Below are 57,671 nucleotides of genomic sequence, written 5' to 3' on the forward strand. Positions count from 1 at the left end.
GTTGGGTGACCGTAAGTACGCGCTATGACCGGGCGGCGATCGACGACGAGGAGCTTTGGGCGCGTTGCCTGCTGGACGGTTTCAACGAGATTCTGGCGCTCGGCGGTCCTGGTCGGGCAATCCCGGTGACCTTCGAGGCTGAGACCGAAGCTGCCGCCAATGGGGGTGTCACACAATGAGTTCAGAGGACTCGGACGAAGAATTCCGCAACGCCCGGCTGCCCGGATCGGTGGCCGAAATCCTGGCCTGCCCCAAGGGGCCGCAGATCGGAGCCTTCTTCGACATGGACGGCACGCTGGTGGCCGGCTTTACCGGCGTGATCATGACCTCGGACCGACTGCGCCGCGGCCAGATGAGCGTCGGTGAGTTCATCGGCATGGTGCAAGCCGGCCTCAACCATCAGTTGGGGCGTTCGGAGTTCGAGGATCTGATCGGCAGCGGCGCCCGGATGCTGCGGGGCAATTCGCTCAGCGATCTGGACGAACTGGGGGAGCGCCTTTTCAACCAGCACATTCAGAAGCGGATCTACCCGGAGATGCGCGAGCTGGTTCGGGCCCACATGTCGCGCGGGCACACCGTCGTACTGAGCTCTTCGGCGCTGACCGTGCAGGTAGAGCCGGTCGCCAGATTCCTGGGCATCGAGAACGTGCTGTGCAACAAGTTCGAGACCGACGAGGACGGCCTGATCACCGGCGAGGTGGCCAAGCCGATCCTTTGGGGGCCCGGAAAGGCGAACGCCGCACAGGCTTTCGCCGCTCAAAATAGCGTTGGCCTCTCCAAGAGCTACTTCTACGCTGACGGCGACGAGGATGTCGCGTTGATGTACCTGGTGGGCAACCCGCGCCCCACCAACCCCGCAGGAAAGCTGGAATCGGTTGCGGCCAAACGTGGTTGGCCGGTGTTGAAATTCTCCAGCCGCAGCGGCAGCAGCCCGATCGCCCAACTACGGACCATCGCCGGCATCGCCACCTTCGCGCCGGTGGCTGCCACGTCCCTCGGTGTCGGCCTGCTCACCAGGAACCGACGCACCGGCGTCAACTTCTTCACCTCGATGTACGGCAAGGTGTTGATGGCGACGTTGGGTATCAAACTCAACGTCATCGGCGCGGAAAACCTTCGGGCGCAACGACCGGCGGTATTCATCTTCAACCACCGCAACCAGGCGGACCCAATGATTGCCGCGGCGCTGGTCGGTGACAACTTCACCTCGGTGGGCAAGAAAGAGTTGGAGAGCAATCTGATACTCGGCACCATCGGCAAGGTAATGGACGCGGCGTTCATCGACCGGGATGATCCCGAGGCCGCCATCGAGGGGCTGCACAAGATGGAAGAACTTGCCCGCAAAGGCCTTTCGATCGTGATAGCCCCCGAGGGAACCCGGCTGGATACCACCGAGGTGGGTCCGTTCAAGAAGGGGGCGTTCCGCATGGCGATGGCCACCGGAGTCCCCATCGTGCCCATCGTCATTCGTAACGCCGAGGTGATCGCCGCGCGTGAGTCGTCGACCTTCCATCCCGGCACGGTCGATGTGGCGGTGTTTCCGCCGATCTCCGTGGAGGACTGGACGCTGGAGGATCTGCCCGACCATATCGAGCAAGTGCGCCAATTGTTCCTCGACACGTTGCGAGATTGGCCCCACGGCGAGCTGCCCGAGCATCCGCTATATGCCGCCCACCCCAAGCCTCGGCGCCGAACGGCGAAACATCGAGCGACCAAAGATGATTCACCAGAGGCCAGCGGCGGCGTGACGCACGGTGTAAAGGGGCGGCGGTGAAGCACCCGGCGGACGATCTGGCCAGCTTCAACCCCACCGACGACGCCCTGGTGCTCGCGGCGGTCGGTTCACCCGCGGAGTGGGAACTGCTCAACGACTGGCTGCAGACCCAGCGGCGAGAGCATCCCGATACCCGGCTGGAGGTGCTGCGGCTACCCACCGAGGGTCCGCCGTCGGTAGGGACATTGGCTCGCCTGGTCGAACTACTGGGCGCCGACGAGCAGCGCTCAGTCGTGCCGGTACGGGTGTTCTGGGTCCCCGGCGGTCTGCAGAACCGCTTCAAGGTGGTGTCGCTGGTCTCCGGTCGTGACACCTACCGTCCGCCGGAATTTCTGCAGCGTCGCATCCTGCAAAAGGACCCGACCCGGGCCCGCGTGGTGGCCGGTGAGCCGGCCACCGTCGCACAGTTGCGGCATCAATGGCAGGAGACCACGGTTGCCGAAAATCCCCGGGAATTCGCCAGATTCGTGGTTCGTCGCGCGATCCTGGCGATCGAACGGGTGGAGTTGCGTCTGCTCGGTCCGGAGTACAAGTCGCCGCGGCTGGTCAAACCCGAGGTGCTGGCATCGGCGCGGTTCCGTGAAGGGCTGGCGAAGATTCCGGGCGCAACGGTCGAGAAGGCCGGGGAGATGCTCGATGAGCTGTCCACCGGATGGAGTCGCTTCTCGGTTGACCTGATCCCCACTTTCGGCCGCGCGATCTTCAGCCGGGGGTTCGACCCGAACGTGGACTACAACCGCGAGCAGGTCGAGACCATGCGGCATGCATTGGAAACGCATCCGGCGGTGCTGCTGTTCTCGCATCGGTCGTACCTCGACGGGGTGATCGTGCCGGTGGCCATGCAGGAGAACCGACTGCCGCCCGTCTACACCTTCGCCGGCATCAACCTGTCATTTGGTCTGATGGGTCCGCTGTTTCGGCACTCCGGGGTCATCTTCATCCGGCGCAACATCAGCGGAGACCCGCTGTACAAGTACGTGCTCAAGGAGTACGTCGGCTACATCGTGCAGAAGCGGTTCAACCTGAACTGGTCCATTGAGGGAACCCGGTCGCGAACCGGAAAGATGTTGCCGCCCAAGCTCGGTCTGCTGTCCTATGTCGCCGATGCCTACCTCGACGGCCGCAGTGACGACATCCTATTGCAACCGGTTTCGATCAGCTTCGATCAGTTGCACGAGACGGCCGAGTACGCGGCGTACGCCCGTGGCGGGGAGAAGACGCCCGAGGGCTTGACTTGGCTGTACAACTTCATCAAGGCCCAGGGCGAGCGCAACTTCGGCAAGATCTACGTCCGGTTCCCCGAGGCGGTCTCGATGCGCGAGTACCTGGGGCCGCCGCACGGCGACATCGTTACCGATCCAGCCGTCAAACGTCTTGCGCTGCAGAAGACTGCGTTCGAGGTGGCCTGGCGCATTCTGCGGGCCACCCCGGTCAATGCGACGGCGTTGGTGTCGGCGTTGCTGCTGACCACGCGGGGCTTGGCGCTGACGTTGGCCCAGCTGCACAGCAATCTGCAGGATGCACTGGATTACCTTGAGCGCAAACAGACTCCGATGACCAACAGTGCGCTGCGGTTGCGCACCGCAGATGGAGTACGTGCGGCGGTCGATGCCATGTCCGGCGGGCACCCGGTCACGAGGGTGGACGGCGGCCGGGAACCGGTGTGGTACATCGCGCCGCAGAATGAACACGAGGCGGCGTTCTACCGGAACACGACGATTGATGCGTTCCTGGAGACATCGATCGTGGAGTTGGCGCTGGGGCATGCCGCCAAGGCGAAAACCGACCCGGTGGAGGCCTTTTGGTGCCAGGCGATGCGGCTGCGTGATCTGCTCAAGTTCGACTTCTACTTCGCCGACTCGTCGGCATTCCGTGAGCACATTGCCGAAGAGATGTCGTGGCAGGACGATTGGGAGCAGAAGCTGGCCGAGGGCGGCGAAGCGATCTACGCCATGCTGCGGCTCAAGCGACCACTGATCTGTGGGGCCATGTTGCGCCCCTTCTTCGAGGCGTACGAGCTAGTGGCAGACGTATTGCGTGGTGCACCAGCCGAAATCGGTGAGAAGGAACTGACCAAGCTCGCCCTCGGCGTGGGCCAGCAATACGTCGCACAGGGCCGGATTCGCAGTAATGAGTCGGTGTCGGCGCTGCTGTTTGCCACCGCTCGCCAGGTGGTCGCTGATCAGAAGCTGTTGGAGCCCGCCCCGGACCTGGCTGCCCGCCGTGAGGCATTTCTCGCTGAATTGCGCGGCATTCTGGCCGATATGGACACCGTCGACACGATCGGCCGTCAGGAGTTCAGGCAACGCGAACGTGAGCGCGCCAAGGCGCTCAAGGGCTCGTGATTTGGGCGCGTTCCGTCTCGCTGACCGATACGGAGCGCGCCGAAATCACTGCTAGACGGCGCCCGCCGCGATAGCGGCCTCCCAGCCGCCGTATCCGCTGATGTCAACGCCGCTGTCAGCGGGCGCGATGCCGCCACCGAACGCCGTACGCCAGCTACCGTCGTCGAACTCGACCTTGCCCAACTGCATCGGTGCAGGCAGCGCAGCCAGGAATCGGCCCAGCGCCGCCGGGGACAACTGCCAAATCTGACCTTTGAGCCCGACGCCCTCGGTGCCGTCGGCGACCCGGCTGACGATCGGCTTCGGCGGCGACGAGGTCAGTCGGGTCATCCGGTAGTGCGGTGCGGTGGTGATCTCGCCGCCCCACCGGGCACCCACATCAGTCAGCTGATGTACCAGCGCGCCGCCGCGCAGGTGCGCGCCGAACACCACCAGCTCGGTGGTATCGGCGGCAGCCAGCGGCCAAGCCTGTTGCGGTGCTTCAGTTTTGGCGGCAATGGCTGCGATGTCGAGGGCCACCGCATCCTCGAATGCCCGAGCCAGCACGGTGACGCCGAACTGCGAGTCGCCCGCCGTCCCAGTGGGTACGGCGACGGCGCACATGTCGAATAGGTTGCAGAAGTTCGTGTACGTGCCCATCCGGGAGTTGACCCCCACCGGGTCGGCGTTGACCTCATCTATGAGTGGGTGGAACGGTGCGGTGGGCACCAGCAGGGCGTCGACGCCGTCGAGTTGCGCCATGGCGATCGAACGCAGCCGCTGGACCTCGCGGCGGTCGGCGATCAGTTGGTGGGCAGGCACGTCCCGGGCCGCTGTGACGATGCGTGCCACCGTCGGATCCAGGGCGGCATCGGGGTTGCCGTCGATGAATTCGCCTACCGCGGCGTATCTTTCGCTGACCAGACCGCCGTTGTAGAGCAACTTGGCGGCAGTCAGGAACGGTTCGATGTCCACCGTCACGATGCGCACCCCGTCGGCGACCAGGGTGTCGACGGCGGCGTGGAACGCGGCTTGGAAGTGCTCGTCTAGTTCGGGCAGTGACGACGGCACCGCAACCACTGGGTTAGGCGGGGCGGCGAGCCGGGTGTCTGCCGGCCACCGGCGGTCGCCGGCGGCCGCCATGGCGGCCATGGCGCGGTTGGCCAGTTCCAGATCGCGGGCGAAAATCGTTACACAGTCATAGGATTCGCACGCCGGGACCACGCCCTGGGTACTGATGACCCCCACGGTCGGCTTGATTCCGACGATGCCCTGCAAGCCGGCCGGCACCCGGCCCGAGCCGGCGGTGTCGGTACCGATGGCGATGTCGGCATCCCCGGTGGCTACCGCGACGGCCGAACCAGAGCTCGAACCGCCGCTGATGTATTCGGGTCGGCGGCTGTCGGATACCGCGCCGTAGGGCGAGCGCGTGCCGACGAGCCCAGTGGCGAACTGGTCGAGGTTGGTCTTGCCGACCACCACCGCGCCTGCCGACTTGAGGGCAGCCACGGCGGCCGCGTCGGCGGCGGGCTGGTAGGCGTACTCCGGGCACGCGGCGGTGGTGGGCAGGCCCGCGGCATCCACGTTGTCCTTGACGGCCAGGCGGATTCCGGCGAGCGAACCCGCCTCGGTGCGGCTACGCATCAGGTCGGCGTCGATATCGGCCTCGGTGCGGAGGGTGATCCAGACGGTCATGGCGTAACAACCTACGGACTGCTTATCCACAGTGCGCGTTTCATCCACAGCTTCAACTGCCGCTGAGCCATGCGCACCGGCTTTGTCGGTGCCCGACGGGTCAATGGACCCACAGGCCGGCATCCGCTGAATCAAAGTCGCCGGCACCGAGGAAATGAATGGAGAAGCACATGTTTGAGACGCCCTTCACCGTGGTCGGCAATGTCGTGACCGAGGTGGTCCCGCGCCGGGTGGGTGAGCAGAATTTCGTCCGCTTCCGGGTGGCCAGCAATTCGCGCAGGCGCACCGCCGACGGCACCTGGGAACCAGGTAACTCGCTCTACGTCACGGTCAACTGCTGGGGTCGGGTCGCCGACGGGGTGGCCGGCAGGTTGTTCAAGGGCGACCCGGTGGTGGTCGTCGGTTACATCCACACCAACGAGTACCTGGACAAAGAGGGCAATCGCCGGTCCTCGATGGAGGTCCGGGCGACGTCGGTCGGCCCCGATATGACCCGCTGTCGGGTCAAGGTAGAGGTGCCGCGGCGGCCAGAACCGGCGGCTGAGCCTCAGCCCGAGGCGGAGGTTTCGCCTCAGGACCAGCAGTCAGAGCACTCGGATTCCGGTGATCTGGCACTTTCGGCGTAGCGGCGTGGTCGGGGCGCTCGATCACGGCGCCCCGACGTCGAGCTGTCGGCTCGGGACACCATGGCCGGGCGATTTTGTTCCTTGCCTAGGATGGTTAGCGAGTTTTTCGCGGGTGCACACTCCGACCGTTTCGCGGGTCCGCGCCCGACCAGCAGCCCAGAGCACCAGCCAAGGAAAAGGACGACGACGGCATGGCCGAATTCATCTACACGATGCGCAAGGTTCGTAAGGCGCACGGCGACAAGGTCATCCTCGACGATGTCACGCTGAACTTCCTGCCCGGCGCCAAGATCGGCGTCGTCGGTCCCAACGGTGCCGGTAAGTCGAGTGTGCTGAAGATCATGGCCGGCATCGACCAGGCCAACAACGGCGACGCGTTCCTGGCGCCCGGCGCCAGCGTCGGCATCCTGATGCAGGAGCCGCACCTCGACGAGACCAAGACCGTCCGGGAGAACGTCGAAGACGGTGTGCCGATCAAGGCCAAGCTCAACCGGTACAACGAGGTCGCCGAGCTGATGGCGACCGATTACTCCGATGAGCTCATGGAGGAGATGGGCAAGCTCCAGGAGGAGCTCGACGCCGCCGACGCCTGGGACATCGACTCTCAGCTGGAGCAGGCCATGGACGCGCTGCGCTGCCCGCCGCCGGACGATCCAGTCACAAACCTTTCCGGTGGTGAGCGCCGCCGCGTCGCGCTGTGCAAGCTGCTGCTGAGCAAGCCTGACCTGCTGTTGCTCGACGAGCCCACCAACCACCTGGACGCTGAGAGCGTGCTGTGGCTCGAGCAGCACCTCGCCGAGTACAAGGGCGCCATCCTGGCCGTCACCCACGACCGCTACTTCCTGGACAACGTTGCCGAGTGGATCCTCGAGCTCGACCGCGGTCGCGCCTACCCGTACGAGGGCAACTACTCGACCTACCTGGAGAAGAAGGCCGAGCGACTCGAGGTCCAAGGCAAGAAGGACCAGAAGCTGCAGAAGCGCCTCAAGGACGAGCTCGCCTGGGTGCGCTCCGGCGCCAAGGCGCGGCAGGCCAAGAACAAGGCCCGCCTCGGTCGCTACGAGGAGATGGTCGCAGAGGCCGAGAAGACTCGGAAGCTCGACTTCGAGGAGATCCAGATCCCGACCCCGCCGCGACTGGGCAATGTCGTGGTCGAGGTCGACCACCTGGACAAGGGCTTCAACGGCCGGCCCCTGATCAAGGACCTGTCGTTCACGCTGCCGCGCAACGGCATCGTCGGCGTCATCGGGCCCAACGGCGTCGGCAAGACCACGCTGTTCAAGACCATCGTCGGCCTGGAGGAACCCGACAGCGGCACGGTCAAGGTCGGCGACACCGTCAAGCTGTCCTACGTCGACCAGAGCCGCGCCGGCATCGACCCGAAGAAGACGGTCTGGGAGGTCGTCTCGGACAAGCTGGACTACATCGAGGTCGGCCAGAACGAGATCCCGTCCCGCGCCTACGTCAGCGCGTTCGGTTTCAAGGGCCCCGACCAGCAGAAGCCGGCCGGGGTGCTGTCCGGTGGTGAGCGCAACCGGCTGAACCTGGCGCTGACCCTCAAAGAGGGCGGCAACCTGATCCTGCTCGACGAGCCGACCAACGACCTGGACGTCGAGACTCTGTCTTCGCTGGAGAACGCACTCGAGCAGTTCCCCGGCTGCGCTGTGGTGATCAGCCACGACCGGTGGTTCCTGGACCGCACCTGCACCCACATCCTGGCCTGGGAGGGTGACGACGACAACGAAGCCAAGTGGTTCTGGTTCGAAGGCAACTTCGGCGCCTATGAAGAGAACAAAGTGGAACGACTTGGCATCGAAGCCGCCCGTCCGCACAGAGTGACCCACCGCAAGCTGACGCGCGACTAACGTCGCACCTACGTGTCGCGGGCGGCACGAAGGCGCGACATCAGGAGCGGTCGAATGACGGTGATCCCAGGTGGTAAGGGCAGTCGGACAGCACCCGCGGCCGGCGGTGGGGGTTCCAATGCCGGGTTCGCCCGGGCGTACCTGCTGACCTACCGCGGGCCCAACGACGGCTCGGCTGCCAGTGGCGGGAGCAGCGCGCCGGCCGACCGCACGCTGGCAGCCCGGGTCTCGCCGGACTTGCTGGCAGCCCACCGCCGGCTGGGGTTGCGGCGATCGCCCGGCGAGACATTGACCGCGGTCTATCCCGCCGATGAGCCCGGCGGGTTCGGTCCCGCGCTACAGATCGTCACGGACCACAGCGCGTTGCTGATGGACTCGGTGTCGGTTTTGCTGAACCGCACCGGAGTCAGCTACACCGCGATCATGAGCCCGGAGTTCCGGGTGCGTCGTGACCACTCGGGTGAGATCGTCGAGATGGGCCCGGTCGGTGACCCGAGTGCACCCGCGGACGGCGTCGATGAGACCTGGATCCATGTGCAGTTGGCTTCCACCGGCGACGGCACCGCAGTCGCCGATGCAGCGGCACTGCTACCCGCCGCGCTGACTGACACCCGCACCGTCGAATCGGACACCGCAGCCATGAACGCCGCGCTGGTCGGGCTGGCCAACGCACTGGACGCCGATCACGGTGGCCGCTTCCCGGGGTATGACAGGCGCGATGTCGCGGCGCTGCTGCGCTGGCTGGCCGACGGCCACTTCGTCCTGCTGGGCTACCAGCAGTGCACTATCGACGGCGGGAAGGCCAAGGTGGATCCCGCAACCAGGTTGGGCGTGACCAAATTGCGCACCGACGTGTTGCCCCAGTTGGCAGGTGACGACGAACTGCTGACCCTGGCACAGGCCACCATGCCCAGCTTCCTCCGTTACGGGGCCTATCCATACATCGTGGTGGTCCGCGAATTGGGAGCAAGCCCGAGCGACCCAGCTACCGAGCACCGCTTCATCGGGCAGTTCACCGTGGCCGCGGCCAATGCGAACGTGCTTGAAATACCACTGATTTCGAGACGGGCCGCCGAGGCGCTGGCGTTGTCCAACGGCGATCCGAGCCGGCCGGGTCAGTTGATGCTGGACATCATCCAGACCGTGCCACGTTCGGAGCTCTTCGCCTTGACGGCACGCGATCTGGCGGACATGGGCAAGGCCGTCATGGACCTGGGTTCTCGGCGGCGCACGCTGATGTTCCTTCGGGTAGATCCGTTGGCACACTTCGCTTCCTGCCTGGTGTACCTGCCGCGCGATCGCTACACCACGGCCGTCCGGCTCGAGATGCAGGACATCCTGGTGCGCGAACTCGGTGGCGAGAGCATCGAATACACCGCGCGGGTCAGTGAATCACCTTGGGCGGTAGTACATTTCACCGTTCGGCTGAAGGACGGTGCCACCCCCGCCGGCGTCGACACGTCGGCGGAGAACCAGGACCGCATCCAAGCCCTGTTGACCGAGGCTGCCCGAACCTGGGCTGATCGGCTGATCGGCTCGGTGCCACCGGATTCCGCCATTCGTGCCGACGCCGAGCACTACGCGACGGCATTTCCCGAGGTGTACAAGCAGGCATTCACCCCGGCCGAGGCCATCACCGACATCGGCATCATCGGGCACCTGCAGGACAACACCGTCAAGCTGGTGCTGCGCTACCCCGAAAACATGGACGACGCCCATCGCGCAGCGCAACTCACCTGGTACTTGGGTGGGCGCTCGGCCTCACTGAGTCAGTTGCTGCCCATGTTGCAGTCCATGGGTGTGGTGGTGCTGGAGGAGCGGCCGTTCACTGTCACGCGGCCGGACGGCATGTGCGTGTGGATCTACCAGTTCAAGATCGCCCTGCACCAGTCCACCCTGGAAGCGGAGGCGCCCGAACGCGCCACTGTCGCCACCCGATTCGCCGACGCGGTGACCGCCATCTGGCACGGGTCGGTGGAGATCGACCGGTTCAACGAGTTGGTACTGGGCGCCGGGCTGACCTGGCAGCAAGTCATGATTCTGCGGGCTTATGCCAAATACCTTCGGCAGGCCGGCTTTCCGTACAGTCAGTCACACATCGAGGCGGTGCTGGGCGACAACCCCGGCACTGCGAGGTCCCTGGTCGAGTTGTTCGAGGCGATGTTCGACCCCCCGGAAAGCGGTACCGCGCGCGATACCGCTGCTCGGGCGCAAGCGGCCGCGGCCGCAGTCACAGCTGACATCGACGCATTGGTCAGCCTGGACACCGACCGGGTGCTGCGGGCCTTCGCGTCGTTGGTGCAGGCCACCCTGCGCACCAACTACTTCGTCACCGCCGAATGCTCGGCACGGCACCAAAATGTCTTGTCGTTCAAGCTGAATCCGCAACTCATCGATGAATTGCCTTTGCCCAGGCCGAAATACGAGATTTTCGTGTACTCGCCACGGGTCGAGGGTGTGCACCTGCGGTTCGGCAATGTGGCCCGCGGTGGGCTGCGCTGGTCCGACCGCCGCGAGGACTTCCGCACCGAAATCCTGGGTCTGGTCAAGGCGCAAGCGGTGAAGAACGCTGTCATAGTGCCGGTGGGAGCCAAGGGCGGTTTCGTCTTGAAGAATCCGCCGGCACCGACCGGTGATCCCGCCGCCGACCGTGATGCCCAGCGCAATGAAGGCGTGGCCTGCTACCGGCTGTTCATTGCCGGGTTGCTCGACGTCACCGACAACGTCGACACCGCCACCGGTGCCATCGTGCCGCCGCCGCAGGTGGTGCGTCGGGACGGCGACGATTCATATCTGGTCGTCGCGGCCGACAAGGGCACCGCCACCTTCTCCGACATCGCCAACGATGTGGCCAAGTCCTACGGGTTCTGGCTGGGGGACGCCTTTGCCTCGGGTGGTTCGGTGGGCTACGACCACAAGGCCATGGGTATCACCGCCAGGGGTGCCTGGGAGTCGGTCAAGCGGCACTTCCGCGAAATGGGGCACGACACCCAGAGCCAGGACTTCACCGTCATCGGCGTCGGCGACATGAGCGGCGATGTGTTCGGCAACGGCATGCTGCTGTCCACGCACATCCGGTTGGTCGCCGCGTTCGACCACAGGCATATCTTCCTGGATCCCAATCCGGATTCGGCTACGTCATGGACCGAGCGCCAGAGGATGTTCAAGCTGCCCCGTTCCAGCTGGGATGACTACGACAAGACGCTGATCAGCGAGGGCGGTGGGGTATACCGCCGCGACCAGAAGTCGATCCCGATCAGCGCTCAGGTTCGGGAGGCGCTGGGGCTGGCGACCGAGGTGACCGAGCTGACCCCGCCGGCGTTGCTGAAGGCCATTCTGCTGGCGCCGGTCGACTTGTTCTGGAACGGCGGTATCGGCACCTACGTCAAGGCCGAGACCGAGTCTGATGCCGACGTCGGTGACCGGGCCAACGACGCCATCAGGATCAACGGAAATCAAGTGCGCGCCAAGGTGATCGGTGAAGGCGGCAACCTCGGTGTGACGCCGCTCGGCCGCATCGAATACGACCTCACGGGCGGGCGGGTGAACACCGACGCAGTAGACAACTCGGCCGGTGTGGACTGCTCGGACCATGAAGTCAACATCAAGATTCTGGTCGACTCGCTGGTCACCGCGGGGAAGGTCGACGCGGACGAGCGCACGGGCCTGCTGATGTCCATGACCGACGAGGTGGGCCGACTGGTACTGGCCGACAACGCCGCGCAGAACGACCTGCTGGGCACCAGCCGCGCCAACGCAGCGAGCATGCTTCCGGTGCAGGCCAGTCAGATTCGCGAAATGGTGGCCGAGCGGGGCCTGAACCGCGAACTGGAGGCGTTGCCGTCGGACAAGGAAGTCCGGCGACGCCGAGAGACAGGCCTGGGACTGACCTCACCCGAATTGGCCACATTGATGGCGCACGTGAAGCTCGCGCTCAAAGAGGACGTACTGGGCAGCGAGCTACCCGATCAGGAGGTGTTCGCCGCCCGGCTGCCCGAATATTTCCCGATGGAGCTGCGGGGTCGGTTCGCCGCTGACATCCGCAATCACCAACTGCGCCGCGAGATCGTCGCCACCATGCTGGTCAACGACCTGGTGGACACCGGCGGCATCACCTATGCGTACCGGCTCACCCAGGACGTCGGAGTGGGTTCGGTCGATGCGGTTCGCGGTTACGTCGCGGTGGACAAGATTTTCCGGGTAGGTGAGGTGTGGCGGCAGATTCGGGCGGCCGGGGACGCGGGCGTGCCGGTGGCGGTCACCGACCGAATGACGCTGGACCTGCGCCGGTTGATCGACCGCGCCGGCCGCTGGCTGCTCAACTACCGGCCGCAGCCGCTGGCGGTGGGAGCCGAGGCCAACCGGTTCGCCGACCAAGTGGCGGCGCTGACCCCGCAGATGTCGAAGTGGTTGCGCGGCGACGACAAGGCCATTGTCGAGCATGACGCCCGGCAGTTCACCGACGCCGGGGTGTCGGCGGACCTGGCGTACATGGTGGCCACCGGGCTGTACCAGTACAGCCTGCTCGACGTGATCGATATCGCAGACATCACCGAGCACGACCCGGTCGAGGTGGCCGACACTTACTTTGCCTTGATGGATCACCTGGGCACTGACAGCCTGCTCACCGCGGTGTCGGAGCTGCGGCGCGACGATCGGTGGCATTCGCTGGCACGGCTGGCGATTCGTGATGACATTTACGGTGCCGTGCGGGCACTGTGCTTTGATGTGCTGGCCGTCGGGGAGGCTGACGAAACCGGCGAGCAGAAGATTCAGGAGTGGGAGGCGACCAACAGTTCCCGAGTGACGCGGGCTCGCCGTACCCTCTCCGAAATCCTCGGGGACAGCGAGCGCGACCTGGCGACCTTGTCGGTGGCCGCTCGGCAGCTGCGTAGCATGACCACGAGGACGAGTGGAACGGGATTACAAGGGTGACAGAGCGATTCACGACGCCGGTGCCAGTGCGGTGGTCGGATATCGACATGTATCAGCACGTCAATCACGCGACCATGGTGACCATCTTGGAGGAGGCGCGGGTTCCGTTTCTGACCGAGCCGTTCGCCGAGGATGTCACGACCACCGGGTTGCTGATCGCCGAGGTCAACGTGAAGTACAAGGGTCAGCTGCGGTTGGTGGATTCGCCTCTGCAGGTGACCATTTGGACCAACCGCCTGCGCGCGTGTGATTTCACCCTGGGTTACGAGGTGCGGTCGGCGCTGGCCGATCCGGAATCCAAGCCCGCGGTGATCGCCGAGACCCAGTTGGCCACCTTCAACATCGAGCAGCAGGTGCTGGTCCGGATCGCGCCGCATCAGCGTGATTATCTGCAGCGCTTCGCCCGGTGAACGGCGAAGCTGAGCGCGGCATCTGGCTCGCCGACACCGCCCAGCGGGAGAACCTGGCCACATTCGTCGATCGTGTATTGCGGCTTGATGACGCCGCTGTGGTGCGGTTGCGCGCTCGTGAGGACCGTGTCGTTGTTGCTTGGGCGGCAACGGGTTTCGATGTCCTGGCTGCCCGGGTGGTGGCCGGGCGGGTGAGCCCGGCCGATCTGTGTGCAGGGGCCGACACGCTGAGCCGCTCCCTGGTCGGCAGGGGCAGGGTGGACCCTGGTTTCTCGATGGACTCGGCGTGGCGGGGGGCGCTGCCTCCGGACTCGGGCTTCGTGCACCTCGATGATGTCCCGGCCCGCGCAATGCTGGATTTGGCCCAGCGTGGGGCGGACCTGGCGCGTGAACACAGTGGGGCGCAGGGACCACCACCGTCGCTGCTCGATCAGGATGTGATTTCGGTCAGTGCCGGCGATATCACTGCCGGCGTGCCGATGCGCTGCGTATTCGCTTTGACTGCAATGGGTTTCATCCCCGACCCGCTTCCCGATGATGAGGTGGTCCGGGTGCGGGCGCACGCTGCCTGGCTTCGAATCGACGCCCGGTTCGGCTCGGTCTACCGGCGTCGTGGTAGTCCGATTCTCTTGCTGCCCTGATACCGCCCAAACGGACATTTGGGCCGGTTTGTGGCAGTGCAGGCGGCCATTTCGTCGATCTCGGCGCGGGCTCAGCGGGTGTGCCGTGCCAGCCAGACCGCGGTGTCGGGCGGCAACTTGCCGCCGGGCAGTGGTCCACTGGCGACCAGAACCGCACCGGCGGGCAACTTGGTCGCTGTGGTCCCGGTATTGAGCAGGCATACCAGTCCGTCCTCGCCTGCAAAGCCCAGGACGTTCCGTGCCGCCGGTAGCCAATGCACCGATTTGCCCAATTGCGTTCGGCCCTGGCGTAATTCGATTGCTCTGCGGAACAGCGTCAGTGTCGAGTCCGGATCGTCGGCCTGGGTCTGTACCGTCAGCGGTCCCCAGTCGGGCGGCATCGGCAACCAGGTCTCGGCGGTGCTGGAGAACCCGTACGGTGGGGTGTCGCCTGACCACGGCAGCGGAACCCGGCAGCCGTCGCGCCCACGTTCGGTTTGGCCAGAGCGCTCCCACACCGGGTCTTGCAGAACAGCGTCAGGCAGGTCGACGTTCGGCAGCCCGAGTTCCTCGCCGTTGTAGATGAACACCGCGCCCGGCAACGCCAACATCACCAACGCCACCGCGCGAGCCCGCGCCAATCCCGGTGCGCCACCACCGTATCGGGTGACCTCACGCTCGACGTCGTGGTTGGACAGGGTCCAGGTGGGCGGGGAATCGGCGAGTTCGGCAGCTGCCAACGAATTCTCGATAGCCTCGCGAATTTCGGCAGCATCGAAATCGGCTCGTACCAAACGGAAATTGAAGCCCAGGTGCAGTTCGTCGTGGCGCAGGTACTTGGCGAAATCGGCGTTGTCGAAAACCCAGATCTCGCCGACCGACACGGCGTCGGGGTAGTCGTCGAGCACCGCGCGGATACCGCGGTGGATGGTGTGCACGCCGTCGTTGTTGAACCGCGGATCGTGCGCCCCGTCAGTCAGCATCGCGATATGTCGCTCGGCCATGTCGGGCAGGTCCGCGGGCTTAGCCATTCCATGCGCGACATCGATGCGAAACCCGTCGACCCCGCGGTCCAGCCAGAACCGCAGCGTTTGGTCCAGATCGGCGGCCACTTCGTCGTTGTCCCAATTGAGGTCCGGCTGCTCTGGGTCGAACAGGTGCAGGTACCACTGGCCGGCAGTGCCGTCCGGCTCGCTGACCCGGGTCCAGGCCGGACCGCCGAAGATCGATACCCAGTTGTTGGGTGGCTTGGAGCCATCGGCACCGCGGCCGTCGCGGAAGATGTACCGGGCCCGCTCCGGGCTACCGGCGGCGGCGGCCAAGGCTGCGACGAACCAGGGGTGCTTCGAGCTGGTGTGGTTGGGCACCAGGTCCATGGTCACTCGAATGCCGGCGGCGTGCGCGGCGGCAAGCAGCCGATCTAGTGCCTCAAGACCTCCGAACATTGGGTCGACATCGCGGGGGTCGGCGACGTCGTACCCGTGATCGACCATCGGCGACACCATGACCGGGTTGAGCCACAGCGCGTCGACGCCGAGCGCTTGCAGGTGATGCAGCTGCGCGATCACCCCGTCCAGATCGCCGACGCCGTCACAGTTGGCGTCGGCGAAGGACCGCGGATAGACCTGGTAAAAGACGGCGCGCGACCACCAACTCATCTGATCTCAGAACGCCGAGTTCACCATGTGCTGGGCGGCCATATCGAAGTAGTCGAGCAGCGCCTGGCGGTGCGCGTCATCGATGGTGTCGGAGTCGATGGAGGCCACGGCGGTGTGCATGCAGCGCAGCCACGCGTCGCGCTCGCGGAATCCGATGCGGAACGGGGCGTGGCGCATCCGCAGTCGTGGGTGCCCCCGCTGGTCGGAGTAGGTGCGCGGGCCGCCCCAGTACTGCTCGAGGAACATGCGCAGCCGTTCCTCGGCGTCGTCGAGATCGTGCTCCGGGTACAACGGGCGCAGGATTTCGTCATCGCGGACCAATTGGTAGAACCGCGAGACCAGGGTGTGGAACGTTTCCGCTCCACCGACTTCGTCGTAGAACGACAACTGCGCTTCCGTCACGCTCCCATTGTCCACATCGCCGGCAGGTGTGCTCATACGGCGGTGGGTGGGGCCCGCGCGGCCGGGGGCCGGCCGGCACGAAACGCCACCTCAGACACCCGTTGTTCACCGGCTCGTCCAGCTACCTCTGCGGAAATTTCCGTGCGCTATGTGCCGATCCATGGTGGACTGTCCTCACGGAGGGCGTATGTCGCAACGGAGGAAAAGCCGCGGCCACAGACTTCACGGCACCGCGGCAGGTACGCTCGGGCCTGTTCCGAGCCAAGCACCGCCAGCGATCCTGCACGCCGTCGACTCGGGTCCGGCCGATGTTTCGATCTGGGGGCGTCGCCGGGTTCTGTTGCTCAACTCGACCTACGAACCGCTGACCGCACTGCCCATGCGGCGGGCCGTGATCATGCTGATGTGCGGCAAGGCCGATGTTGTGCACGACGATCCAGCCGGACCGGTGATCCACTCCGCCACGCGCACGGTGGTGGTGCCCTCGGTGATCCGGTTGCGCAGCTTTGTGCGGGTTCCGTACCGGGCGCGCATCCCGATGACCCGGGCGGCGCTGATGCATCGGGATCGGTTTCGCTGCGCGTACTGCGGGGCCAAGGCCGACACTGTCGACCACGTCGTGCCCCGGAGCCGCGGCGGCGAGCATTCCTGGGAGAACTGCGTGGCGGCGTGCGGTCCGTGTAACCACCGTAAAGCCGACCGGCTGCTGGCCGAACTGGGCTGGTCGCTGCGGTCGGCTCCATTGCCGCCCAAAGGACAGCACTGGCGGCTGCTTGCGACGGTCAAAGAACTCGACCCGGCCTGGGTGCGATATCTGGGCGAGGGCGCTGCCTGAGCGTGAACCCGTCGGAATGGCCCTGTCGCCAGCAGGAGCGGGGCCGTGCTGATACGGTTTGCGCGTGAGCATTGCACTTACTCATTCGCTGCTCGGCGGGGTGCCGCTGGCGCTGTTGCTGGTGCTGGCCGCGGTGTTCCTTTTGCGCAAGGGCCCGCACCCGGCGACGTACAAGCTGTCCGATAAGTGGACCCATGACCCGATTCTGTGGGCGGCTGACGAACCGGCGGATCACGGCCACGGCGGCCACGATTCGCACCTGACTGTGGGAGGCGGCGCAAGTGGCAACTGGTAACCAGACCGAGGTCGCCAATATTGATCCGGCCCACCTGCCGTACGGCTTCGCCCAGACCTACAGCGGCCGTATCTCCGGGGTCACCGAGCCCGGCGAGGTTTCGGTGCACTACCCGTTCCCGGTCAAGGATCTGGTGTTCCTCGACAACGCACTGAAGTACGGCTCGCGTGCCGCCGGAGCCCGCTTTGCGGTTTACATCGGCGATCTCGGCGCCGACACGGCAGCGACGGCACGTGAGGTGCTGGCCAAGGTGCCGACGCCGAACAATGCGGTGCTGCTTGCGGTTTCCCCGAACCAGAAGGCCATCGAGGTCGTCTACGGCTCGGAGGTCCGTGGTCGCGGCATCGAAGAGGCGGCACCGTTGGGCGTCTCGGCCGCCGCGGCGTCCTTCAAGCAGGGCAACCTGATGGACGGCCTGCTGAGCGCAGTGCGCGTGCTGAGCGCCGGCGTCTCACCCTCCTGATCGGGCGGACCCAGAACGAAACGAATGCGGGTGCGAACCAACTGGTTCGCACCCGGCATTGTGCTGTCTTGCGGCGAGTCGACCGCTGACGTCGCGGTGAGGGCCCTCGTTACTCGGACGAATGAGCCCTCACCGCAGGATCACGATCAGCCGGCGTCTGCCGTGCGGGCCCGCAGTGACCGTTCCACGCCTGCCCGGCCCTCCAGCACCAGGCGGCGCAGCGCGGCCGGCAGCTCGGGGTCGGACAGGAACCGGTCGGCCGCGTCGAGGCCCGCCTGGCTGATGTCCCATGACGGGTACAGCCCGATCACCACGGTCTGGGCGACCTCGCTCGAACGTCGGTCCCACACGCCCGAGATGGCGGCGAAGTAGCGGTCCCGGAACGGCGCCATCAGCTCGGCCTGGCCCGGCTGCACCAGCCCGGTGACGATGGCGCGCGTGGTGATGTTGGCCAGCGTGTCGTCCTCGATGACCTGCAGCCACGCGCCGTCCTTGACTGCCGACTGCGGACGTGCGGCTGACGCCGCGGCGGCGCTGCGTTTGCCGGCCGCAGTCGGATCGTTGCTCGCTTCGGCGTCGATGAACGTGGTGTCGGTGCCGCCGGCATCGATGACACCGTTGCCAGCGAGCGCCGTGACGATCCGCCACCGCAGATCGGTGTCGACCAGCAGGCCGGCCAGGTTCACTGCGGCCGGTTCGTTGTCCAGCAGCGTCGACAGCACCGCAATGTGGTTGGGCGCCAACACCGATGTGCACAGCGCGTTCACGAACGCCAGTTGGTGGTCTGAGCCCGGCGATGAGTCGCGGGCCAGGTCCAGCAACGCGTCGCCGAATGCCGGCCAGCCGATCTCCGCTGCCCAAACGGGGTCGGCGTAGGAGTTCAGTGCCGTCTGCGCCTGCAGCAGGAGTCGTTGCGCTACACCGACTTCAGTCTCGGCATGCACACCGCTGATCACCAGGGCGACAAAGTCGCGTGCCTTCATCTCGGCCTCGCGGGTCATCTCCCAGGCGGCCGACCAAGCCAGTGTGCGGGGGAGTGGATCAGCGAAATCGGCGATGCGGCTCAACACGGTTTGCAGCGACACCGGGTCCAGTCGCAGCGAGCAGTACGTCAGGTCGTCGTCGTTGACCAAGATGAACTTGCCGCGCGGAACCCCAACCAGGGCAGGCACATCCGTGCGGTCGCCCTCGACGTCCAGCTCCTCGCGGTGTACCCGGACCAGCTTGCCCGTGACCGGATCGTTGTCGTACACGCCGACGGCCAGGCGGTGCACCCGGGTCTCGCCGGCGCCGGGCGCGGCACCGGACTGCGTGACGCCGAACCGACTGAATTTCCCGTCACCATCGACCTCGAAATCGGCGCGCAGCGTGTTCAAGCCGGTGGTCTTGAGCCACTGCTGGCCCCAACCGGAAAGATCGCGTCCGGACGACTTCTCCAGCGCGCCAAGCAGATCCCCGAATGTGGCGTTGTCGTAGGCATGGTCGCGGAAGTAGTCGCGCAGCCCGGACAGGAACGCCTCCAATCCCACGTAAGCCACCAGTTGCTTGAGCACGCTGGCGCCCTTGGCGTAGGTGATGCCGTCGAAGTTCACCTCCACGGCGGCCAGGTCGGGGATGTCGGCGGCCACCGGATGGGTGGACGGCAACTGGTCTTGCCGGTAGGCCCAGGACTTCTCGACGTTGGCGAAGGTGGTCCATGCCTGCTTGTACTCGGTGGCCTCGGCCTGGCACAGCACCGAGGCGAAGGTGGCGAAAGACTCGTTGAGCCACAGGTCATCCCACCAGCGCATGGTCACCAGGTCGCCGAACCACATGTGGGCCATCTCGTGCAGCACGGTCTCGGCGCGCCGCTCGTACGAGTACCGGGTGACCTTGGACCGGAAGACGTAGTCCTCCAGGAACGTCACCGCGCCGGCATTCTCCATAGCCCCGGCGTTGAACTCCGGCACGAACAGCTGGTCGTACTTGCCGAAGGCGTACGGAATGCCAAAGTTCTTGTGGTAGAAGGAAAATCCCTGTTTGGTTTCGGTGAACAGCCGATCGGCATCCATGTACTGGGCCAGCGATGCCCGGCAGAAGATGCCCAGCGGGATGTCGCCGTGGTCGTCGGAATACACGTCGTCCCAACGCGAATACGGGCCGGCGATCAACGCCGCCAGGTAGGTGCTCATCTTCGGCGTGGTGACGAAGGTGTGCTTGCCCTGGTCGGCGCCTGATGTCGCCGCCGTAGCGGCTCCGGCGGTCACCGTGGCCCCGTTGGAGATCACCTGCCAGTGCGCCGGCGCGATGACTTCGACGTCGAAGGTGGCCTTCAGGTCGGGCTGATCGAAGCAGGCGAACATCCGCTTGGCGTCGGCGGTCTCGAACTGCGAGTACAGGTACACCTCGCCGTCGACCGGGTCGACGAAGCGGTGCAGGCCTTCGCCGGTGTTGGAGTACAGGCAGTCGGCGTCGACCTCGAGCACGTTCTGTGCGGCCAGGCCGATCAGCGAAACGCCGGTTGCTTCGTCGTAGCCGGACACGTCGATCGGCCGCCCGTTGAGGGTGGCGCTGCGGACGGTGTCGGCCGCGATGTCGATGTAGGTATCGGCCCCGGCCAGCGCACTGAACGTCACCGTGGTGATGGACCTGAAGGTGCGTTCACCGGGCTTGCCGCTGCCGTCGGTGAGGTCGAGCGAGACGTGGTAATTGTCGACGGTGACCAGAGCTGCGCGCTCGATGGCCTGATCGCGAGTGAGATTGGGAAGTGCCACGTGACCAACTTAGGCGACAACTCATGGCACCAACCGGGAACACAGGCCGCGCGCGCATAGTTGTTGCCAACAGTTCTGTGCCCAGACCGAACAGCCCGACCGAAGAGGATGAGAAATGCCTGACGCAGCCTACGAAAAAGCCATCGCAGGATTCTGGTTCGACCCGCTGTGCCCGTGGGCCTGGATCAGCTCACGCTGGATTCTGGAAGTCCAGAAGGTTCGTGACATCGACGTGCAGTTCCACGTGATGAGCCTGGCCGTGCTCAACGAGGGGCGGGACCTGCCTGAGCACTATCAGGAACTGATGAAGAGCGCCTGGGGCCCGGTGCGGGTTGCCATCGCCGCCGAGCAGGCCAACGGTGAGCAGATCCTGGCGCCGCTGTACACCGCCTTTGGTACCCGGATTCACAACCAGGGCAACAAAGACCTGTCCGAGGTGATCCCGCAGGCGCTGGAGGAGGTCGGACTACCGGCCGAACTCGCCGAGGCTGCCACCACCGAGCACTATGACGAAGCACTGCGCAAAAGTCATCACGCCGGAATGGACGCCGTCGGGCCGGATGTTGGCACCCCGACCATTCATGTCAACGGTGTGGCGTTCTTCGGTCCAGTACTGTCCCGCATTCCGCGCGGCGAAGAGGCCGGCAAATTGTGGGACGCGTCGGTGACCTTCGCGTCGTATCCGCACTTCTGGGAGCTCAAACGGTCCCGTAGTGAGTCGCCATCGTTTGATTGAGCGTTTCCGCTCGCGTACCCGCGTCGCGCAGACCACGGTAAGCGCATGACATTGGCTTACTCGTGACCGCGGCCGAGTCCACCACCGAGGGGACATACGGCGATCGCATCGTGGCTGTCGAGCCCGGTGGCAACGAATTCATCGCTGAAGAGGACCGCCACGACAAGCCGATCCACCTGCTGTGTTTTCCGATGACGCGGGCTGGGAGGACGCACCCTGGGAACCCGGCGCGCTGACGGTAAACATCGGTGATCTGCTGGAGTACTGGAGTGGTCGGCGTTGGCCGTCGGGCCGGCACCAGGTGCTGCCGCCGCAACCGCATGCGCCCGAGGAGGATTTGGTGTCGCTGATCTACTTCTACGAAGCCAACCACGACGCAGTGGTGACCCCGTTGGAGCCCCCGTTGGGGAAGATGGCAGGGTTAGCACCGGTGACGTCGTCGGCGTTCATCAAAGAACGCCTGGACGCGATCACGGTGGCCTGACAACCTCACCATGAAGCGACTGGTTTGCAGATGGCCCGCCGGGGGTGCGGGCTTGAGTAGGATGCGCTGATGCCGCTGGAGAACGGCGCAATCTTCGCCGGGTATACCGTGCGTCGGTTGCTTGGATCAGGGGGGATGGGCGACGTTTATCTCGTCGACCATCCTCGGCTGCCTCGTCTCGATGCCATGAAGGTGCTCAAGGAAAGCGCCACTGCCAACGAAGAGTTCCGTACCCGTTTCGAACGTGAAGCCAACATTGCTGCGGGGTTGTGGCATCCGCACATCGTGGGCTTGCACGACCGTGGTGAGTTCGAGGGTCGGCTGTGGATCACCATGGACTACGTCGACGGCACCGACGCGGCGCAACTTCTCAAGAAGCAGTACCCGAATGGCATGCCGCTGGAGCTGGTAGCCGCGATCGTCAAGGCCGTCGGCTCTGCGCTGGACTACGCACATCAGCGCGGACTGCTACACCGAGATATCAAGCCCGCCAATATTCTGCTCAGTGATGTCGATGGCGATGATCGTCGAATCCTGTTGAGCGACTTCGGTATTGCCCGCCAGATGGGTGAGGTGACCGGGCTGACGTCAGCGAATCTGGCGATCGGCACGGTGTCGTACTCGGCTCCCGAACAGTTGATGGGTGGTGAGGTCGATGGGCGCGCTGACCAATACGCTCTCGCCGCGACTGCCTACCGCCTGCTGACCGGTCAGACGCCGTACCAGGACACCAACCAGGTTGCGGTGATCAGCCAGCACCTGAGTGCCCCGCCGCCGCGGCTCAGCGAACTACGGCCCTGGCTGCGTCCGCTGGACGACGTGCTGATCAAGGCGATGGCCAAGACCAGCGACGAACGATTCGACACCTGTAGCCAGTTCGCGCGGGCATTCGGGCGGCAAGCCGAGACGGTGACGGAGTCGCCGATGCCGGCGACCCAGGTGCCCGCGGCCCCGGTGGTGCCGCCGCGTGCCACCCCCGTGGTGCCCCCGGCTCCGGTGATGCCGCCCGCTCGGGTCGTGCCGCCGGCTTCCGTGCCACCACCGGTCCGGCTCCTGCCGCCCGCTCCCGTTGTCCCACCTGCACCGGTGATACCGCCTGCCCGGGTGGTGCCGCCGGTTTCGGTTGTGCCGCCCCGCGAGGTCGCGCCGGCGCCGGATGTTCCGTCGGAACTTGACGAATCGCCGTCCGGGCACATGGTGTCTGGACCGGAGGTGTCAGCGCCGAGCGCGATTAACCCCAAACCTGCTGCGCCAGAGATTGATTCGCCCTCGGAGCCGTCAGCGACGTCGGAACCGTCAGCTCCTTCGGCCCCGTCGACACCTTCGGCACCCAGTTTCCGGCCGGTATCGACACCGCCGGTGCAGCCGCCCAACAGACTGCCTCCGCGCACGGTGCCGCCGGTTCCCGAGCGGGGCTCGCCGACCGTGGTGCTGCCGGCTATCCCCACGGATTCACCGGCAACGCGCTCCGGTTATCCGCATTCAGCGCCGCCTCAGGTCCCATCTCTCGCGCAGTCGAGGCCATTTATGGGGGCGCCAGGACCGGGCGGTACCGACACCGGATCCGCGTACCCGTCGCTGTTCCCCTCGTCCGCCGACTTCGGTCGTCCGGCGAGGGGAACAGCGACGGGTAACAAGGCCCCGATGGTGGCGATCATCGGCGGCGCTGTCGTGGTCGTCGTCGCCGTGGTAGTCGCCGGGATCCTGTTGACCGGCAATGACGACAAATCAACGCCGGGTACCCAGACTTCCGCGTCGGCCAAGCCTTCAGCTTCGCCGACGGCCAATAAAACATCGCCAGTCCTGGTCGGAACGCCCGGCAATTACCAGACGATCGCGACCTACCTCAAGAGCAACAACATCGTCGAGACGCCGGTTCACCGTGGCGATCCAGGGACGCCGGGTGTCATCCTGCCGATGCCTGCCGGTTGGGTCGACGCCGGCAACCAGACCCCGCAGTTCGCTTACCAGTCCATCATTTACACCGGTCCGGCGGCGGGAAATTACCGGCCGAGTGCTACTGCCTTGATATTCCGACTGGGGCCCAATGCCGAGGCCGACAAGATCATCGACTTCGCGGCCGGCGAGCTCTACAACCTCTCGGGATTCAGCCCGACCGATGCTGGTAGCACCACCACATTCGCCGGACATCAGGCGTTCCAGGTGGCTGGTACGTGGAACCTCAACGGGATCGCCAAGATGATCGTTCAGCGCACCGTGATCATCCAGGATCCGACGGGGCTGTACGTCATGCAGATCAACATCGACGGTTTGGCCGACCAGTCCGACATCATCACGCGCATCACCGAGGCGATCGACAGGGACACGAAGATCACCGAAGGTTGATAGCCGAGTGGCGCTGGCCCTCTGCGAGAATGACGCCATGCGCGTATACCTCGGAGCAGACCATGCCGGCTACGAACTGAAGCAGGCTCTGCTGGAACACCTCATCGCGAGCGGTCACGAGGCCGTCGACTGCGGTGCATTCACCTACGACGCCGAAGACGACTACCCGGCGTTCTGCATCGCCGCCGCTCAGCGCACCGTCGAGGACCCGGGCAGCTTGGGCATCGTGATCGGTGGCTCGGGCAATGGCGAGCAGATCGCGGCCAACAAGGTGCCCGGTGTGCGCTGCGCACTGGCGTGGAGCGTGGAGACCGCGCAGCTTGCCCGCGAACACAACAACGCGCAGGTGATGGGCATCGGCGGCCGCATGCACAGCACTGAGGATGCGCTGGCCATCGTGGATGCCTTCCTGGCCGCCGCGTGGTCGGAGGCGCCGCGGCACCAGCGCCGCATCGACATCCTGGCCGAGTACGAGAAGACTCACGTCGCGCCGGCGGTGCCCGGCGTTCCGGCCTGACGCGTGCCGGAGGGGCACACCCTGCACCGGTTGGCCCGCCTGCACCAACAGCGATTCGGGCGGGCGCCGGTAGTCATCAGCAGCCCGCAGGGCCGGTTCGCCGATTCGGCCGCCGCTGTCAGTGGCCGGGTGCTGTGCAAGGCTGATGCCTGGGGCAAGCACTTGTTCCACCATTACGCGGGTGGTTCGGTGGTACACATCCACCTCGGGCTGTACGGCACGTTCACCGAACTGCCGCTGCCGATGCCGGTGCCGGTAGGGCAGGTGCGCATGCGCATGGTCGGTGCCGAGGTCGGTACCGATTTGCGCGGGCCGACCGTTTGTGAGCTGATCGATGAGGCCGGCGTTGACGACGTGGTGGCCCGGTTGGGACCCGATCCGTTGCGCCGCGACGCTGACCCGGCGCGAGCCTGGGCGCGAATCGGCAAGTCCCGCAGGTCAATTGGCTCGCTGCTGATGGATCAGTCGGTGATCGCCGGGATGGGCAACGTGTATCGCAGCGAGTTGCTCTATCGACATCGGATCGACCCGCACCGGCCTGGCGAGCACCTGAGCGAGGCCGAGTTCGCCGAACTGTGGACCGACCTGGTTGCGCTGATGAAAGTTGGCGCGCGGCACGGGAAGATCGTCGTGGTGCGTCGCGAGGACGATCACGGCGCACCGTCCTACGCACCGGATCGGCCGCGTACCTATGTGTACCGGCGCGCGGGGGAGGCCTGCCGGGTATGCGGCAGCACTATCCGCACCGAGGAGATGGAAGGCCGAAACCTGTTCTGGTGCCCCGGTTGTCAGGTGTGACGCTAGAAGTCGAAGCTGCCGCCGTCGAAACCGCCGCCGTCGAAGCCGCCGGAGTCCCAACCGCCACCTGAGTCCCAGCCGTTGTTGTTGTCGTTCCAGCCGACGTCCTGGCCGCTATCGGCGAACTGCGACGAGTCCTGTCCCTGGTCCAGGCCCTGCTGGTAGCCCTGGTCGAACCCGGAGTCGTATCCCGACCCGAAGCCGTTCTCGAAACCCTGTGCGCCGTAACTGACCCCGTGCATGCCGTGGAACAGAGAATCGAACAACAGCGCTGACCCCACACCCCACGCGCCCGCGACCAGGGCGGGCTTCCACCACGGCTCCGAATACCAGCCGGCGGGGACCGGACGCCCCGCCACGCGACCGCCCGGGTAGTAGTTCGGCGTGGTCGACGAAGGTGTCGGCGAAGCCTCGATGTTCCTGCCCTGGAACTGGATCTGACGATCCTCGGTGACCTCACCGGCCGACCGCTGGCCAGTCAGTACCTCCAGCGGCGGGCCGGGGTCGATGCCCATCGCGGTCCGTGCGGCACGCACGTAGTACAGGCCCTCGACGGCGCTTTGCTTGGCCAGTGCGGCCTGCTGGGCAGTGGTGGCCTGGTCGATCTGTGACGACGCAGCCGTATAGCGCTCCGACGCGTCGGCCAGGGCCTGCTTCGACGCGTCATCGGTGCCGGTCAGATTGAACACCTGCCCGCCGAGCATCTCGATGACGCGGCGCGCGTCGGCCTTCGCGTTGGCGAGGCTGGCCGTCTGGGCGGCCTTGTTCTGTCGGCTGTACAGAAAGAAGCCGATGGCCACCAGCACGATCACAACGAGCAGAAACTCCATGCAGAGCAGCCTACCGGCAACCTGGCAATAGAAATGGACGCGATTAGCTGTATCCGCTTGGTTGGGCGATGCACGTCGACGGTGTGATCCCGAACCCGGTGTCGCTATCACAAGTGCGCGCTACCGTGCGACGTGAGTGGACGGCGCGTGCCGCCCGGGAGGCGGGCAGCGATGGATGAACCCGTTTGCCACTTGGGTCAGTGTGGACGTACTGGCGATCACTCCAGGCGAGGAACCGGCGCTCGTCCTGGCCCGTCGACAGCGGGACCCGCACAGAAGCCGCGATAGTGCAGATGGCCGAGATTGCCTAGGCCCGGTCTATGCGGATCAAATTTAGGCCTACCTGCGTGTATGCGTTCGGCAGGGCAGACCACCGTCGCCAGGCGCTTTTAACACTTTCAAAGTCGTATTCGAGTTCGCCCGCCGCGCTCACGAGGTCTACTAGCAGTGTGTAGGTTTGCGTAAATAGTTCCAGATTCCGGTCGATTGTCGAAGGTATCAATAGCGACAGCGTGTCACCGTGACTCCAGGCAGTGCTCGTGGAAATTGCATCCGTGATGCGGTCGGCGACTCTTCGATCACGTCCGGCGCGGCGCTCATGTTCCGTGTATGCGGCGAAAAACTCTGTGAATTGTGGAAGCTTCGGGTAAAAGAAGCGCACTGAGTCGTTCGCATCGATTATCAGTGCTGTTCCACCGGGCCGAGTCAGATGGGCGATGTGATCGAGTGCTGCCGGAATATCGTCAAGGTGCTGAAGCAAAAGGCGCATCAGCACGAAGTCGTACGCACCGTTGTGATCGAATAGACAACCTTCTTGGAATGATACATTGCTTCTGCATGCTGTGCGGTTGGCAATGTCGATAAGCTCGGCTGAGCTATCAATTCCGGTGTAGTGCTTATTTGGGAACCGATCTACGATGCGGTTGAGGTAGTAGCCGTTTCCGGTTCCGATATCAAGCACGGTCCGAGCCTCATGCCACCGGGTTGACGTGTAGTAGAAGCTGAGTTCTTGCGCGATTGTGAAGTCAGTCTGGAGCCGCTGCATCTGGTCCCAGATTCCCTGGATGTCTGTTTTATGGGTGCCGAAGAGGGGGTCGGCTACCGCATTGATTTGTCTAGCCATCATTTGTTCGTTCTCGAGTAGGGCTGCACCCCACGCCGTTACCGACTTCTACGTATACGATCAGCAGGTACATTCGATGTGGTCCGGTTCGATCTCCGTCGATCACTTGAGCGGCCATGCAGGGCAGGAAAGACTTGGAGTTGAATTGAGGATGTGGGTGAGAGCTATTAAATCTTAACGGAACACGAGCTCGGGCAAACCCATAATTCTTAACCACGGTTTCGGTCAGCTCAACCTGCTCCCGTAAGAACTCGTTCCAGTCGTCGCTGTCTACGTAGCGCTCGATCCGTTCCAGTAATTTGTTCAGCGTAAACGGTGTGTCACTCTTGGCTGCGGTCTTGTCCACGTAGTCGTAGAGGCGGCTGAATTCATCGTCAAAGTCAATAACCATTGCCGGGACGTTCGGGTCTTCGAACTCGCCGCGTGCCGTAAATGCGACCTCGACGACTGAAAACGGATAGAATCGAGTAATCGAACTAGATAGCATGGCGCGGAGCTTTTGGGGCGCCGGCGGTTCAAACTTGCTTTCGATTTCTTGAAGAGCTAGTGATAAGTTCTTGATAAGTCCCGAGTCTCTAGCATCGATCACATCCTTCAAAGCGCCGGGCATGTCGGCTTCAAAGCCATCTAGCGCGGGGAAATCTTTGCCCGCGATGGAGTTGATTTGCCCTAAGACATCGTCTTGTGGCCATTCCTGGTAAGCCACTGCGGACTCGTAGATCGGAAGATCATCTCTTGAGTCAACCAGCAGAATCACAGGAGTATCGCTCTCGAGAGCCCGGCGATATCCGAGTTCGTAGGTCACCGTAGGGTTGCGCTCCGACAATAGTGCGATCAGAATATCGGCGCTAGAAATCTTTGATAGTGCGTCCCTGGGGATCTGATCCGTCGAGGTCTTCGCCACCTTCACGTCGTACGCTAGGCGATTTCCGGTTGCGTATCGGCCAGTGGGGACCACCTCGCACTTCTCTTCAATGATGTATTTGAGGCGCCTGAAGTTCAGGATTGATTTCCGGTATTCTGCCCCAGACTTACCGAAAGGCATCGCTACCACTACATTCCGCCTGTTCATCTCCCCGCCTCTTTCGTCAGGTCCGCTGAATCGAATTTGTGGTCAGTCTGAGGCTCGCTCCGTGGCGGCCCGACATCGTCGGTCCCATGGTCCAAGTAGCTATTGGCGGTCCGGGCCATGGTCACTGTCAGATCACGGCGACGGCAACGAACGACGATTTCTTCGCGCGCCAGTACCGATTCGGTGTTCGCCATGGCTCACCTGCCTTCGGTCACGATCGCAGCGCCGGTACTTCTCGAGCGTTGCCTTCTATGATCGAGGAATCACGAGTAGTCGACTACCTGATTCGATGAAGTCCTCTGATTGAGAAGCACGCAATTCCGCAGCGGTCGACTGGGACCATTGGTGTTGGTGTGGTTATTGGTGCGCGGTATATCCAATGTGGTCCAGACGTGCCAGGAGTTCCAACGCTCGCCGGCGGCAGGAGTGGGGCCCGGAGGGGCGAGGCTGCAAGTAGCGCAGGTAGGACTGCTCGCTACTCGTGTTGTTGTCGTAGGTCACCAGGGCGCGACCCGGACGCACCTAGGGACCGCCGCGACGGGTCGATGCGATGGCTTGGCTCATCACGTTTGGAGCGGGCGACGGGAATCGAACCCGCGTAATCAGTTTGGAAGACTGAGGCTCTACCATTGAGCTACGCCCGCGTGCACTGCCGTGCTTCACAGTACTGGCAGAGGGTACCGGGACAAGCGCCGTCAAATCCAATTGATGATCTCGCGTGTCTAGGACGTAGTATCTCGACCGCGGTATTTCGACCGCGATGAGACACGGGGTGTAGCGCAGCTTGGTAGCGCATCCGCTTTGGGAGCGGAAGGCCGCAGGTTCAAATCCTGTCACCCCGACCGGCAACTGACAGCACGACAAGAACATGCAAGGAGTGACGCTGTGAAGAGCACCGTGGAGCACTTGAGCCCCACCCGGGTTCGTATCAATGTGGAGGTGCCCTTCACCGAGCTTCAGCCCGATTTCGATCGCGCCTACAAGGACCTGGCCAAGCAGGTCCGGCTGCCCGGCTTCCGCCCGGGCAAGGCTCCGGCCAAGCTGCTGGAGGCCCGCGTGGGCCGTGGCGCGGTGCTCGAGCAGGTCGTCAACAGCGCCATCCCGGCCCGCTACGGCGAGGCCGTCACCACCCAGGACGTCAAGCCGCTGGGCCAGCCCGAGATCGACATCACCAAGATTGAGGACGGCCAGGAGCTGGTGTTCACCGCTGAGGTGGACGTGCGCCCCGAGATCACGCTTCCGGACCTGTCGGCACTGGCCATCACCGTCGACCCCATCGAGGTTTCCGATGACGAGGTCGACGCCGAACTGCAGAATCTGCGGGCCCGGTTCGGCACCCTCAAGGGCGTCGAGCGCGCCGCAGCCGACGGTGACTTCGTCTCCATCGACCTGTCGGCCACCGTTGACGGCGCTGAGGTTCCGGAGGCCAAGACCGAGGGCCTGTCGCACCAGATCGGCTCCGGTCAGCTGATCGAGGGCCTCGACGCCGCGATCATCGGGCTCAAGGAGGGGGAGAGCACCGAGTTCCCCACCACCCTGGCCGCGGGTGAGCACGCCGGTAAGGACGCCCAGGTGAGCGTCACCGTCAAGTCGGTCAAGGAGCGCGAGCTGCCCGAGCCGGACGACGACTTCGCCCAGCTGGCAAGCGAATTCGACACCATCGACGAGCTCAAGGAGAGCCTGGTCAGCCAGGTTCGCCGGGTCAAGCAAATCGGTCAGGCCGAGCAGATCCGCGACAAGGCCGTCGAGGCGCTGCTGGAGCAGGTCGAGGTCCCGCTGCCCGAGTCCATCGTGCAGGCCACAGTCGACGAGACCGTGCACAACGCCGTCCACGGCCTCGATCACGACGAGGAGAAGCTCGCCGAGCAGCTCAAGGAGCAGGGCAGCAGCCGCGAGGAGTTCGACGCCGACACGCGCACCAATGCCGAGAAGGCCGTCAAGACCCAGCTGCTGATGGACGCCATCGCCGACGAGCTCAAGGTCGAGGTCGGTCAGGGCGACCTGATGGAGCGGGTCATGCTCATGGCCCGCCAGTACGGCATCGAGCCGCAGCAGCTGATCCAGATGTTGTCGCAGAACAACCAGCTGCCGGCCATGTTCGCCGACATCCGTCGCGGCATGACCATCGCAGCGGTAGTGAACGGTGCAAAGGTCACCGACACCGACGGCAACGAGGTCGATACCGCCGAATTCTTCGGCGTGCCGGCCGGCGAAACCGAGGCTGAGGTTACCGACGAGGCTGAGGCTCCGACCGCTGACGAGGCTCCCACCGACGAAGCCAAGGACGAGAAGCCCGCCAAGGCCAAGAAGGCTAAGTCCGCCGAAGTCAAGGATGAGGCCAAGGACGAGAAGCCGGCCAAGGAAAAGAAGGCGAAGAAGGCCGCCAAGGACTAGGGGACGCCCAGGGCGTCGAAGTCTGACCGGCAGATGCCGCAGGTGTCCGGGTGACGCCTGCGGCACCTGTCTCTCAGATCGGTTGTGACGCTCTGAGCGAACGTGGCCGAGTCGGGGACTCCTGGCCGTGCCGCGTTGGTTAGTGTCGTGTGGACGAACTCGAGAAAGCAGGTATCCAGTCGTGACTGACATGCGTTCAAGCGCACCAGGGCTCAACCTCACCGACTCGGTCTATGAGCGTTTGCTTGCCGAGCGCATCATCTTCCTGGGTTCGCAGGTCGACGACGACATCGCCAACCGGCTGTGCGCGCAGATCCTGCTGCTGACGGCCGAGGATCCGACCAAAGACATTCACATGTACATCAACTCGCCCGGCGGTTCGATCAGCGCCGGCATGGCGATCTTCGACACCATGCAACTGTCGGACTGCGACATCGCGACCTACGCCATGGGCATGGCCGCATCGATGGGGGAGTTCCTGCTGGCGGCCGGCGCCAAGGGCAAGCGTCACGCGCTGCCGCACGCCCGGGTCCTGATGCACCAGCCGCTCGGTGGCGTCACCGGCAGCGCGTCGGACATCGCCATCCAGGCCGAGCAGTTCCACGTCATTAAGAAGGAAATGTTCCGGCTGAACGCGGAGTTCACCGGCAAGAGCATCGAGCAGATCGAAGCTGATTCGGACCGCGACCGCTGGTTCACCGCCCAGGAGGCGCTGGAGTACGGCTTCGTCGACCACATCATCACTCGTGCCAACCTCAACGTCGGTAAGGGAGCCTCGAAGTGATCTCCAAGCACCTGAATCCCGAGCTGGCCCCGCAGGCGCGCTACATCCTGCCGCAGTTCACGGAGCGGACGCACACCGGCGAACGCATCGTCGATCCCTACGCCAAGCTGTTCGACGAGCGCATCATCTTCCTGGGTGCCCAGGTGGACGACGTCTCGGCCAACGACGTTATGGCGCAGCTGCTGGTGCTGGAGTCCCAGGACCCGGACCGCGACATCACCATGTACATCAATTCGCCGGGTGGCTCGTTCACATCGTTGATGGCCATCTACGACACCATGCAGTACGTGCGCGCCGATATCCAGACGGTCTGCCTCGGTCAGGCCGCCTCGGCCGCCGCGGTGCTGCTGGCCGCCGGTACCCCCGGTAAGCGGATGGCGCTGCCCAACGCCCGAGTGCTGATCCACCAGCCGTCGCTCGGCGGGGTCATCCAGGGACAGTTCTCGGACCTGGAAATCCAGGCCGCAGAGATCGAGCGCATGCGCACCCTCATGGAGGGAACCCTGGCGCGGCACACCGGCAAGGACGCCGCGACCATCCGCAAGGACACCGACCGCGACAAGATCCTCACCGCGGCCGACGCCAAGGAATACGGGATCATCGACACAGTCCTGGAGTACCGCAAGCTGTCCTCGCAGAAGGCCTGACCTAATTCTTGCCGAGACAGTCGGCTCCACCTCCGGGGGAGCTGGCTGTTTTGGTTCTACAAGAATCCGCCAGATTGTTTGTCGCGTCGTCAACCCCACTTGAGCTGGACGCGAAATGCGGAGGCAGCTTGGGCAGTCACACTGTAGGGTTGGCCGAGGTGAACAGCCCTGATCGGCGAGTCGTCGAACCAGTGTCAATCGGTATCGGAAAGACACGCCAAGGTCACGGTCAGCGCGCCGACGGGTGGCAAGCCACCGGGCGGGCTATGTTCTCCTCCACGCGGATAAATAGCACCGCTGCGATTCGGCCTATCGGTCGCATCACAACGGAGCGAACGGGTAGCGTCGATAGCACAATCGGAGCAACCCTCCAAGCGGTGTAACGACTGACGGCGGACAGGAAAGTAGGGGCCCACCTCATGGCGCGCATCGGAGACGGCGGTGACCTGCTGAAGTGCTCGTTTTGTGGAAAGAGCCAAAAGCAGGTCAAGAAGCTCATCGCTGGGCCTGGTGTCTACATCTGTGATGAGTGCATAGACCTCTGCAACGAGATCATCGAAGAGGAGCTCGCCGACGCCGACGACGTCAAACTCGACGAGCTACCCAAGCCTCAGGAGATCCGGGACTTCCTCGAGGGCTACGTCATCGGTCAAGACAACGCCAAGAAGACGCTGGCCGTTGCGGTCTACAACCATTACAAGCGCATCCAGGCCGGCGAGAAGTCACGGGACTCGCGCTCGGAGCCGGTAGAACTGGCCAAGTCGAACATCCTGATGCTCGGGCCGACCGGCTGCGGCAAGACCTATCTGGCGCAGACCCTGGCCAAGATGCTCAATGTCCCGTTCGCGATCGCTGATGCGACGGCACTTACCGAAGCCGGGTACGTCGGTGAGGATGTCGAGAACATCCTGCTCAAGCTGATTCAGGCAGCCGACTATGACGTCAAGCGCGCCGAGACCGGCATCATCTACATCGACGAGGTCGATAAGATCGCCCGTAAGAGCGAGAACCCGTCGATCACGCGCGACGTCTCCGGTGAAGGCGTGCAGCAGGCGCTGCTGAAAATCCTCGAGGGTACGCAGGCTTCGGTGCCGCCGCAGGGTGGCCGCAAGCACCCGCACCAGGAGTTCATCCAGATCGACACCACCAACGTGCTGTTCATCGTGGCCGGTGCATTCGCCGGGCTGGAGAAGATCGTCTCCGACCGGGTCGGCAAGCGTGGTCTGGGCTTTGGTGCTGAGGTTCATTCCAAGGCCGAGATCGACACCCAGGACCACTTCGCCGAGGTGCTGCCGGAGGACCTGATCAAGTTCGGTCTCATCCCTGAGTTCATCGGTCGCCTGCCGGTCGTCGCCTCGGTGACCAACCTGGACAAGGAATCGTTGGTCTCCATCCTGTCCAAGCCGAAGAACGCGTTGGTCAAGCAGTACGTCCGGCTGTTCGAGATGGACGGCGTGGAGTTGGAGTTCACCGACGACGCCCTCGACGCCATCGCCGAGCAGGCCATCCATCGCGGCACCGGGGCCCGTGGCCTGCGGGCCATCATGGAAGAGGTGCTGCAGCCTGTGATGTTCGACATCCCGAGCCGGGACGACGTCGCCAAGGTGGTCGTCACCAAGGAGACCGTCGAGGACAACGTGCTGCCGACCATCGTGCCGCGCAAGGCGGCGCGGTCCGAGCGTCGCGACAAGAGCGCCTAGATCGTCAGTGAGAATGCCCCCGCTGCGGCGGGGGCATTTTCTTATGTAGGTCGGTCAGCGGCGGGTGAGCGCGAAGATCCGAAGTTCGCGGTCGGTGCGGGTCTGGTACGCGCGGTACATCGGATATACCAGGAAACGTTGCAGCGCATTGCCCCGGTCATCGCCGGTCAGCAGGGTCGCCGTCACCGGGATGTCCTGGCCGACCATCGCCACCGAGGCTTCCGGCGTTGCGACCAGGTTGCTCGACCAAGCGGGATGATACTGTTGGCCAAAGTTGCTGCCCAGCACCAACAATCGGTCGCCGTCGTGCACGTAGCTCAGCACCGTGGTCCGTGGCAGACGCGATTTGCGCCCTGCGCTCGTCAGCAGCAGTTCGGGCATCGAGGTCGGCCCGAATAACGAGAACCGTCCTTTGGTTCGGGCCACGACCCGCCGGTCAAGTGGCACCATCGTTCGGATCACCCGCGAACCGTATGGCGACGCGGCAAACGCGAACACCGGTTTGAACAGTGGGGACAGGCTTTCGCGTCCCCAGTCGCCGCGCGGAAAGGCAGGATCGGTCATGCCTGCATTGTGCTTGGCCGGCCTGCGGGCGGTCGCCGCTATGACCGAACGACCCGATCCGGCCGGGTATAGATGTTCATGGACTCGCCCCGAAGGAAGGCGATCAGTGTGAGCCCGGCCTGCGCGGCCAGGTCGACCGCAAGCGATGACGGTGCCGACACTGCCGCCAGGATCGGGATGCCGGCCATCACCGCCTTCTGCGCGATCTCGAATGACACCCGCCCACTGACCAGAAGCACGGTGCCGGACAACGGGATTCGCCCCTGTTGCAATGCCCAGCCGATCACCTTGTCGACCGCGTTATGACGGCCGATGTCCTCGCGGACCACCAGTGCAGTGCCCGACATGTCGAACAATGCGGCCGCGTGCAGTCCGCCTGTGGTGGCGAAGACCTTCTGTGACTCGCGCAGTCGCCCCGGTAACCGGTACAGCGTCTGTTCACTGATCACCGTCGGGTCGTCGCCGGGGGAGTGCCGGCTGGTCAGCCGCACCGCGTCCAGTGAGGCCTTGCCGCACACCCCGCACGAAGAACTGGTGTAGAAGTTGCGCGCTACGCCCAATTCGGGGAGCGCGATCCCGGCCGCCAGCGTCACATCCAGCACGTTGTAGGAGTTGCCGCCGTCGCCGTCCGAGTCATCGGGGTTCGATGTCGCGTCTCGGCAGTACCGGGCCATTGTCACGTCGTCGCGGCCGGTGATCAGGCCCTCGGTGAGCAGAAACCCTTGCGCCAGTTCAACATCAGCACCGGGTGTGCGCATGGTGACGGTGACCGCGGTGCCGTTGACGCGGATTTCCAGCGGCTCCTCGACAACCAGGGTCTCCGGTCGTGCGACCGAGCCGGCCGAGCTCAGTCGACTGGCGGGACGTCGTGCGGTCACTCGGCCCATGGCTCAAGCCTAATCACGATGGCCTTCGACGCCGGGGTATTGGACCGATCGGCGGTGTGGTCCAGTGGGATCAGCGGATTGGTCTCCGGGTAGTAGCCGGCGGCATTGCCGACCGGTGTCGAATACGGCACCACCAGAAAGTCTTTCGCGCGGCGCTCCTGGCCGTTGAACTCCGACACCAGGTCGACGCGTGCACCTTCGTGCAGACCTAGCGTTCGGATGTCGTCCGAGTTGACGAACACCACCCGCCGTCCGCCTTTGACGCCGCGGTAGCGGTCGTCGAGGCCGTAGATGGTGGTGTTGTACTGATCGTGGCTGCGCAGCGTCTGCAGCACCAGCCGCCCTGGCGGCACCGGCACCCACTCCAGTGCCTGCACCGAGAAGTTGGCTTTGCCGGTGTGCGTGGGGAATTCGCGGGAGTCCCGAGGCGGGTGGGGTAACTGGAAGCCGTCGGGCGAGCGGACTCGGCGGTTGTAGTCGTCGCAGCCCGGTACCACTTCGCCAATGGCGTCGCGGATGCGGTCGTAGTCGGCGATGAACGCGTCCCATTCCACCGGATGGTCGGGGCCCAGTACGGCGCGCGCCAATTGGCACACGATCGCGACCTCACTGCGCACACAGTCGCTCGGTGGTCGCAAGCTGCCGCGCGACAGATGCACCATGGACATCGAATCCTCAACGGAGACCAGCTGTTTACCGCTGGATTGGATGTCCTTGTCGGTGCGGCCCAGGGTGGGCAGGATCAATGCGGTACGGCCGTGCACCAGGTGGCTGCGGTTGAGCTTCGTCGAAATCTGCACCGTCAGAGCACAATTGCGCAGTGCGGCCTCGGTGACATCGGTGTCCGGGGTGGCCGAGGCGAAGTTGCCGCCCATCCCGATGAACACGCTGGCCTGCCCGTCGCGCATCGCCCGGATGCCGTCGACGGTGTCCAGGCCGTGCCGGCGTGGGCTGGTGATGCCGAATCGCGAATCCAGTCCGGCCAGGAACGATTCGGGCATCTTCTCCCAGATGCCCATGGTGCGGTCACCCTGCACGTTGGAATGTCCGCGCACGGGGCAGACTCCGGCGCCTGGCTTGCCGATCATGCCGCGCATCAGCAGCAGGTTGGTGGCCTCGCCGATGGTGGCGACGGCGTGCCGGTGTTGGGTCAGTCCCATCGCCCAGCAGATGACGATGCGCTGCGACGTGGCCAGTAGGTCCGAAACTCGTCGCAGCTGTTCTTGGCCTATTCCGGTGGCTTCGGCCACGGTGTCCAGTTCGATTGTCCGCGTGCGTCTTTGGTAGTCATCGAATCCGGCGCAGTGCGCTTCAATGAATTCGTGGTCCAGTACCGTGCCCGGGGCTGCGTCGTCGGCTTCAAGGAGTAGGCGGCCCAGGCCGGCGAACAGCGCCATGTCGCCGCCGATCCGAATCTGCACGAACTCGTCGGCAATGGGCACGCCGTGGCCGACGACACCGTGCACCTTCTGCGGGTCCTTGAACCGCATCAGCCCGGCCTCGGGCAGCGGATTGACTGCAATGATCTTGGCGCCGTTGGCTTTTGCTTTCTCCAGCACCGACAGCATGCGCGGGTGGTTGGTGCCCGGGTTCTGTCCGGCGACCACGATGCAGTCGGCGTGTACGAGGTCGTCGACGGTGACCGAGCCCTTGCCGATACCGATCGCATCGACCAGTGCGGTGCCTGATGATTCGTGGCACATGTTCGAGCAGTCGGGCAGGTTGTTGGTGCCGAAGCTACGCACCAGCAGCTGGTACAGGAACGCGGCCTCATTGCTGGTGCGGCCCGAGGTGTAGAACAGCGCCCGGTCGGGGGAGTCCAGCGCCCTGAGCTCATCGGCGATCAGCCGGTAGGCGTCATCCCAGTCGATCGGGCGATAGTGCGTGTCACCGGGCGCCAGCGCCATCGGATGGGTCAGTCGACCCTGCTGGGACAGCCAGTATTCGGGCTGCGCGGACAGTTCGGCGACTGAATGGCGGGCGAAGAACTCGGGTGTGACGCGTCGGCGGGTCGCCTCCTCAGCGACCGCTTTGGCACCGTTTTCGCAGAACTCGGCCAGCTTGCGTCCGCCGTGTTCCTCGGGCCAGGCGCACCCGGGGCAATCGAAGCCGTGCCGCTGATTCAGCCTGCTCAGGGTGGCGGCGGTGCGCACTGGTCCCATCTGCTGGACTCCGCGCTGCAGGGCGACGACGACGGCCTTGACCCCGGCCACCTCGTGCTCGGCTCCAGTGCTGACGACCGCATGCTCGTCGTAACTGGCGTCCACATCCGCCCCGGTAGGGAGCCGGCCACCTTCGTCGCGTGCCATGGTGTCGATACTGCCCGCCGCGGTCCGATCGCAGTCACCGGGCGCTTGTCGGCCCGTGAACTTCACCGGACATACACGTTGTCGCAGTGTCGCCGCCCGTGCACAGCGCTCTTATCTCTGGACAATGGAGTCATGGACATCGGTACGGATAACGGCAGCCAGTCAGCGGGCCGCCGCACCTGGCCCGACCCGCTGGCGCTGTCGTTCCAAGCGCACCGGCAGCTGATGCTGCTGCGTCTGCGCTGGCACGGACGCCGACTGGACACCCGTCCAGACGGGCAGTCGGACTGACGCCTAATTGGATTGCGCCACCTGGCTTTTCCGGTCGGCCCAGTGGCCCAGAAATGGTCGATCGGGGAGTGGGGCACGGGCTACTGATCAGTAACCGGAATTCTTAGGAGAATCGCGTTCTCGTTACGTGACGAAGACCACATATTTGACGCGCGTCACGGAATTCCGATGCCCTGACCAGGGCATTCACCGGTTGGAAACTTGCCCGTCACCGGCATGCCGCACCAAGCCCAACCTAAGAGAAGTGCAATAATCGGTACTAGTAGTGACATCAAAATTTTGACGACCCCGGGCTGGCGGGCGTGGACACCGTGAAGCGGCGACCGCAGACCAGTGCGACGGGCCGTGAAACAGAGTGTGAAAGGCGGGCGTCGTGGGTCTCGACGGCACCGACAACGGCACCGACGCCGGGACTGGCACAGCCCCGCGGCAGAAGCTTGAGAAGGTCGTCATCCGGTTCGCGGGTGACTCCGGTGACGGTATGCAGCTGACGGGTGACCGGTTCACCTCCGAAGCCGCCCTGTTCGGCAACGACCTTGCCACCCAACCGAACTACCCGGCCGAGATCCGCGCACCACAGGGCACCTTGCCGGGTGTGTCGTCGTTCCAGATTCAGATCGCCGACTACGACATCCTCACCGCCGGCGACCGTCCGGATGTGCTGGTGGCCATGAACCCGGCCGCGCTCAAGGCCAACGTTGCTGACCTCCCGCGCGGCGGCCTGATCATCGCCAACTCTGACGAGTTCACCAAGCGCAACCTGGCCAAGGTCGGATACGACGCCAACCCGCTGGAGACCGACGAGCTGTCCGAGTACGTGGTGACGCCGGTGGCGATGACCACCCTGACGCTGACCGCGGTCGAGGCCATCGGCGCGACCAAGAAGGACGGGCAGCGCGCCAAGAACATGTTCGCGCTGGGCCTGTTGTCCTGGATGTACGGCCGCGAACTGGAGCACAGCGAGGCCTTCATTCGGGAGAAGTTCGCCCGTAAGCCCGAGATCGCCGAGGCCAACGTGCTGGCGCTCAAGGCCGGCTGGAACTACGGCGAGACCACCGAGGCGTTCGGTACCACCTACGAGGTGTCGCCGGCCAAGTTGCGTTCGGGCGAGTACCGCCAGATTTCCGGTAACACGGCCTTGGCCTACGGCCTCGTGACCGCAGGGCAACTCGGTGACGTCCAGGTTGTGCTGGGTACCTACCCCATCACCCCGGCGTCGGACATCCTGCACGAGCTGTCCAAGCACAAGAACTTCAACGTCCTGACCTTCCAGGCTGAGGACGAGATCGCCGGCATCGGTGCGGCCATCGGCGCGTCCTACGGTGGTGCGCTGGGTGTCACCAGCACGTCGGGCCCCGGTATCTCGCTGAAGTCCGAGGCCATCGGCCTGGCCGTGATGACCGAGCTGCCGCTGGTCGTCATCGACGTACAGCGCGGCGGGCCGTCGACCGGCCTGCCCACGAAGACCGAGCAGGCCGACCTGCTTCAGGCCCTCTACGGCCGCAACGGCGAGTCCCCGGTCGCGGTCCTGGCGCCGTGCTCTCCGTCGGATTGCTTCGACATCGCCGTCGAGGCAGCTCGCATCGCCATCGGCTACCACACCCCGGTGATCATCCTGTCCGATGGCGCAATCGCCAACGGCTCTGAGCCGTGGCGGATTCCGGATATCTCCAGCTATCCGGCCATCGAGCACACGTTCGCCAAGTCCGGTGAGCCTTTCCAGCCGTACGCCCGTGACCCCGAGACGCTGGCCCGCCAGTTCGCCGTGCCCGGCACGCCGGGTCTGGAGCACCGCATCGGTGGCCTGGAGGCGGCGAACGGTTCGGGCAACATCTCCTACGAGCCCAAGAACCACGATCTGATGGTGCGGTTGCGCCAGCTCAAGATCGACGGCATCTCGGTCCCGGACCTCGAGGTCGATGATCCCACCGGTGACGCGGATCTGCTGATGCTCGGTTGGGGCAGCTCATATGGTCCCATCGGCGAGGCCTGCCGGCGCGCGCGGCGCAAGGGCATCAAGGTCGCGCACGCCCAGTTGCGGCACCTCAACCCGTTCCCGGCCAACCTCGAAGCGGTGCTGCGCAAGTACCCGAAGGTCGTGGTGCCGGAGATGAACCTCGGTCAGCTGGCGTTGCTGCTGCGCGGCAAGTTCATGGTCGACGTGCAGTCGGTGACCAAGGTGGAAGGCATGGCGTTCCTGGCCGATGAGGTCGAGGAAATCATCGACAGCGCGCTCGACGGATCGTTGAGCGACAAGGAAACTGACAAGGCGAAGTTCGCGCGGCTGGCTGCGGCCACCGTGGAAGGTGTGGGAGCCAACGCATGACTGACCTGATCGGTGCTGATCTGGGCCTGACCGAAGCCCTCAGCAAGACGGCTTTGGTTCCGACCACGGACCAGCCGCAGAAGGGTAAGGACTTCACCAGCGACCAGGAGGTGCGCTGGTGCCCCGGTTGCGGTGACTACGTCATCCTCAACACCATCCGTAACTTCCTGCCGGAGCTGGGCCTGCGCCGCGAGAACATCGCGTTCGTCAGTGGCATCGGTTGCTCCAGCCGGTTCCCGTACTACTTGGAGACCTACGGTTTCCACTCCATCCACGGCCGCGCGCCGACCATCGCGACCGGCCTCGCGCTGGCCCGTCCGGACCTGTCGGTGTGGGTCGTCACCGGTGACGGCGACTCGCTGTCAATCGGTGGCAATCACCTGATTCACGCGCTGCGCCGCAACGTCAACATCACGATCCTGCTGTTCAACAACCGGATCTACGGTCTGACCAAGGGCCAGTACTCGCCGACCTCCGAGGTTGGCAAGGTCACCAAGTCGACCCCGATGGGCTCGCTGGACTACCCGTTCAACCCGGTGTCGCTGGCGCTGGGTGCCGAGGCCACGTTCGTCGGCCGGGCTCTGGACTCCGATCGCGCCGGTCTGACCGAGGTGCTGCGCGCCGCCGCGGCGCACCGCGGTGCCGCTCTCGTCGAGATCATGCAGGACTGCCCGATCTTCAACGACGGTTCCTTCGATGCGCTGCGCAAGGAAGGTGCCGAGGACCGGCTCATCCACGTTTCCGATGGTGAGCCCATCACCTTCGGCGCTGACGGCGGGTACTGCGTGGTCAAGTCCGGGTTTGGGCTGGAGGTCGCCAAGACTGCCGACGTCTCCGCCGACCAGATCGTGGTGCACAACGCGCACTCCGATGACCCGGCGTACGCCTTCGCGCTGTCGCGGCTGTCCGAGCAGAACCTCGATCACATGGTGACCGGTATCTTCCGTCAGGTCGCCAAGCCCACCTATGACGACCAGGCGCGTCAGCAGATCACCTCGGCGCGCGAATCCAAGGCGCATGACACCGCCGCTCTGCAATCCTTGCTGCGTGGCAAGGACACCTGGACTGTCGACTAGTTCCGACGCATTGACCGAAGACGCCCCGCTGGCCGCAATTGTCTTGGCCGGCGGGGCTTCTCGTCGTATGGGGCGGGACAAGGCTGTCGTACGGTTCCGCGGATCCTCGGGGGAGACCACGTTTGTCGAGCACGTGGTGTCGACCGTGCGCAGTCGATGTGCGCCGGTGTTCGTGATGGCTGCGCCGGGGCAGGCGTTGCCCGCACTGGACGCCGAGGTGCTGCGCGACGAGGTGCGCGGAGTGGGCCCATTACTGGCGACTGCGCGTGGGCTGCGCGCCGCCGCGGCGGCAGGACGCGCCTGGGCGTTCGTTTGCGCAGTGGACATGCCGTACTTGAGCGCCGATCTGATCGATGCGCTGGTTCGATCTGCAGCCGGGTGCGGTGCTGATGTCGTGTTGCCCTGGGATGGCCGTGATCACTACCTGGCCGGCATCTACCGGACCGCGCTTGCAGCGCGTGCCGACGAGTTGGTGGCAGCCGGACGACGCAGCATGAGGTCGCTGGTCGAGACTGCCGACACGCAGCGCGTGGTGCTGGAGCCGCAGCTGGCGCTGCGCAACGTGAACACCCCGTTTGATCTGGCTTGAGCAGATCTAGCAAATTCTTCGGCTCATTGATTCGCGGCTCAATTAGGCCGAAAACACGTAATTCGCATTCTTTGTGACTGGTGTGGCGTGTGGTCGACGACCAAATGCCGCCAGAAATTGGGTGCGGACTGACTGCGCCTACTTTTGGGAAATTTGAAATATGTTGTGGCGCAACATATTTGAATAGAGATAAGGGAATTATGCCTGCATGGACGGTCAGCGAGGCGCCGGCTCGCTATGTGGTTATTTAGCGGGTCGGGACGCAATTCCCGTCGCTCGGATTTGCCGGGTTGAGACCATCTTGTGATTGTGCTGAACGGGGCCTTGTAACGCGGTTGTTGACGTCGACACGCCGGTTCTGACCTGCGCCTGGTCCGAAAATATAGTCATGATCTGCGACAATTGTGACAGCTGTGAATGCAATATTGTGCGCCAGACCACAATTTCATAGTGACGTCGGTCACAAAATTTGTGGCCGAACTATTGGGCAAGTGCCCCGGTGTTTACCCTGTGACCTGCTTTTATTCATCAAAATTTCGGTCGTAACCATCTTGTTATCTGACCGCAACAGATTCGACATAGCACTTCGGGTTCTTGCTACGGTCGTCGTACTGCTCCACAAGAGCAAACAATTGCAAAACCATGAACCTGCGTGTGAGCGGGGTTGCGGTGGGACCTAGGCAGACTGCCTCTCGTCCATTTGGTCCGTCTGGCCTCACGCCAGCGTGACGTAAAGCTTCCCCGCTGTCGTGCCCGACAGAGACGGCACGATCCAGTTCCCCTTTCGTCTGCTCGGCAGACAGAAGTTTCGCGCCGCCTATGTGCGGGCGTGGGTGGCGCGCGCTCGGCGAGAGGAATCACGTGAAGAACATCCGCAAGACGTTTGGGCTGGCCGCCGTTGCTGGGGCGCTCGTTGCAGCGCCGATGGCCATCGGGGCCGGTACCGCTAATGCGGACAGCCACAACTGGGATGCAGTTGCGGCTTGTGAATCGGGTGGCAACTGGGCCATTAACACCGGCAACGGTTACTACGGTGGCCTGCAGTTCACCCTGAGCACCTGGCGGGCCAACGGCGGCTCAGGCATGCCGCACCAGGCCAGCAAGTCGGAGCAGATCCGGGTCGCCGAGAACATTGCGCACAGCCAGGGCATGGGCGCATGGCCCGTGTGTGGCGGCCGCGGCTAGATCACGCCTTCAGGCGCTGACAAGCCCCAAAAACGACGCAACGGTGTCGGACCTTACGGTCCGGCACCGTTCGTCGTTACCGGATCAGAGTGTCGGCGGCCGGAAGGCGCTACTGGCGGCGATGACAGCCATCTGCTGCATCAGCAGCTTCTCCGGGATCAGTGTGGTCGCATGAGAGGCGAGCACGCTCAGAACGTTCGGCTGCAGGTTTACGGCCCGGCCGATCAACTCGGCCTGACGCGCCACCCTGCGTACCCGTGAGCGCCGCAGCGCGACGAACTCCGAGAACGCCCGGGGCAGGTTGGCGTCTGCGGCGACGCACCGCGCCAGGATCGCGGCGTCCTCGAGGCCCTGGCAACCGCCCTGACCCAGATGCGGGCGCATCGGGTGCGCGGCATCCCCCGACCAGCACGATCGGCCCGCGCGACCAGGTCCGGGCCAGAACGCGGTCCTCGATGTCATTGCGCAGCACCGCCTCGGGCTGGGTCGCGGCGAGCAGATCGGGGATCGGATCGGCCCAGGATGCGAACTTGCGCTGTACATAGACCAGCTCGCCCTGTGGAGCTCGGCCGTCAGCCGGGCAGACATCGGTGGCGAACCAGTACGTCTTATCGGGACCCAGTTGCACATGTCCGAACGACACTGCCGGTCCCAGCGTTTCTCCGGCCAACTCGGCAGGCAGGGCGCGCTCGGCAATGCCGCGCCAGGCTGTGTACCCCGCGTACTTGCGGGGCAATGCACCGTTGAGGTGGTGAGCCACCGTGGACCCGATGCCATCGGCACCGATCGCGGCCGCTGCATCGCAGACGTCGCCGTCGGAGAATCGGACCCGCACCCCGTCGCTGGTCATGGTCAACTCGCTGACCATGGCGCCTGACCTGATGGTGCCCGGGATCAGGGCAGAAGCCAGCAGGTTGGTCAGCGTCGCCCTGGTGATCACCAGCGCGGGCTCACCCAGGGCGTTGACAATCCGATTGCCCGCCGGCCGACGCAGCCACGTGCCATCGCGCCAGCGCACCGCACCGGCGGTAACTTGCCCACCGGCCACCCGGGCCGCGTCGCCGAGCCCCAGTTCATCGAGTGCGGCCAGCGCATTGGGCCAGATGCTGATACCGGCGCCTTCGGCGCTCACCGGCGAGTCCGCAGTGCCGGGTCTGGCTTCGACAACCGTGACCTGACATCCGATCTGCTGCAGCCCGACCGCGGTAGCCAAGCCGGCGATGCCTGCACCGACTACAAGGGGCGTTCCGTCACGTGATGACCCTAACGTCGACCGATGCTCTGTCGGTCCGCCGGTCATGTGCTACCAACGGGACATGGCCGGAACTTTATTCCACGACCTGGACGCCTACTTCGCATTGCCTCGGGTGTCCGGGCTTGCAGTGTCGCCCGACGGCACCCGCGTAGTCACGATGATCAGCGAGCTGAACAGCAAAGGCACCGAATACGTCACCGCTGCTTGGGAACTCGATCCGAACGGCGTGCGGTCGGCTCGACGGCTGACCCGCGGGGCCAGGGGGGAGTCCAAGCCGGCCTTTACCGTGGCCGGTGATCTTCTGTTCGTGGCGTCCCGTGCTACGGACGGCGAAGATGAACCACCCGCTGCGCTGTGGTCGCTACCGTCGGATGGTGGTGAAGCACAACAGCTTTTGAGCCTCCCGGGTGGGGTCAGCGAGGTGCATCCGGCTAGCGGAGCCGACGTCGTGTTGGTGACCGCACCGATGCTCCCGTCGGCGGGCACCACCGATGACGACAAGCGATTGCGCTCGTTGCGCAAGGACCACGCCATCTCGGCAATCCTGCACACTGGCTATCCGGTTCGCTACTGGGACCATGACCTTGGCCCGGACGAACCCCATCTCCTGGCTGTCGGCGACGGCAAGGCCCGTGACGTCACCCCGCAACCCGGCGATGGGCTGCGCGAGGCCGCCGTCGACGTCAGTGCCGACGGAAGCTTCGTGGTTGCCTCTTGGCAGCAGCCTGGTCCGGGCACCTCGCAGCGTGGTGTGCTCGTACGCATCGATGTCGCATCCGGTGAACGAGTCGTCATCGCCGAGGATTCGGCCGCCGACTTTGGCCATCCGGCCATTTCACCTGACGGTACTGCGGTCGCCTTTACCCGGGAAACCCATTCCACGCCGCAGCAGGCACCGCGGATCACCTTGTGCTGCATGAAGTTCGGAGCCGAGCTGACCGAACTTACCGCGGCCTGGGACCGCTGGCCGACCTCGGTGGCTTGGTCGGCCGACGGCGCCACACTGTTGGTCACCGCCGACGACAATGGCCGTGGACCGATTTTCGGCGTCGATCCGAGCACTGGGACGGTAACCCAGCTGACCCGTGATGATTTCAGCTACAGCGACGTGCGGCCTGCCCCCGGTGGTGTGGTGTTCGCCCTTCGCAGCAATTACCTGACCCCGCCACACCCGGTCGGCATTGGCACAGATGGCACTGTCACAGTGCTGCAATGCGTCGAATTCCCAGAAATACCAGGAGAATTGGTCGATCTTACCGCCGATGCGCCGGACGGGGTCCCAGTGCGATCCTGGCTGGCCCTGCCGGCCGGCGACGAACGGGCACCGCTGCTGCTGTGGGTGCACGGAGGCCCATTGGGCAGCTGGAACACCTGGCACTGGCGATGGAACCCATGGTTGCTCGCCGCACAGGGCTACGCGGTGCTGCTTCCGGACCCGGCACTCTCCACCGGCTATGGCCAGGACTTCATCCAACGTGGCTGGGGTGCATGGGGTTTCGCGACCTATACCGACCTGATGGCGGCCGTCGATGCGGCGCTTGAGCATCCCCGCGTCGACACCACCCGGATCGCGGCGATGGGGGGCTCGTTCGGCGGTTACATGGCCAACTGGATCGCCGGGCACACTGACCGCTTTCATGCCATTGTCACCCACGCCAGCCTGTGGGCGCTGGACCAGTTCGGGCCCACCACCGACAGCGCTTACTGGTGGGCTCGGGAGATGAGTTCCGATATGGCCGAACGTAATTCGCCACACCTGCACGTCGAGAACATTAGCACTCCGATGCTGGTGATCCACGGCGACAAGGACTATCGGGTCCCCATCGGGGAAGGCTTACGGCTCTGGTACGACCTGCTGACCCGCTCCGGGTTGCCCGCCGACGGCACCGGTGCCACGGTGCATCGGTACCTGTATTACCCGTCCGAGGGGCACTGGATCGCCGCGCCGGGGCACGCCAAGATTTGGTACCAGGTGGTCATCGCATTTCTGGCTCAACACGTGCTGGGGCAGACGGTCGACCTCCCCGAGACTCTTGGTTAGGTTTGCAATCATGACCGGACCGCAGCGCGAATTTGACATCGTTCTTTACGGAGCAACCGGCTTCGCCGGAGAGCTCACCGCGAAGTATTTGGCCACGACCGCGGGGGCGGCGCGGATTGCCCTGGCCGGGCGATCGGTGGAAAAGCTGAAAGGCGTGCGCGATTCACTGGGGCCGGCCGCAAAGGACTGGGCGCTGATCGAGGCCAACGCATCGGCGCAAGCGACGCTCGATGCCATGGCGGAGCGCACCCAGGTCGTCGTCACCACCGTCGGCCCCTACACCAAGTACGGCTTACCCATGGTCGCGGCGTGCGCGAAAGCGGGAACCGATTACGCCGACCTGACCGGCGAGACCATGTTCGTCCGGGACAGTATCGATCAGTTTCACAAGGAAGCCGTCGACACCGGCGCCCGCATCGTGCACGCCTGTGGATTCGATTCCATCCCTTCGGATCTCACCGCTTACGCACTGTACAAGCGGGCGCAGCAGGACGCGGCAGGCGAACTGACCGACACCGACTTCGTGCTGCGCGGTTTCTCGGCTGGGGTGTCCGGCGGCACCGTCGCGTCGATGTTCGAGTTCATGTCCGCGGCTTCGGCCGATCCCCAGGTGCGGCGTGCCCTGACCGACCCGTACACGCTGAGCACCGACCGCGCCGCTGAGCCCGAGCTGGGTCATCAGTCCGATGCACCATGGCGCCGTGGTCGCGACATCGCGCCAGAACTCGACGGGATCTGGACCGGAGCGTTCGTAATGGGTCCACCCAACGTGCGCATCGTGCGGCGCAGCAACGCCCTGCTGGACTGGGCATATGGCCGACGCTTCCGGTACTCGGAGAACATGAGCCTGGGGTCCTCGCCGATCGCGCCCATCGCCTCCGCCATGGGAACCGCGGCCAACGCAACGATCATGGGCCTGGGCACGCGATTCTTCGACAAGGTGCCCCGCGGCCTGGTGGAGCGTCTTGCCCCGGCTCCGGGCACCGGGCCCAGCGAAAAAGCCCGGGACAACGGCTATTACCGGGTCGAGACGTACACCCGTACCACCACAGGTGCCCGATACCGGGCGATCATGGCACAGCAGGGCGACCCCGGTTACAAGGCCACCTCGTTGCTGCTGGGTGAGTGCGGGCTGGCTTTGGCCTTCGACCGCGACCGACTGTCCGACCAGCGTGGCGTGCTGACCCCGGCCGCGGCAATGGGCGATGTGCTGCTGACTCGACTGCCTGCCGCCGGTGTCACCCTGGAGGTTGAATCGCTGGGCTGAATTCATGCACGGCGCGCGGAACCGCCGTGCATCGGCTCCTTCGCGACTAGTGTCGATAGGGAGGTTTTTCACATCACGGCGACGAAGGTGGACATGCCATGGCTGGTCTCGATGATTTGCTCAATGAGATTCCGACGCAACAGATTGCCAACCAACTTGGTGCGGACGAAGGTGAGGTGAACAGCGCCATCCAGACGCTGGTTCCGCTGTTGGTCGGCGGCCTGCAGCACAACGCGCAGAACCCGGATCATGCCGCCGATATTGAGAACGCCGCCAACAACCAGGCGGCCAGTGGTCTGCTCGACGGCGGGGTCAGCGTCGATCAGGTCAACCAGGAGGACGGGGCCAACGCCATCTCCAAGATTTTCGGCGGCAACAGCACCGATCAGGTGGCTGCGGCTCTGGCGGGCGGCGGAGTAGGCAACAGCGGCCTGATCCAGAAATTGCTGCCCATTCTGGCGCCCATCGTGCTCGCGTACATCGGCAAGCAGCTCGGCGGCGGGCTGGGCCAGGCCCAAGCCCAGCCGCAGGCTCAGGCGCCGGCGCAAGCCGGTGGCGGCGGGCTCGGTGACGTGCTGGGCAACATTCTGGGTGGGGCGCTCGGTGGAGGTGCCGCCGGCGGCAACAACAACCCCCTCGGCAGCATCCTGGGCAACGTGCTGGGCGGCGCGCTCGGCGGCGGTGCGAGTGGCACAGGCAACAATCCGCTCGGCGAGATCCTGGGCGGCCTGCTGGGTGGCCGCAAGTAGCGGCATAGGTGTAACCGACCCCGCGGGCAGTCAATCAAGGGCACTTTCACGACTGCTCGCGGGACTTACCTAGAATTGGCCGGTGACTGCCAGCGATACCCCTGATCCCGCCGCCATGAATTCGGCCGATAGCCTACCCAAGTCGTGGGATCCGAGCGCGGTAGAAGCCGACATGTACCAGGGCTGGGTCGATGCGGGGTACTTCACCGCTGACCCGACCAGCGACAAGCCGCCGTACTCCATCGTGCTGCCGCCGCCGAACGTGACGGGTAGCCTGCACATGGGCCACGCCCTCGACCACACCCTGATGGACGCGTTGACACGGCGCAAGCGCATGCAGGGCTACGAGGTGCTGTGGCTGCCCGGCTTGGACCATGCCGGCATCGCCACCCAGACGGTGGTTGAGAAACAACTCGCCGTCGACGGCAAGACCAAAGAGGACTTCGGCCGCGAACTGTTCGTCGACAAGGTGTGGGACTGGAAGCACGAGTCTGGCGGAACCATCGGCGGCCAGATGCGCCGTCTCGGTGACGGCGTGGACTGGAGCCGTGACAGGTTCACCATGGATGACGGCCTGTCCCGTGCGGTGCGGACCATCTTCAAACGGCTCTTCGACGCCGGTCTGATCTATCAGGCCGAGCGGCTGGTCAACTGGTCGCCGGTGCTGGAGACCGCGATCAGCGATCTCGAGGTCAAATACGAGGACGTCGAGGGCGAGTTGGTCTCGTTCCGCTACGGCTCCATGAACGACGGCGAGCCCCACATCATCGTGGCCACCACGCGCGTCGAGACCATGCTCGGCGACACCGCGATCGCGGTGCATCCCGACGACGACCGTTACCGCCACCTGGTCGGCACGACGCTGCCGCACCCGTTCGTCGACCACGGGATGGTGATCGTCGCCGACACTCACGTCGACCCCGAATTCGGCACGGGCGCCGTCAAAGTCACCCCCGCGCACGACCCGAACGACTTCGAGATCGGCCTGCGTCACAACCTGCCGATGCCGACAATCCTGGACACCAAGGGCCGGATCGCAGACACCGGAACCCAATTCGACGGCATGGACCGGTTCGAGGCCCGGGTCAAAGTCCGCGAGGCACTGGCCGAACAGGGCCGGATCGTGGCCGAGAAGCGTCCGTACCTGCACAGCGTCGGACACTCCGAGCGCAGTGGTGAGTCCATCGAACCACGGCTTTCGCTGCAGTGGTGGGTCAAGGTGGAGTCCCTGGCCAAGGCTGCAGGCGATGCAGTTCGAGGCGGCGACACCGTGATTCACCCGACCAGCCTGGAGCCGCGATGGTTCGCCTGGGTCGACGACATGCACGACTGGTGCATCTCGCGTCAGCTGTGGTGGGGTCACCGCATCCCGATCTGGCACGGACCGAACGGTGAAACCGTCTGCGTCGGCCCGGACGAGGAGCCGCCGGCCGGCTGGCAACAGGACCCCGATGTGCTGGACACCTGGTTCTCGTCGGCGCTGTGGCCGTTCTCGACCATGGGTTGGCCGGACCGTACCCCGGAGCTGGAAAAGTTCTATCCGACAACGGTTCTGGTCACCGGCTACGACATCCTGTTCTTTTGGGTGGCCCGGATGATGATGTTCGGCACCTTCGTCGGTGGCGATGAGACCATCACGCTTGACGGTGCGCGCGAATCGCAGGTGCCGTTTAAAAACGTGTTCCTGCACGGCCTGATTCGCGACGAGTTCGGCCGCAAGATGAGCAAGTCCAAGGGCAACGGCATCGACCCGCTGGACTGGGTGGAGTCCTTCGGCGCCGATGCGCTGCGGTTCACCCTGGCGCGAGGCGCCAGCCCGGGCGGCGACCTGTCCATCGGTGAGGACCATGCCCGGGCGTCCCGCAACTTCGCTACAAAGCTTTTCAACGCAACGCGATTCGCGTTGATGAACGGTGCGGCTCCCGCGGCGCTGCCGGCGTCGGCCGAATTGACCGACGCCGACCGCTGGATACTGGGCCGCCTGGAAGAGGTGCGCGGCGAGGTAGACGCCGCGCTGGACCGTTATGAGTTCAGCCGGTCCTGCGAGGCGCTGTACCACTTCGCTTGGGACGAGTTCTGTGACTGGTACGTCGAACTTGCCAAAGCTCAACTGTTCGAAGGCGGTTCGCGAGGCGAGCACACCAAGGCCGTGCTGGCGGCGGTGCTCGACGCGCTGCTCAAGCTGCTGCATCCGGTGATGCCATTCGTCACCGAGGCGTTGTGGAAGTCCTTGACCGGCGGCGAGTCGGTGGTCATCGCGGATTGGCCGGCACCGTCGGGCATCGAGCTCGATCAGGTTGCCGCGCAACGCATCAACGACATGCAGAAGCTGATCACCGAGGTGCGCCGATTCCGCAGCGACCAGGGCCTCAACGACCGGCAGAAGGTTCCCGCCCGGCTGGTGGGCATCAGTGAAGCCGACCTGGACGCTCAGGTTGCGGCGGTGACCTCGCTGGCCTGGCTCACCGAACCGGCCGACGGCTTCAATCCGTCTGCGGCAGTTGAGGTCCGGCTTTCGCAGGGCACTGTCCTGGTCGAGGTGGACACTTCCGGCACGGTCGACGTGGCCGCCGAAAGGCGTCGCTTGGAGAAGGATCTGGCCGCCGCGCAGAAGGAACTCGCCCAGACCGCAGGTAAATTGGGCAATGAGGCGTTCCTGGCCAAGGCTCCTGACGACGTGGTCGCCAAGATTCGGGGCCGTCAGCAGCTGGCCACCGATGAGGTCGACCGGATCACCGCACGACTGGCGGGCCTGCCGTCCGCATGAGCGCGCCCACGCCCGACGAGATCGCGGAGTTGCTGCAGGTCGAGTACCTGCTGGATCAGCGCTGGCCGGAAACCAAGATCGAGCCCAGCACCGTGCGAATCGTCGCGCTGCTGGAGATGCTCGGGTCGCCGCAGCGTGGCTACCCGAGCATTCATGTGGCCGGTACCAACGGCAAGACTTCGGTGACCCGGATGATCGACGCGCTGCTGACGGCGTTCTCCCGGCGCACGGGCCGAACCACCAGCCCGCACCTGCAGGCTGCCACCGAGCGCATCGCCATCGACGGAAAGCCCATCAGCCCAGCGCAATACGTGGCCACCTACACCGAGATCGAGCCCTTCGTGGAGATCGTCGACCGGCAGTCCGAGGCGGGCGAGCTGGGCAAGCCGGGTCCCAAGATGAGCAAGTTCGAGGTCCTCACCGCCATGGCCTTCGCGGCGTTCGCCGACGCGCCGGTGGACGTAGCGGTCATCGAAACCGGCCTGGGTGGACGTTGGGACGCCACCAATGTGGTCGACGCTCCGGTTGCCGTCATCACCCCGATCGGCTTGGACCACACTGACTTTCTAGGCGAGACCATCGCGGAGATCGCGGGGGAGAAGGCCGGCATCATTGCCCGTCAGGAACCCGATCTGGTGCCGGCCGGCACCGACCCGAGCACTGTTGCGGTGATCGGTCGTCAACCTGCCGAGGCCATGGAAGTACTGATGGCGCAAGCAGTTACCGCGGACGCTGCGGTGGCCCGCGAGGACGCGGAGTTCGCCGTGCGCGGTAGGCAGATCGCGGTCGGGGGACAAGTACTGGAACTGCAGGGCCTGGGTGGGGTGTATACCGACATCTTCCTGCCGCTGCACGGTGAGCATCAGGCGCACAACGCGGTGCTGGCGCTGGCAGCGGTGGAGGCCTTCTTCGGTGCCGGCGCGGACCGGCAGCTCGACGTCGACACTGTGCGGGCCGGCTTTGCGTCGGTGACAAACCCCGGGCGTCTGGAACGGATGCGCAGCGCCCCAACGGTTTTCATCGACGCCGCGCACAACCCGGCCGGCGCTGCGGCGCTCGCCGACGCACTGGAATCCGAGTTCGAGTTCAGGTTCCTCGTCGGCGTCATCTCGGTGATGGCAGACAAGGACGTGGTCGGCATTCTCGCCGCGCTGGAACCGGCATTTGATTTGGTGGTAGTGACGCACAACGGCTCGCCTCGCGCCATGGACATCGAAACTTTGGCATCCCTGGCACAGGATCGCTTTGGCCCGGAACGGGTGATCACGGCCGCCACACTGCCCGACGCGATTGAAGCCGCCACCGCGCTGGTCGAAGAGTCCGGCAATGAATACGGCTCCAGCGATGGCTTATCCGGCGCCGGCATGGTGATCACCGGTTCGGTGGTTACCGCGGGTGCGGCCCGCACCCTGTTCGGAAAGGACCCGGCATGAGCGCCCCCGCGGAGCCAACAGATCCGCAGCCGCCAGACCCCTGGAAGAGCTTCCGCGGCGTGATGGCCGGCACCCTGATCCTGGAAGCCATCGTGGTGCTGCTGGCGCTGCCGGTGGTGTCGGTGTTCCACGGTGGTCTGACACCGCTGAGCAGTGGCTTCCTGATCGGCATGGCGGTCGTACTGATTCTGATGTCCGGGATGCAGGGCCGGTCGTGGGCGCTCGGCGCCAACGTCGGGCTTCAGGTGGTGCTGATCGCTGGGGCCTTGATCGACGTGACCATCGGCATCGTCGGGGTCATTTTCCTGGTGGTCTGGCTGTTGATCCTCTACCTGCGGACCGAGGTCAAGTGCCGCCAGGACCGTGGACTGCTGCCGGGGCAACAACGGGAATCGGACTGACCGGACACGCCGGTTGTGCCACGATCGGGCGGTGATCCTGCGTTGGTTGTGGTCAGTGTCCAGCGTCCTGATGTGCGTGGTGGTCGCGACCATCGGGCCGTCGCCGGGTGTGGTTCGCGCTGATGATTGCGCTGATGTCGAACTGGTCTTCGCCCGTGGCACCGCCGAACCGCCGGGTCTCGGACGCGTCGGTCAGGCACTGGCTGGTGAGCTGGCGCCGCGACTCGGTGGCCGCACCATGACCACCTATGGGGTGAACTATCCGGCCAGCATCAACTTCCTGACCACTGCCGACGGTGCCAACGACGCGACCGCGCACATCGCGGCCACCGCGGCGCAATGCCCGGGCACCAGGATCGTTCTGGGCGGCTTCTCGCAGGGGGCCGCGGTTGTGGCCATGCTCGCCGGCGTCAACCCACTGGGCGACACCGTCGGCAACCTCGGGTCGGCGCCGCCGTTGCCGCCCGATCTGGCCGCTCGGGTCAATGCCGTTGCGGTGTTCGGCGGTCCGTCCGCACGGTTCGGGACCCCGCTCTCAACCACGGGACTGTTCGCCGGACGCACGATCGATCTGTGCGCTGCCGGTGACCCGATCTGCGAACCCGGCGGCCGCAGCCGAGCAGCGCACAACGGATACGAATTCGCCCCGTTCCCCGGCCAGGCAGCCGGTTTCATCGCCGGTTTGGTGTAACTGCTTCGCGATTTGTGCACGAAAACCCGCGCTCAGCGCGGAAAATCGTGCACAAATCGCTGGATTTGGTTACCGGCCGGTACGCTGTCCGCCGTGACTGAGCGGACCCTGGTTTTGATCAAGCCCGACGGCGTCAAGCGACACCTGATCGGCGAAATTATCGGCCGGATCGAGCGCAAGGGCCTGACCCTCGCTGCTCTCGAGCTGAAGAACGTCAGCGTCGAGCTGGCCACCAAGCATTACGCCGAGCACGAGGGCAAGCCCTTCTTCGGTGACCTGCTGGAATTCATCACTTCCGGCCCGGTCGTGGCCGCCATCGTCGAGGGCCCGCGCGCCATTGCCGCGTTTCGGCAGATCGCCGGCGGCACCGACCCGGTTGAGAAGGCCGCCACCGGCACCATCCGCGGTGACCTGGCCCTGGTGACCCAGGACAACCTGGTCCACGGCTCCGATTCGCCCGAGTCTGCGGCCCGCGAAATCGCTCTGTGGTTTCCCGCTAGCTGAGCTACCAATGGGACCCCGTAGCTGAGCTACTGGCGGCACCTCGTCGGAGATTGGCCGACGATGTGGGATACTGGCATACGGGTGACCTGCTTCATACCAGGAGCGGGTACCCGGATGAAGACTTAGACGAGCGCGACCACCCGGATTTTTCCGGGTGCGGCGCCGACCGTCCAGCCATCATTCAGCCAGGCGCCGAGGGCTCCCCGTGGGCCGCTAGGTGCGAGACCATAACAAGCTCGGGAGAAGTTCCCCGGGCCAATAGCGGAAGCCCTCGCGTGGCCGCGTCGTACGACGCGCCCGGGGGCTTGAGGAGAATACGTGGCCGACGATGCCAACTACGAAGCCCAATCCGAAAATGCGAACCGCTTGGCGGAGTTGCCCGACCGGCTGAGGATTTTCTCGCTGGCCCGGATACTCGGGACCACCAACAAGAAAATCACCGAAGCGCTGGCCGGAGTCGACGGCAGACCTCGGAACCCTGCTTCCACGGTGACCCGCGCAGAAGCCGAGCAGGTTCGCGAACTGCTGGGTCTGGGGGCAACCGAAGCCGCCGCAGCGCAGCCTGAAGCGCCAGAGTCGGCGATGGCCGAGGTGGCCGCAGTCGAGGTCGTTGAGGTGGTCGCAGTCGAGGACCCCGCATCTGAAGCTGAGGCAGCTGAAGCCGAGGCACCTGCTGCCGAGACACCCGAAACCGGGCCGCTCGAAGCTGAGGCGCCAGAAGCTCAGGAACCCGAAACTGAGGAGCTCGACGCCGAGGCCGCTGTCGATGGTGACGAGCCCGAATCCCGCCTGATGCTGGAGCCGGCGCCGGTCCAGCGGGTCGCCGCCGAGCCCGCCGACTACCTGCCACTGTTCGTGGCACCACAGCCGGTGACGTTCCAGCCGCGAAATGAAGCCGACGACGAAGCTGACGACGAGGGCGCCGACGAGGCGACCGAGGATGGCGATGACGACAGCGAGCGGCCGGCAAACCGTCGCCGCCGGCGCGGTCGTCGTGGCCGTGGCCGCGGACGCGGGGAACAGAGCCCTGAGGACGCCGCCGAAGCCGACGGAGAGGCTCCGGAGGCAGCCGCTGAGGCAGCCGAGGACGCTGAGGACGAGGCCGAATCTGACGAGGATGCCGGCGACGACGCTACGGGCGAAGGTGGCAACCGTCGGCGCCGTCGCCGTCGTCGGCGCAAGTCCGGAGGTGAAGCCGATGGCGACGCCGGCTCGCCCGATGACCCGCCGAACACCGTCGTGCACGAGCGGGCGCCACGCGCCAAGTCCGACAACAACGAAATCCAGGGGATCAGCGGTTCGACACGGCTCGAGGCCAAGCGTCAGCGCCGTCGTGACGGCCGTGATGCCGGCCGCCGGCGCCCGCCGATCCTGAGCGAGGCTGAATTCCTCGCCCGCCGCGAGGCTGTCGAGCGCGTCATGGTGGTGCGCGACAAGATCCGCACTGAACCGCCGCACGAAGGCGCCCGCTACACCCAGATCGCCGTGCTGGAAGACGGCGTGGTGGTCGAGCACTTCGTCACCTCGGCCGCGTCGGCGAGCTTGGTCGGCAACATCTACCTGGGCATCGTGCAGAACGTGCTGCCGTCGATGGAGGCGGCATTCGTCGACATCGGCCGCGGTCGCAACGGCGTGCTGTACGCCGGTGAGGTCAACTGGGAGGCCGCCGGCCTCGGTGGCGCCAACCGCAAGATCGAGCAGGCTCTCAAGCCCGGCGACTACGTCGTCGTGCAGGTCAGCAAGGACCCGATCGGGCACAAGGGCGCCCGGCTCACCACGCAGGTCTCGCTGGCCGGTCGTTACCTGGTCTACGTGCCGGGAGCCTCGTCGACCGGTATCAGCCGCAAGCTGCCCGACACCGAGCGTCAGCGCCTCAAGGAAATCCTCAAAGAGGTCGTGCCGTCCGATGCCGGCGTGATCATCCGCACCGCCTCCGAAGGTGTCAAGGAAGAGGACATCCGCTCCGACGTCAACCGGCTGCAGGAGCGGTGGACCGAGATCGAGACCACTGCTGCCGAAACCAAGGCCAAGGCCGCGGGTGCCGCGGTGGCGCTGTACGAGGAGCCCGACGTCCTGGTGAAGGTCATCCGCGACCTGTTCAACGAGGACTTCTCCAAGCTGGTGGTCTCCGGTGACGATGCCTGGAACACCATCCACGGCTATGTCAACTCCGTTGCGCCGGAACTGCTTTCGCGTATTTCTCAGTACGAGCCGGTGGGCGGCTCGACCGGACCGGATGTGTTCTCGGTGTACCGCATCGACGAGCAACTGGCCAAGGCCATGGACCGCAAGGTCTGGCTGCCGTCGGGCGGCACCCTGGTGATCGACCGGACCGAGGCCATGACCGTCGTCGACGTCAACACCGGCAAGTTCACCGGGTCGGGCGGCAATCTGGAACAGACCGTCACCCGCAACAACCTGGAGGCGGCCGAGGAGATCGTGCGCCAGCTGCGGCTGCGTGACATCGGCGGCATCGTGGTCATCGACTTCATCGACATGGTGCTGGAGTCCAACCGCGACCTGGTGCTGCGCCGACTGACCGAGGCGCTGGCCAGGGACCGTACCCGTCACCAGGTGTCCGAGGTGACCTCGCTGGGCCTGGTGCAGCTGACCCGCAAACGCCTGGGTACCGGTCTGATCGAGGCGTTCTCGACCACCTGCACCCATTGCGCCGGCCGCGGCATCGTGCTGCACGGCGACCCGGTCGACACCGCCTCGGCTGCGGGTCGCAAGGCCGAACCGAGCGGCGGCAACAACGCCAGCGGTGGCCGACGCAGCAAGCGTGGCAAGAAGGCCACGGCCGCGGTCAAGGCCGAAGAACAGCCGGTCGCGAAGGTGCCGTCGCACCCGGCCGGTGAGCATCCGATGTTCAAGGCGATGGCTGCGGCCAACGGCAAGCACGAGCACGACCACGAGCACGACGACGTCCTGGACGACGACACTCTCGGCGACGATGAATCGGCCGACGACGAGACCCTGGTCTCTGAGGTCGACACCGACGAGGTCGACACAGATCAGGGCGACGAATTCGATGACGAAGACCTCGATGATTCGGATGTCGAAGATGACGAGTCCGACGACGAGGACGACTCCGACGAGGACGAAGACGAGGACGAGGACGAGGACGACGCGGGAGACGAACTCGAAGTCGAACTCGATGAGGACTTCGAGGACGCCGACGAGGACTCAGACGACGACCTCGATGATGAGGACGACGAGGACGATGAGCCTGACGAGGACGATGAGCCTG

Annotated in this window: 43 protein-coding genes, 2 tRNA genes and 3 pseudogenes (2 of these 48 cut by a window edge); 36 read left to right on the forward strand and 12 right to left on the reverse strand. The window is 64.9% G+C overall.

The features are described 5' to 3' along the window. The 3 genes in view from M2432_RS22240 to M2432_RS22250 are tightly spaced (each overlapping or abutting the next) and all read left to right on the forward strand, a layout consistent with a single transcriptional unit that may run on beyond the window. Positions 1–179, forward strand: partial view of a wax ester/triacylglycerol synthase family O-acyltransferase gene (locus M2432_RS22240; protein WP_280829008.1) — the end only. The gene continues 1,294 nt to the left of window position 1, outside the view; 179 of the gene's 1,473 nt are visible here — the last part of the coding sequence; its start codon lies beyond the left edge, outside the window; the stop codon is at positions 177–179. Beyond that, positions 176–1,774 (forward strand): HAD-IB family hydrolase, encoded by a 1,599-nt coding sequence (locus tag M2432_RS22245; RefSeq protein WP_280829009.1) that lies wholly within the window; start codon positions 176–178, stop codon positions 1,772–1,774. Before M2432_RS22240 ends, M2432_RS22245 begins: the two co-directional genes overlap by 4 nt. After that, positions 1,771–4,119: a glycerol-3-phosphate 1-O-acyltransferase gene (locus M2432_RS22250; protein WP_280829010.1), complete on the forward strand. Its 2,349-nt coding sequence runs from the start codon at positions 1,771–1,773 to the stop codon at positions 4,117–4,119. The genes M2432_RS22245 and M2432_RS22250 overlap by 4 nt, the downstream gene beginning before the upstream one ends. A gap of 51 nt (positions 4,120–4,170) precedes the next feature. On the opposite strand, the gene atzF is transcribed toward M2432_RS22250, so the two are convergent. Then, positions 4,171–5,916, reverse strand: a complete 1,746-nt coding sequence (atzF, locus tag M2432_RS22255) for an allophanate hydrolase (RefSeq protein ID WP_280829059.1) — start codon at positions 5,914–5,916, stop codon at positions 4,171–4,173. Positions 5,917–5,963: 47 nt separating this feature from the next. On the opposite strand from atzF, the gene ssb reads away from it, so the two are divergent. The 5 genes from ssb (at position 5,964) to M2432_RS22280 (ending at position 14,270) form a co-directional block, all read left to right on the forward strand. Next, positions 5,964–6,419, forward strand: coding sequence for a single-stranded DNA-binding protein (gene ssb / locus M2432_RS22260; protein ID WP_280829011.1), 456 nt, complete (start codon positions 5,964–5,966; stop codon positions 6,417–6,419). Between the two features lie 191 nt (positions 6,420–6,610). Continuing rightward, positions 6,611–8,284 (forward strand): energy-dependent translational throttle protein EttA, encoded by a 1,674-nt coding sequence (gene ettA, locus M2432_RS22265; RefSeq protein ID WP_280829012.1) that lies wholly within the window; start codon positions 6,611–6,613, stop codon positions 8,282–8,284. 54 nt (positions 8,285–8,338) lie between these two features. Next, positions 8,339–13,219: an NAD-glutamate dehydrogenase gene (locus tag M2432_RS22270; RefSeq protein ID WP_280829013.1), complete on the forward strand. Its 4,881-nt coding sequence runs from the start codon at positions 8,339–8,341 to the stop codon at positions 13,217–13,219. Continuing rightward, on the forward strand, positions 13,216–13,629 hold the full coding sequence (locus M2432_RS22275) for a thioesterase family protein (protein WP_280829014.1): 414 nt from the start codon (positions 13,216–13,218) through the stop codon (positions 13,627–13,629). The genes M2432_RS22270 and M2432_RS22275 overlap by 4 nt, the downstream gene beginning before the upstream one ends. Continuing rightward, the gene (locus tag M2432_RS22280) at positions 13,626–14,270 is read left to right on the forward strand and encodes a hypothetical protein (protein WP_280829015.1); all 645 of its coding nucleotides are present in this window, start codon (positions 13,626–13,628) and stop codon (positions 14,268–14,270) included. The genes M2432_RS22275 and M2432_RS22280 overlap by 4 nt, the downstream gene beginning before the upstream one ends. A gap of 71 nt (positions 14,271–14,341) precedes the next feature. Here M2432_RS22280 and M2432_RS22285 read toward each other — a convergent pair whose 3' ends face one another. Then, entirely contained in the window at positions 14,342–15,907 is a 1,566-nt protein-coding gene (locus M2432_RS22285; protein ID WP_280829016.1) for a glycoside hydrolase family 13 protein, read from the reverse strand. Between the two features lie 6 nt (positions 15,908–15,913). Beyond that, complete coding sequence (locus M2432_RS22290; protein ID WP_280829017.1) at positions 15,914–16,345, reverse strand: globin; 432 nt, start codon at positions 16,343–16,345, stop codon at positions 15,914–15,916. 151 nt (positions 16,346–16,496) lie between these two features. Here M2432_RS22290 and M2432_RS22295 point away from each other — a divergent pair, with 151 nt between their 5' ends. From M2432_RS22295 to M2432_RS22305, 3 genes are all read left to right on the forward strand, one after another. Then, a complete protein-coding gene (locus M2432_RS22295) occupies positions 16,497–17,144 on the forward strand; it encodes an HNH endonuclease (protein ID WP_280829018.1) in 648 nt (215 codons plus the stop codon). A 64-nt stretch (positions 17,145–17,208) separates the two neighbouring features. Further along, positions 17,209–17,439, forward strand: a complete 231-nt coding sequence (locus M2432_RS22300) for a hypothetical protein (RefSeq protein WP_280829019.1) — start codon at positions 17,209–17,211, stop codon at positions 17,437–17,439. Further along, complete coding sequence (locus M2432_RS22305) at positions 17,426–17,902, forward strand: DUF5130 domain-containing protein (RefSeq protein WP_280829020.1); 477 nt, start codon at positions 17,426–17,428, stop codon at positions 17,900–17,902. The genes M2432_RS22300 and M2432_RS22305 overlap by 14 nt, the downstream gene beginning before the upstream one ends. Positions 17,903–18,048: 146 nt before the next feature. On the opposite strand, the gene pepN is transcribed toward M2432_RS22305, so the two are convergent. Then, on the reverse strand, positions 18,049–20,655 hold the full coding sequence (gene pepN / locus M2432_RS22310; protein WP_280829021.1) for an aminopeptidase N: 2,607 nt from the start codon (positions 20,653–20,655) through the stop codon (positions 18,049–18,051). A gap of 115 nt (positions 20,656–20,770) precedes the next feature. On the opposite strand from pepN, the gene M2432_RS22315 reads away from it, so the two are divergent. The 6 genes and pseudogenes from M2432_RS22315 to M2432_RS22340 all read left to right on the forward strand — a co-directional run bounded on the left by M2432_RS22315 (position 20,771) and on the right by M2432_RS22340 (position 25,536). Further along, entirely contained in the window at positions 20,771–21,391 is a 621-nt protein-coding gene (locus M2432_RS22315) for a DsbA family protein (RefSeq protein ID WP_280829022.1), read from the forward strand. A gap of 181 nt (positions 21,392–21,572) precedes the next feature. Next, positions 21,573–21,875 (forward strand): annotated as a pseudogene (locus tag M2432_RS22320) (2OG-Fe(II) oxygenase family protein); the annotation flags it as partial. Between the two features lie 69 nt (positions 21,876–21,944). Continuing rightward, a pseudogene (locus M2432_RS22325) lies at positions 21,945–22,763 on the forward strand (serine/threonine-protein kinase); the annotation flags it as partial. Positions 22,764–23,519: 756 nt separating this feature from the next. Continuing rightward, positions 23,520–24,221, forward strand: a complete 702-nt coding sequence (locus tag M2432_RS22330; protein WP_280829060.1) for an LpqN/LpqT family lipoprotein — start codon at positions 23,520–23,522, stop codon at positions 24,219–24,221. 37 nt (positions 24,222–24,258) lie between these two features. Continuing rightward, positions 24,259–24,738 carry a ribose-5-phosphate isomerase gene (locus tag M2432_RS22335; RefSeq protein WP_280829023.1) on the forward strand — a complete coding sequence of 160 codons (480 nt, stop codon included), beginning with the start codon at positions 24,259–24,261 and terminating at the stop codon, positions 24,736–24,738. 3 nt (positions 24,739–24,741) lie between these two features. After that, complete coding sequence (locus M2432_RS22340) at positions 24,742–25,536, forward strand: DNA-formamidopyrimidine glycosylase family protein (RefSeq protein ID WP_280829024.1); 795 nt, start codon at positions 24,742–24,744, stop codon at positions 25,534–25,536. Between the two features lie 2 nt (positions 25,537–25,538). Here the strand turns inward: M2432_RS22340 and M2432_RS22345 are convergent, their stop codons facing one another. The 4 genes from M2432_RS22345 to M2432_RS22360 form a co-directional block, all read right to left on the reverse strand. Next, on the reverse strand, positions 25,539–26,366 hold the full coding sequence (locus tag M2432_RS22345) for a DUF1542 domain-containing protein (protein WP_280829025.1): 828 nt from the start codon (positions 26,364–26,366) through the stop codon (positions 25,539–25,541). 307 nt (positions 26,367–26,673) lie between these two features. Then, the gene (locus M2432_RS22350) at positions 26,674–27,489 is read right to left on the reverse strand and encodes a class I SAM-dependent methyltransferase (RefSeq protein ID WP_280829026.1); all 816 of its coding nucleotides are present in this window, start codon (positions 27,487–27,489) and stop codon (positions 26,674–26,676) included. After that, complete coding sequence (locus M2432_RS22355; protein ID WP_280829027.1) at positions 27,482–28,393, reverse strand: hypothetical protein; 912 nt, start codon at positions 28,391–28,393, stop codon at positions 27,482–27,484. Before M2432_RS22355 ends, M2432_RS22350 begins: the two co-directional genes overlap by 8 nt. A 738-nt stretch (positions 28,394–29,131) precedes the next feature. Next, positions 29,132–29,205 (reverse strand) — tRNA-Gly (locus M2432_RS22360). Between the two features lie 124 nt (positions 29,206–29,329). Here M2432_RS22360 and M2432_RS22365 point away from each other — a divergent pair. The 5 genes from M2432_RS22365 (at position 29,330) to clpX (ending at position 34,086) form a co-directional block, all read left to right on the forward strand. Then, positions 29,330–29,403: transfer RNA gene (locus M2432_RS22365), tRNA-Pro, on the forward strand. A gap of 43 nt (positions 29,404–29,446) precedes the next feature. Further along, positions 29,447–30,955 carry a trigger factor gene (tig, locus tag M2432_RS22370; protein WP_280829028.1) on the forward strand — a complete coding sequence of 503 codons (1,509 nt, stop codon included), beginning with the start codon at positions 29,447–29,449 and terminating at the stop codon, positions 30,953–30,955. A 190-nt stretch (positions 30,956–31,145) separates the two neighbouring features. Continuing rightward, positions 31,146–31,739, forward strand: coding sequence for an ATP-dependent Clp protease proteolytic subunit (locus tag M2432_RS22375; protein WP_280829061.1), 594 nt, complete (start codon positions 31,146–31,148; stop codon positions 31,737–31,739). 11 nt (positions 31,740–31,750) lie between these two features. Further along, positions 31,751–32,386 (forward strand): ATP-dependent Clp protease proteolytic subunit, encoded by a 636-nt coding sequence (locus tag M2432_RS22380; protein ID WP_280829062.1) that lies wholly within the window; start codon positions 31,751–31,753, stop codon positions 32,384–32,386. Positions 32,387–32,805: 419 nt separating this feature from the next. Further along, on the forward strand, positions 32,806–34,086 hold the full coding sequence (gene clpX, locus M2432_RS22385; protein ID WP_280829029.1) for an ATP-dependent Clp protease ATP-binding subunit ClpX: 1,281 nt from the start codon (positions 32,806–32,808) through the stop codon (positions 34,084–34,086). Between the two features lie 54 nt (positions 34,087–34,140). On the opposite strand, the gene M2432_RS22390 is transcribed toward clpX, so the two are convergent. Genes M2432_RS22390 through M2432_RS22400 form a run of 3 tightly spaced genes read right to left on the reverse strand, consistent with a single transcriptional unit; the run spans position 34,141 to position 37,846 of the window. Then, positions 34,141–34,650, reverse strand: a complete 510-nt coding sequence (locus M2432_RS22390) for a nitroreductase family deazaflavin-dependent oxidoreductase (RefSeq protein ID WP_280829030.1) — start codon at positions 34,648–34,650, stop codon at positions 34,141–34,143. A gap of 38 nt (positions 34,651–34,688) precedes the next feature. After that, the gene (gene fdhD, locus M2432_RS22395; RefSeq protein ID WP_280829031.1) at positions 34,689–35,537 is read right to left on the reverse strand and encodes a formate dehydrogenase accessory sulfurtransferase FdhD; all 849 of its coding nucleotides are present in this window, start codon (positions 35,535–35,537) and stop codon (positions 34,689–34,691) included. Next, on the reverse strand, positions 35,525–37,846 hold the full coding sequence (locus tag M2432_RS22400) for an FdhF/YdeP family oxidoreductase (protein WP_280829032.1): 2,322 nt from the start codon (positions 37,844–37,846) through the stop codon (positions 35,525–35,527). Before M2432_RS22400 ends, fdhD begins: the two co-directional genes overlap by 13 nt. Before the next feature lie 132 nt (positions 37,847–37,978). Between M2432_RS22400 and M2432_RS22405 the strand changes: the two genes are divergently transcribed. From M2432_RS22405 to M2432_RS22425, 5 genes are all read left to right on the forward strand, one after another. Further along, positions 37,979–38,137 (forward strand): hypothetical protein, encoded by a 159-nt coding sequence (locus M2432_RS22405; protein WP_280829033.1) that lies wholly within the window; start codon positions 37,979–37,981, stop codon positions 38,135–38,137. 373 nt (positions 38,138–38,510) lie between these two features. After that, positions 38,511–40,463, forward strand: coding sequence for a 2-oxoacid:acceptor oxidoreductase subunit alpha (locus M2432_RS22410; protein WP_280829034.1), 1,953 nt, complete (start codon positions 38,511–38,513; stop codon positions 40,461–40,463). Continuing rightward, the gene (locus M2432_RS22415) at positions 40,460–41,539 is read left to right on the forward strand and encodes a 2-oxoacid:ferredoxin oxidoreductase subunit beta (protein WP_280829035.1); all 1,080 of its coding nucleotides are present in this window, start codon (positions 40,460–40,462) and stop codon (positions 41,537–41,539) included. Before M2432_RS22410 ends, M2432_RS22415 begins: the two co-directional genes overlap by 4 nt. Before the next feature lie 10 nt (positions 41,540–41,549). Further along, positions 41,550–42,128 (forward strand): molybdenum cofactor guanylyltransferase, encoded by a 579-nt coding sequence (gene mobA / locus M2432_RS22420; RefSeq protein WP_280829063.1) that lies wholly within the window; start codon positions 41,550–41,552, stop codon positions 42,126–42,128. An 861-nt stretch (positions 42,129–42,989) separates the two neighbouring features. Next, positions 42,990–43,313: a transglycosylase family protein gene (locus M2432_RS22425; protein ID WP_280829036.1), complete on the forward strand. Its 324-nt coding sequence runs from the start codon at positions 42,990–42,992 to the stop codon at positions 43,311–43,313. Between the two features lie 84 nt (positions 43,314–43,397). On the opposite strand, the pseudogene M2432_RS22430 reads toward M2432_RS22425, so the two are convergent. Continuing rightward, positions 43,398–44,613: pseudogene (locus tag M2432_RS22430) on the reverse strand (FAD-dependent monooxygenase). Positions 44,614–44,629: 16 nt separating this feature from the next. Between M2432_RS22430 and M2432_RS22435 the strand changes: the two are divergent. The 9 genes from M2432_RS22435 to M2432_RS22475 all read left to right on the forward strand — a co-directional run. Then, the gene (locus M2432_RS22435) at positions 44,630–46,609 is read left to right on the forward strand and encodes a S9 family peptidase (RefSeq protein WP_280829037.1); all 1,980 of its coding nucleotides are present in this window, start codon (positions 44,630–44,632) and stop codon (positions 46,607–46,609) included. 10 nt (positions 46,610–46,619) lie between these two features. Beyond that, on the forward strand, positions 46,620–47,876 hold the full coding sequence (locus tag M2432_RS22440) for a trans-acting enoyl reductase family protein (RefSeq protein WP_280829038.1): 1,257 nt from the start codon (positions 46,620–46,622) through the stop codon (positions 47,874–47,876). 98 nt (positions 47,877–47,974) lie between these two features. Continuing rightward, a complete protein-coding gene (locus tag M2432_RS22445; RefSeq protein WP_280829039.1) occupies positions 47,975–48,625 on the forward strand; it encodes a DUF937 domain-containing protein in 651 nt (216 codons plus the stop codon). A 115-nt stretch (positions 48,626–48,740) separates the two neighbouring features. Continuing rightward, entirely contained in the window at positions 48,741–51,392 is a 2,652-nt protein-coding gene (locus tag M2432_RS22450) for a valine--tRNA ligase (RefSeq protein WP_280829064.1), read from the forward strand. After that, positions 51,389–52,825, forward strand: coding sequence for a folylpolyglutamate synthase/dihydrofolate synthase family protein (locus M2432_RS22455; protein ID WP_280829040.1), 1,437 nt, complete (start codon positions 51,389–51,391; stop codon positions 52,823–52,825). The genes M2432_RS22450 and M2432_RS22455 overlap by 4 nt, the downstream gene beginning before the upstream one ends. Beyond that, complete coding sequence (locus M2432_RS22460; RefSeq protein ID WP_280829041.1) at positions 52,822–53,226, forward strand: DUF4233 domain-containing protein; 405 nt, start codon at positions 52,822–52,824, stop codon at positions 53,224–53,226. The genes M2432_RS22455 and M2432_RS22460 overlap by 4 nt, the downstream gene beginning before the upstream one ends. 70 nt (positions 53,227–53,296) lie before the next feature. Then, the gene (locus tag M2432_RS22465) at positions 53,297–53,917 is read left to right on the forward strand and encodes a cutinase family protein (protein ID WP_280829065.1); all 621 of its coding nucleotides are present in this window, start codon (positions 53,297–53,299) and stop codon (positions 53,915–53,917) included. Between the two features lie 93 nt (positions 53,918–54,010). Then, a complete protein-coding gene (gene ndk, locus M2432_RS22470) occupies positions 54,011–54,421 on the forward strand; it encodes a nucleoside-diphosphate kinase (protein WP_280829042.1) in 411 nt (136 codons plus the stop codon). 318 nt (positions 54,422–54,739) lie between these two features. Continuing rightward, positions 54,740–57,671, forward strand: the 5' portion of a protein-coding gene (locus tag M2432_RS22475) for an Rne/Rng family ribonuclease (RefSeq protein WP_280829043.1). Its footprint extends 170 nt past the window's final position; 2,932 of the gene's 3,102 nt are visible here — the first part of the coding sequence; it begins with the start codon at positions 54,740–54,742; its stop codon lies off the right edge, out of view.

The organism is Mycobacterium sp. OTB74 (genome assembly GCF_029892685.1).
Lineage (GTDB): Bacteria > Actinomycetota > Actinomycetes > Mycobacteriales > Mycobacteriaceae > Mycobacterium.

Coding starts and splice junctions, on each gene's coding strand:
- M2432_RS22445 (WP_280829039.1), top strand. CDS start 47,975: ATGGCTGGTCTCGATGATTTGCTCAATGAGATTCCGACGCAACAGATT.
- M2432_RS22290 (WP_280829017.1), bottom strand. CDS start 16,345: ATGAGCACACCTGCCGGCGATGTGGACAATGGGAGCGTGACGGAAGCG.
- M2432_RS22435 (WP_280829037.1), top strand. CDS start 44,630: ATGGCCGGAACTTTATTCCACGACCTGGACGCCTACTTCGCATTGCCT.
- M2432_RS22440 (WP_280829038.1), top strand. CDS start 46,620: ATGACCGGACCGCAGCGCGAATTTGACATCGTTCTTTACGGAGCAACC.
- M2432_RS22375 (WP_280829061.1), top strand. CDS start 31,146: ATGCGTTCAAGCGCACCAGGGCTCAACCTCACCGACTCGGTCTATGAG.
- M2432_RS22330 (WP_280829060.1), top strand. CDS start 23,520: ATGGTGGCGATCATCGGCGGCGCTGTCGTGGTCGTCGTCGCCGTGGTA.
- M2432_RS22315 (WP_280829022.1), top strand. CDS start 20,771: ATGCCTGACGCAGCCTACGAAAAAGCCATCGCAGGATTCTGGTTCGAC.
- M2432_RS22295 (WP_280829018.1), top strand. CDS start 16,497: ATGTCGCAACGGAGGAAAAGCCGCGGCCACAGACTTCACGGCACCGCG.
- clpX (WP_280829029.1), top strand. CDS start 32,806: ATGGCGCGCATCGGAGACGGCGGTGACCTGCTGAAGTGCTCGTTTTGT.
- M2432_RS22455 (WP_280829040.1), top strand. CDS start 51,389: ATGAGCGCGCCCACGCCCGACGAGATCGCGGAGTTGCTGCAGGTCGAG.
- fdhD (WP_280829031.1), bottom strand. CDS start 35,537: ATGGGCCGAGTGACCGCACGACGTCCCGCCAGTCGACTGAGCTCGGCC.
- M2432_RS22270 (WP_280829013.1), top strand. CDS start 8,339: ATGACGGTGATCCCAGGTGGTAAGGGCAGTCGGACAGCACCCGCGGCC.
- M2432_RS22245 (WP_280829009.1), top strand. CDS start 176: ATGAGTTCAGAGGACTCGGACGAAGAATTCCGCAACGCCCGGCTGCCC.
- M2432_RS22400 (WP_280829032.1), bottom strand. CDS start 37,846: ATGGCACGCGACGAAGGTGGCCGGCTCCCTACCGGGGCGGATGTGGAC.
- atzF (WP_280829059.1), bottom strand. CDS start 5,916: ATGCCGGCCTGTGGGTCCATTGACCCGTCGGGCACCGACAAAGCCGGT.
- M2432_RS22335 (WP_280829023.1), top strand. CDS start 24,259: ATGCGCGTATACCTCGGAGCAGACCATGCCGGCTACGAACTGAAGCAG.
- ssb (WP_280829011.1), top strand. CDS start 5,964: ATGTTTGAGACGCCCTTCACCGTGGTCGGCAATGTCGTGACCGAGGTG.
- M2432_RS22460 (WP_280829041.1), top strand. CDS start 52,822: ATGAGCGCCCCCGCGGAGCCAACAGATCCGCAGCCGCCAGACCCCTGG.
- M2432_RS22350 (WP_280829026.1), bottom strand. CDS start 27,489: ATGGCTAGACAAATCAATGCGGTAGCCGACCCCCTCTTCGGCACCCAT.
- M2432_RS22405 (WP_280829033.1), top strand. CDS start 37,979: ATGGACATCGGTACGGATAACGGCAGCCAGTCAGCGGGCCGCCGCACC.
- M2432_RS22390 (WP_280829030.1), bottom strand. CDS start 34,650: ATGACCGATCCTGCCTTTCCGCGCGGCGACTGGGGACGCGAAAGCCTG.
- M2432_RS22285 (WP_280829016.1), bottom strand. CDS start 15,907: ATGAGTTGGTGGTCGCGCGCCGTCTTTTACCAGGTCTATCCGCGGTCC.
- M2432_RS22345 (WP_280829025.1), bottom strand. CDS start 26,366: ATGGAGTTTCTGCTCGTTGTGATCGTGCTGGTGGCCATCGGCTTCTTT.
- M2432_RS22450 (WP_280829064.1), top strand. CDS start 48,741: ATGAATTCGGCCGATAGCCTACCCAAGTCGTGGGATCCGAGCGCGGTA.
- ettA (WP_280829012.1), top strand. CDS start 6,611: ATGGCCGAATTCATCTACACGATGCGCAAGGTTCGTAAGGCGCACGGC.
- M2432_RS22415 (WP_280829035.1), top strand. CDS start 40,460: ATGACTGACCTGATCGGTGCTGATCTGGGCCTGACCGAAGCCCTCAGC.
- M2432_RS22465 (WP_280829065.1), top strand. CDS start 53,297: ATGTGCGTGGTGGTCGCGACCATCGGGCCGTCGCCGGGTGTGGTTCGC.